The organism is Streptomyces sp. NPDC054842 (assembly GCF_053611025.1).
Map to the genome: position 1 here is coordinate 57,672 of NZ_JBSGZN010000021.1, position 56,970 is coordinate 114,641.

At 71.7% G+C, this 56,970-nt stretch carries 49 protein-coding genes (2 of these 49 running past the window's edge); 30 read left to right on the forward strand and 19 right to left on the reverse strand.

What is annotated here, in order from left to right:
* The 3 genes from ACWGIS_RS18345 to ACWGIS_RS18355 form a co-directional block, all read left to right on the forward strand.
* Nucleotides 1–49, forward strand: the end of a protein-coding gene (locus tag ACWGIS_RS18345; protein WP_453363468.1) for a glycoside hydrolase. The gene continues 2,015 nt to the left of window position 1, outside the view; only the last 49 of its 2,064 coding nucleotides appear in the window; the start codon falls outside the window, past its left edge; its stop codon occupies nt 47–49.
* Nucleotides 50–211: 162 nt separating this feature from the next.
* Nucleotides 212–952, forward strand: a complete 741-nt coding sequence (locus ACWGIS_RS18350) for a class I SAM-dependent DNA methyltransferase (RefSeq protein WP_453363469.1) — start codon at nt 212–214, stop codon at nt 950–952.
* Between the two features lie 554 nt (nt 953–1,506).
* A complete protein-coding gene (locus ACWGIS_RS18355; protein WP_453363470.1) occupies nt 1,507–2,394 on the forward strand; it encodes a glycosyl hydrolase in 888 nt (295 codons plus the stop codon).
* A 146-nt stretch (nt 2,395–2,540) separates the two neighbouring features.
* Here the strand turns inward: ACWGIS_RS18355 and ACWGIS_RS18360 are convergent, their stop codons facing one another.
* Nucleotides 2,541–2,963, reverse strand: a complete 423-nt coding sequence (locus ACWGIS_RS18360; RefSeq protein ID WP_453363471.1) for a secondary thiamine-phosphate synthase enzyme YjbQ — start codon at nt 2,961–2,963, stop codon at nt 2,541–2,543.
* 122 nt (nt 2,964–3,085) lie between these two features.
* Between ACWGIS_RS18360 and ACWGIS_RS18365 the strand changes: the two genes are divergently transcribed.
* The 6 genes from ACWGIS_RS18365 (at nt 3,086) to ACWGIS_RS18390 (ending at nt 8,344) form a co-directional block, all read left to right on the forward strand.
* On the forward strand, nt 3,086–3,169 hold the full coding sequence (locus ACWGIS_RS18365) for a putative leader peptide (RefSeq protein ID WP_349817350.1): 84 nt from the start codon (nt 3,086–3,088) through the stop codon (nt 3,167–3,169).
* Between the two features lie 151 nt (nt 3,170–3,320).
* On the forward strand, nt 3,321–4,211 hold the full coding sequence (locus ACWGIS_RS18370; RefSeq protein ID WP_453363472.1) for an ABC transporter permease: 891 nt from the start codon (nt 3,321–3,323) through the stop codon (nt 4,209–4,211).
* The gene (locus ACWGIS_RS18375; RefSeq protein ID WP_453363473.1) at nt 4,184–4,945 is read left to right on the forward strand and encodes an ABC transporter ATP-binding protein; all 762 of its coding nucleotides are present in this window, start codon (nt 4,184–4,186) and stop codon (nt 4,943–4,945) included. Before ACWGIS_RS18370 ends, ACWGIS_RS18375 begins: the two co-directional genes overlap by 28 nt.
* 73 nt (nt 4,946–5,018) lie before the next feature.
* Entirely contained in the window at nt 5,019–6,050 is a 1,032-nt protein-coding gene (locus tag ACWGIS_RS18380) for an ABC transporter substrate-binding protein (RefSeq protein WP_453363474.1), read from the forward strand.
* Nucleotides 6,051–6,052: 2 nt separating this feature from the next.
* A complete protein-coding gene (locus tag ACWGIS_RS18385) occupies nt 6,053–7,207 on the forward strand; it encodes an LLM class flavin-dependent oxidoreductase (RefSeq protein ID WP_453363475.1) in 1,155 nt (384 codons plus the stop codon).
* 48 nt (nt 7,208–7,255) lie between these two features.
* Nucleotides 7,256–8,344 (forward strand): NAD(P)-binding domain-containing protein, encoded by a 1,089-nt coding sequence (locus tag ACWGIS_RS18390; RefSeq protein WP_453363476.1) that lies wholly within the window; start codon nt 7,256–7,258, stop codon nt 8,342–8,344.
* Nucleotides 8,345–8,376: 32 nt separating this feature from the next.
* On the opposite strand, the gene mltG is transcribed toward ACWGIS_RS18390, so the two are convergent.
* Nucleotides 8,377–9,219, reverse strand: coding sequence for an endolytic transglycosylase MltG (gene mltG, locus ACWGIS_RS18395; protein WP_453363477.1), 843 nt, complete (start codon nt 9,217–9,219; stop codon nt 8,377–8,379).
* A gap of 43 nt (nt 9,220–9,262) precedes the next feature.
* Entirely contained in the window at nt 9,263–11,062 is a 1,800-nt protein-coding gene (locus ACWGIS_RS18400) for an ABC transporter ATP-binding protein (protein ID WP_453363478.1), read from the reverse strand.
* A 94-nt stretch (nt 11,063–11,156) separates the two neighbouring features.
* Here ACWGIS_RS18400 and ACWGIS_RS18405 point away from each other — a divergent pair, with 94 nt between their 5' ends.
* Complete coding sequence (locus tag ACWGIS_RS18405; RefSeq protein WP_402372816.1) at nt 11,157–11,612, forward strand: MarR family winged helix-turn-helix transcriptional regulator; 456 nt, start codon at nt 11,157–11,159, stop codon at nt 11,610–11,612.
* An 84-nt stretch (nt 11,613–11,696) separates the two neighbouring features.
* On the opposite strand, the gene ACWGIS_RS18410 is transcribed toward ACWGIS_RS18405, so the two are convergent.
* Together ACWGIS_RS18410 and ACWGIS_RS18415 are read right to left on the reverse strand one after the other, a co-directional pair.
* Nucleotides 11,697–13,376, reverse strand: coding sequence for a peptide-N4-asparagine amidase (locus ACWGIS_RS18410; RefSeq protein ID WP_453363479.1), 1,680 nt, complete (start codon nt 13,374–13,376; stop codon nt 11,697–11,699).
* A gap of 109 nt (nt 13,377–13,485) precedes the next feature.
* Nucleotides 13,486–14,238, reverse strand: a complete 753-nt coding sequence (locus ACWGIS_RS18415) for a hypothetical protein (RefSeq protein ID WP_453363480.1) — start codon at nt 14,236–14,238, stop codon at nt 13,486–13,488.
* A gap of 285 nt (nt 14,239–14,523) precedes the next feature.
* Between ACWGIS_RS18415 and ACWGIS_RS18420 the strand changes: the two genes are divergently transcribed.
* From ACWGIS_RS18420 to ACWGIS_RS18435, 4 genes are all read left to right on the forward strand, one after another.
* Nucleotides 14,524–16,374: an ABC transporter transmembrane domain-containing protein gene (locus ACWGIS_RS18420; RefSeq protein WP_453363481.1), complete on the forward strand. Its 1,851-nt coding sequence runs from the start codon at nt 14,524–14,526 to the stop codon at nt 16,372–16,374.
* Nucleotides 16,371–18,152: an ABC transporter ATP-binding protein gene (locus ACWGIS_RS18425; protein ID WP_453363482.1), complete on the forward strand. Its 1,782-nt coding sequence runs from the start codon at nt 16,371–16,373 to the stop codon at nt 18,150–18,152. The genes ACWGIS_RS18420 and ACWGIS_RS18425 overlap by 4 nt, the downstream gene beginning before the upstream one ends.
* Before the next feature lie 336 nt (nt 18,153–18,488).
* Nucleotides 18,489–18,959, forward strand: coding sequence for a DUF5709 domain-containing protein (locus ACWGIS_RS18430; protein ID WP_453363483.1), 471 nt, complete (start codon nt 18,489–18,491; stop codon nt 18,957–18,959).
* A gap of 45 nt (nt 18,960–19,004) precedes the next feature.
* A complete protein-coding gene (locus ACWGIS_RS18435) occupies nt 19,005–19,274 on the forward strand; it encodes a type B 50S ribosomal protein L31 (protein WP_453363484.1) in 270 nt (89 codons plus the stop codon).
* A gap of 464 nt (nt 19,275–19,738) precedes the next feature.
* On the opposite strand, the gene ACWGIS_RS18440 is transcribed toward ACWGIS_RS18435, so the two are convergent.
* Nucleotides 19,739–20,533, reverse strand: a complete 795-nt coding sequence (locus tag ACWGIS_RS18440) for a metal-dependent hydrolase (protein WP_453363485.1) — start codon at nt 20,531–20,533, stop codon at nt 19,739–19,741.
* Nucleotides 20,534–20,678: 145 nt separating this feature from the next.
* Here ACWGIS_RS18440 and ACWGIS_RS18445 point away from each other — a divergent pair, with 145 nt between their 5' ends.
* Complete coding sequence (locus ACWGIS_RS18445) at nt 20,679–23,192, forward strand: DEAD/DEAH box helicase (RefSeq protein ID WP_453363486.1); 2,514 nt, start codon at nt 20,679–20,681, stop codon at nt 23,190–23,192.
* Nucleotides 23,193–23,211: 19 nt separating this feature from the next.
* Nucleotides 23,212–24,078 carry an acyl-CoA thioesterase gene (locus tag ACWGIS_RS18450; protein ID WP_453363487.1) on the forward strand — a complete coding sequence of 289 codons (867 nt, stop codon included), beginning with the start codon at nt 23,212–23,214 and terminating at the stop codon, nt 24,076–24,078.
* Nucleotides 24,079–24,157: 79 nt separating this feature from the next.
* On the opposite strand, the gene ACWGIS_RS18455 is transcribed toward ACWGIS_RS18450, so the two are convergent.
* The 7 genes from ACWGIS_RS18455 to ACWGIS_RS18485 form a co-directional block, all read right to left on the reverse strand.
* Nucleotides 24,158–25,114 carry a DUF6397 family protein gene (locus tag ACWGIS_RS18455; RefSeq protein ID WP_453363488.1) on the reverse strand — a complete coding sequence of 319 codons (957 nt, stop codon included), beginning with the start codon at nt 25,112–25,114 and terminating at the stop codon, nt 24,158–24,160.
* 123 nt (nt 25,115–25,237) lie between these two features.
* Nucleotides 25,238–25,651, reverse strand: coding sequence for a roadblock/LC7 domain-containing protein (locus tag ACWGIS_RS18460; RefSeq protein ID WP_453363489.1), 414 nt, complete (start codon nt 25,649–25,651; stop codon nt 25,238–25,240).
* A 109-nt stretch (nt 25,652–25,760) separates the two neighbouring features.
* Nucleotides 25,761–26,366 carry a GTP-binding protein gene (locus tag ACWGIS_RS18465; protein WP_355779749.1) on the reverse strand — a complete coding sequence of 202 codons (606 nt, stop codon included), beginning with the start codon at nt 26,364–26,366 and terminating at the stop codon, nt 25,761–25,763.
* 195 nt (nt 26,367–26,561) lie between these two features.
* Nucleotides 26,562–26,966, reverse strand: a complete 405-nt coding sequence (locus ACWGIS_RS18470) for a DUF742 domain-containing protein (RefSeq protein WP_453363490.1) — start codon at nt 26,964–26,966, stop codon at nt 26,562–26,564.
* Between the two features lie 18 nt (nt 26,967–26,984).
* Nucleotides 26,985–27,422 (reverse strand): roadblock/LC7 domain-containing protein, encoded by a 438-nt coding sequence (locus tag ACWGIS_RS18475; protein WP_453363491.1) that lies wholly within the window; start codon nt 27,420–27,422, stop codon nt 26,985–26,987.
* Complete coding sequence (locus ACWGIS_RS18480; RefSeq protein ID WP_453363492.1) at nt 27,419–29,947, reverse strand: sensor histidine kinase; 2,529 nt, start codon at nt 29,945–29,947, stop codon at nt 27,419–27,421. Before ACWGIS_RS18480 ends, ACWGIS_RS18475 begins: the two co-directional genes overlap by 4 nt.
* Nucleotides 29,948–30,012: 65 nt before the next feature.
* A complete protein-coding gene (locus tag ACWGIS_RS18485; RefSeq protein ID WP_453363493.1) occupies nt 30,013–30,786 on the reverse strand; it encodes an MHYT domain-containing protein in 774 nt (257 codons plus the stop codon).
* Nucleotides 30,787–30,938: 152 nt separating this feature from the next.
* Between ACWGIS_RS18485 and ACWGIS_RS18490 the strand changes: the two genes are divergently transcribed.
* Entirely contained in the window at nt 30,939–31,538 is a 600-nt protein-coding gene (locus ACWGIS_RS18490; RefSeq protein WP_453363494.1) for a class I SAM-dependent methyltransferase, read from the forward strand.
* Nucleotides 31,539–31,542: 4 nt separating this feature from the next.
* On the opposite strand, the gene ACWGIS_RS18495 is transcribed toward ACWGIS_RS18490, so the two are convergent.
* Nucleotides 31,543–32,430: an oxygenase MpaB family protein gene (locus ACWGIS_RS18495; protein WP_453363495.1), complete on the reverse strand. Its 888-nt coding sequence runs from the start codon at nt 32,428–32,430 to the stop codon at nt 31,543–31,545.
* A gap of 140 nt (nt 32,431–32,570) precedes the next feature.
* On the opposite strand from ACWGIS_RS18495, the gene ACWGIS_RS18500 reads away from it, so the two are divergent.
* The 3 genes from ACWGIS_RS18500 to ACWGIS_RS18510 all read left to right on the forward strand — a co-directional run bounded on the left by ACWGIS_RS18500 (nt 32,571) and on the right by ACWGIS_RS18510 (nt 35,632).
* The gene (locus ACWGIS_RS18500) at nt 32,571–32,885 is read left to right on the forward strand and encodes a hypothetical protein (protein WP_453363496.1); all 315 of its coding nucleotides are present in this window, start codon (nt 32,571–32,573) and stop codon (nt 32,883–32,885) included.
* Between the two features lie 133 nt (nt 32,886–33,018).
* A complete protein-coding gene (locus ACWGIS_RS18505) occupies nt 33,019–33,867 on the forward strand; it encodes a hypothetical protein (RefSeq protein ID WP_453363497.1) in 849 nt (282 codons plus the stop codon).
* 376 nt (nt 33,868–34,243) lie between these two features.
* Nucleotides 34,244–35,632, forward strand: a complete 1,389-nt coding sequence (locus ACWGIS_RS18510; protein WP_453363498.1) for a tannase/feruloyl esterase family alpha/beta hydrolase — start codon at nt 34,244–34,246, stop codon at nt 35,630–35,632.
* A 4-nt stretch (nt 35,633–35,636) separates the two neighbouring features.
* Here ACWGIS_RS18510 and ACWGIS_RS18515 read toward each other — a convergent pair whose 3' ends face one another.
* Entirely contained in the window at nt 35,637–35,834 is a 198-nt protein-coding gene (locus ACWGIS_RS18515; protein ID WP_355782941.1) for a hypothetical protein, read from the reverse strand.
* A 130-nt stretch (nt 35,835–35,964) separates the two neighbouring features.
* Entirely contained in the window at nt 35,965–37,020 is a 1,056-nt protein-coding gene (locus ACWGIS_RS18520; protein WP_453363499.1) for an acyl-CoA desaturase, read from the reverse strand.
* Between the two features lie 308 nt (nt 37,021–37,328).
* Here ACWGIS_RS18520 and ACWGIS_RS18525 point away from each other — a divergent pair, with 308 nt between their 5' ends.
* The 3 genes from ACWGIS_RS18525 to ACWGIS_RS18535 all read left to right on the forward strand — a co-directional run bounded on the left by ACWGIS_RS18525 (nt 37,329) and on the right by ACWGIS_RS18535 (nt 43,069).
* On the forward strand, nt 37,329–40,121 hold the full coding sequence (locus tag ACWGIS_RS18525) for an SNF2-related protein (protein ID WP_453363500.1): 2,793 nt from the start codon (nt 37,329–37,331) through the stop codon (nt 40,119–40,121).
* Nucleotides 40,118–41,380, forward strand: a complete 1,263-nt coding sequence (locus ACWGIS_RS18530) for an SWIM zinc finger family protein (protein WP_453363501.1) — start codon at nt 40,118–40,120, stop codon at nt 41,378–41,380. The genes ACWGIS_RS18525 and ACWGIS_RS18530 overlap by 4 nt, the downstream gene beginning before the upstream one ends.
* A gap of 345 nt (nt 41,381–41,725) precedes the next feature.
* Nucleotides 41,726–43,069, forward strand: coding sequence for an esterase-like activity of phytase family protein (locus ACWGIS_RS18535; protein WP_453363502.1), 1,344 nt, complete (start codon nt 41,726–41,728; stop codon nt 43,067–43,069).
* A gap of 127 nt (nt 43,070–43,196) precedes the next feature.
* Here the strand turns inward: ACWGIS_RS18535 and ACWGIS_RS18540 are convergent, their stop codons facing one another.
* The gene (locus ACWGIS_RS18540; RefSeq protein WP_453363503.1) at nt 43,197–44,087 is read right to left on the reverse strand and encodes a hypothetical protein; all 891 of its coding nucleotides are present in this window, start codon (nt 44,085–44,087) and stop codon (nt 43,197–43,199) included.
* A gap of 156 nt (nt 44,088–44,243) precedes the next feature.
* Nucleotides 44,244–45,410 (reverse strand): xylose isomerase, encoded by a 1,167-nt coding sequence (gene xylA, locus ACWGIS_RS18545; protein WP_453363504.1) that lies wholly within the window; start codon nt 45,408–45,410, stop codon nt 44,244–44,246.
* Between the two features lie 169 nt (nt 45,411–45,579).
* Between xylA and xylB the strand changes: the two genes are divergently transcribed.
* The 6 genes from xylB (at nt 45,580) to exaC (ending at nt 53,901) form a co-directional block, all read left to right on the forward strand.
* The gene (gene xylB, locus ACWGIS_RS18550; RefSeq protein WP_453363505.1) at nt 45,580–47,025 is read left to right on the forward strand and encodes a xylulokinase; all 1,446 of its coding nucleotides are present in this window, start codon (nt 45,580–45,582) and stop codon (nt 47,023–47,025) included.
* 61 nt (nt 47,026–47,086) lie between these two features.
* Nucleotides 47,087–48,289 carry an ROK family protein gene (locus ACWGIS_RS18555; protein WP_453363506.1) on the forward strand — a complete coding sequence of 401 codons (1,203 nt, stop codon included), beginning with the start codon at nt 47,087–47,089 and terminating at the stop codon, nt 48,287–48,289.
* 685 nt (nt 48,290–48,974) lie between these two features.
* Entirely contained in the window at nt 48,975–49,988 is a 1,014-nt protein-coding gene (locus tag ACWGIS_RS18560) for an acetamidase/formamidase family protein (protein WP_453363507.1), read from the forward strand.
* Nucleotides 49,989–50,293: 305 nt separating this feature from the next.
* Complete coding sequence (locus ACWGIS_RS18565) at nt 50,294–50,893, forward strand: N-acetylmuramoyl-L-alanine amidase (RefSeq protein WP_453363508.1); 600 nt, start codon at nt 50,294–50,296, stop codon at nt 50,891–50,893.
* A 128-nt stretch (nt 50,894–51,021) separates the two neighbouring features.
* Nucleotides 51,022–52,320, forward strand: coding sequence for a GAF domain-containing protein (locus ACWGIS_RS18570; RefSeq protein WP_453363509.1), 1,299 nt, complete (start codon nt 51,022–51,024; stop codon nt 52,318–52,320).
* A gap of 57 nt (nt 52,321–52,377) precedes the next feature.
* A complete protein-coding gene (exaC, locus tag ACWGIS_RS18575; RefSeq protein ID WP_453363510.1) occupies nt 52,378–53,901 on the forward strand; it encodes an acetaldehyde dehydrogenase ExaC in 1,524 nt (507 codons plus the stop codon).
* 392 nt (nt 53,902–54,293) lie between these two features.
* On the opposite strand, the gene ACWGIS_RS18580 is transcribed toward exaC, so the two are convergent.
* On the reverse strand, nt 54,294–55,724 hold the full coding sequence (locus tag ACWGIS_RS18580) for an endo-1,4-beta-xylanase (RefSeq protein WP_453363511.1): 1,431 nt from the start codon (nt 55,722–55,724) through the stop codon (nt 54,294–54,296).
* Nucleotides 55,725–56,605: 881 nt separating this feature from the next.
* Between ACWGIS_RS18580 and ACWGIS_RS18585 the strand changes: the two genes are divergently transcribed.
* A protein-coding gene (locus tag ACWGIS_RS18585; RefSeq protein WP_453363512.1) for a non-reducing end alpha-L-arabinofuranosidase family hydrolase crosses the window boundary here: on the forward strand, nt 56,606–56,970 show its 5' portion. The gene runs 1,102 nt beyond the window's last position; 365 of the gene's 1,467 nt are visible here — the first part of the coding sequence; it begins with the start codon at nt 56,606–56,608; the stop codon falls past the right edge of the window.

The following is a 56,970-nucleotide window of genomic DNA, read 5'->3' on the forward strand; positions in this document are numbered from 1 at the left end:
CAATCAACGGTGGACGCTCTCGGACGTGACCGGCCGCACCGGTTCGTAGACCGGGCGGCCCGTCGCCGCGCATGCCTCCGCACCCGCTACGACAGGGGGCGGAGGCATCCGCTGTGCACCCGGCGCCGGTCGGCAGCCGTCGCCGGCGGCCGGTCGGCCGGGGTGTTATTCGTTCGACAGAGCCGCGGCGCGGCGGGCAGGCTGAACGACCGTGACGAGCAGCGAAATGTGGAACCGGGCGACCGCCGAACGCTACGACGCCGAGGAGGGCGAGAGGACCTCGGCCGCCTTCCTCGCCCCGGCCCTCGGCTTCCTCGCCGAACTGGCGGGCGACGGACGGGCGCTGGAGTTCGCGATCGGGACCGGGCGCGTCGGCGTCCCCCTCCGCGAGCGGGGGATCCCCGTGGCGGGCATCGAACTGTCCGAGCACATGGTGGCGGTGCTGCGGCGCAAGGCCGACGAGGACACCCTGCCGGTCGCTCTCGGGGACATGGCCACGACCCGCGTGCCCGGCGAGTTCACCCTGGTCTACCTCGTCTACAACACCATCTCGAACCTGCTCACCCAGGACGAGCAGGTCGAGTGCTTCCGCAACGCCGCCCGCCACCTCGCGCCGGGGGGCCGTTTCGTCATCGAGCTGGGAGTGCCGCCCCTGCGTTTCCTGCCACCCGGCCAGACGGCGGTGCCCTTCGACGTCTCGGACGGGCACCTGGGCTTCGACACCTTCGACCTGGTCGAGCAGATCCTCGTCTCGCACCACCTGACCCGTGACGGCGACGACGGCCGCTACCGCCGCGGCGCGTCCCGGCACCGGTACGCCTGGCCGGCGGAGCTCGACCTGATGGCCCGGATCGCGGGCCTCACCCTGGAGCGCCGCGTCGCCGACTGGAACGGCACACCGTTCACCCAGGACTCACCGCAGCACATCTCGGTATGGCGCAAGCCGTCCTGAGACCGTCCGGACCGCGGGCCGGCCGTACCGGCGGTCTCGACCCTCCCCGGCCGGAGCCGGGGCCGGTCAGGCCGGTGGAGCGACGGTCCCGGCGATGTCTGTCGCGGGCGATGTGACATGCGTCATGCCGCGTACAGCTCCAACGATGCCGGATAGCAGTCAGGTCCCACCGACACACCGGACGAAATGCCTCAAAAGGGGCAATCCCTTCATGCCGTGAAACCGGTGCCCGGAATACCGGACTTTTCTGCCCTCACCCCTGCCGGCACCCGTGCCCTGACGGTTCGACAGACGAAAGGCGCCTGCCCGACCGCCGGGGACACCACGCCGACGACGCCCTGGCAAGACTCCCTTCTTCTACGATTCCACGTAGTAGAGATCTTTCATTGCCTGTACACCAGGACCTTCTGAGAATGACGGGGCCACCGGGGAGCCGGCGGGCCCATACAGCCACGGCGCCGAAAAATCGGCCCTGCACCGGCCGGTCAAGAAGGACGGGAATGAAACAAAAACTGGCGACGATACTGGCCATGGCGGCAGTTATCCTCACGTCCATGACCATGCCGTCAGAGGGTGCCGTCACACCCTCCCGTCTGGGCGTATACGTCGGCCCGGGGAAAACGGCTGCGGTGAACAACACCCAGACGTGGCTCGACCGGTCGCAGGTGGACGCGACCGACTACCTGGATCCGTCCGAGAACACGCTGTGGAATCAGTACGCGACCAAGTACTGGGGCGACTGGAAGAAGGCCAGGGCCGACCGGCGGTTCGTGCTCGGTCTGCCGATGCTGCCCAAGGGCGGAAACTTCACGGCCGGCCTCAGCGGCACGTACGACAGCCAGTTCCGAGACCTCGCCGACCTGATGATCAAGAACGGTCTGGGTGACTCCGTCGTTCGCCTCGGATACGAGGGGAACAACAGGAACATCGGATCTTGGCAGGGAACCGACGACCCGGCAGCCTATCGGGCGATGTTCCGTCGCGTGGTCACGCTGATGCGCGCTCGTACCGGAGCGGCTTTCCAGTTCGACTACAACATGGCCGTGGGTCCCGCGGGCAAGGTCACGTCTTTCGAGACCCTTTACCCCGGCGACAGCTACGTCGACATCGTGGGTCTGAACATCTACGACGTGTGGTGGCAGCACCCGGGCGTCACACCTGCTCAGCGATGGAACCACACGCTCACCACCGCCATGGGCGTGAACGAGTTCAAAACGTTCGCCGCCGCGCACAACAAGCCGAAGTCGTATCCGGAATGGGGCCTGTACCGAAAGGGAGACTCCTACGCGGGAGGAGGGGACTCGCCCTACTTCATCGACCGGATGGCCGAGCTGGTCCAGGACTCGAAGTACCAGGCGTACTTCGACCTCGACTGGGGCGGCGGGACACTCAACGAATTCCCGAACGGCAAGGCACAGTACAAGCTCCGCTTCGGCGGCTGAGAACTGTCACAACGGGCCCGGACGACACATGTCGTCCGGGCCCGTCGGTATGCGCCTCACGCGAGAGACGTAGGCGGACCATCGCTCGGCGCGCCCGGAGACCCCGCCCGTACTCCCGGGCCCACCTCACAGTCCCGCGGCAGCCACTAACCGAGGAACGACAACCGCACCTTCCGCTCGGGGTTGTCCTTGTTCGTGTCGACCAGGCACACCGACTGCCACGTCCCGAGCTCCAGCCGTCCGGCGATCACCGGCAGGGTGGCGTGCGGCGGGACGACGGCCGGGAGCACGTGGTCGCGGCCGTGGCCGGGGCTGCCGTGGCGGTGCTGCCAGCGGTCGTCGGCGGGGAGCAGGGTGTGCAGGGCGGCGAGCAGGTCGTCGTCGCTGCCGGCCCCGGTCTCGATGATCGCCACTCCGGCGGTGGCGTGCGGGACGAACACGTTCAGCAGGCCGTCGCGCCCGGCCGCCGCCTCGCTCAGGAAGGCCTCGCAGTCGCGGGTGAGGTCGACGACGTTCTCGGACGTGCCGGAGGCGATGTTCAGGACGCGCGTGGTGAAGGCTTCGGACATGACCCCATCCTGACCCATGGGCCGGGTTTCACACGTGACCCGGCGCGCTCGCGGTGATACGCGAAGTCCATTCCGCGAGACGCCATTGACCGTGCATCTGCCGTCTGGCTACTTTCTGCCGCATGTTGCGTTCAGCCCTGCTCACCACGCGCGGTCACATCGACCTGCTGCGGGTGGCCTCCGCCGCGTGTCGCCGCGGCTGCTGACGCCCTCTCACCCCGCTCGTCCCGCGTGCCCCTGCGCGCCGCCCGCCACCCGCACGTCCGGTCACCCGTCGGTCCGCTGACGGGCTGATCCGCCGGGGCGGCGGCATCCACGCGTCTCCTCTCCGGCCGCCCGCCTCCCCGTGGAGCACACATGAGCATCAGCCATGCCCCGCCGGGCTCCAGCGAGTCCGACATATCAGTAATCTCCAAGAACGGCGTCTCCGCCGGACACGCGTCACCCGAACTCGAACCGATCGTCCCCGCCTCCGGCCGGCGCACCCGCGTCCCCCGCTGGCTGCGCCGCACCTCAGGCCCCGTGCTGCTGCTCGGGCTGTGGCAACTCCTCAGCGCCACGGGCGCGTTGACCGCCGACGTCCTGGCCTCCCCCGGCACCATCGCCCGGGTCGGCCGGGACCTGATCGCGGACGGCTCGCTGCCGAACGCGATGGGCGTCTCCCTGCAGCGCGTCGCCGTGGGACTGCTCCTCGGCACCGTCGTCGGCACCGGACTCGCCCTGGTCTCGGGGCTGTTCCGGATCGGCGAGGACCTGGTCGACGCCAGCGTGCAGATGCTGCGGACCGTCCCGTTCGTCGGCCTCATCCCGCTGTTCATCATCTGGTTCGGCATCGGCGAGGCGCCGAAGGTCGCGATCATCACCCTCGGGGTGTCCTTCCCGCTCTACCTCAACGTGTACGCGGGCATCCGCGGCGTCGACTCCCAGCTCATCGAGGCCGGGGAATCCCTCGGGCTGTCCCGGTGGGGACTGGTCCGCCACGTCGTCCTGCCCGGCGCGCTCCCCGGCGCCATGACGGGCCTGCGCTACTCGCTGGGCATCGCCTGGTTGGCGCTCGTCTTCGCCGAGCAGATCAACGCCGACGCCGGAATCGGGTTCCTCATGGTCCAGGCCCGGGACTTCCTGCGCACCGACGTGATCGTGGTCTGCCTCATCGTCTACGCCTTCCTCGGCCTGCTCGCCGACTTCGTCGTCCGTTCCCTCGAAAGGCTGCTGCTGCAATGGCGACCGACGTTCACCGGCCGGTGACCCCCAAGAGGACCGCACCCGTACCGGCACCGGCCGTACGCGTGGACGGCCTGACCCGCTCCTTCGACGGCCGCGCCGTCATCGACCACCTCCGACTGGACGTCCAGCCGGGCGAGTTCGTGGCGCTGCTCGGCCGCAGCGGCTGCGGCAAGTCCACCCTGCTGCGCATCCTCGCCGGCCTCGACCGGGACATCGAGGGCACCGTGCTGGTGCCGCGCCGCAAGGCCGTCGCCTTCCAGGCACCCCGGTTGATGCCGTGGAAGAAGGTGTGGCGCAACGTGCTCCTGGGACTGCCGGGCAAGCCCGAACGAGCCGTCGCCGAACAGGCGTTGACCGAGGTCGGTCTCACCCACCGCTCGGACGCCTGGCCCAGGACGCTGTCCGGCGGTGAGGCCCAACGCGCCTCCCTGGCGCGCGCGTTGGTCCGCGAACCCGACCTGCTGCTGCTCGACGAGCCCTTCGGCGCCCTCGACGCCCTCACCCGCATCAAGACCCAGCGGCTCGTCGGCCGGCTGTGGCAGCGCCGCGGCTGCGCCGTCCTGCTGGTCACCCACGACGTCGAGGAGGCGGTGCTGCTCGCCGACCGCGTCCTGGTCATGGACGAGGGGGTCATCGCGTACGAGACCCGTGTCGACCTGGACCGCCCGCGCGACATCACCGACCCGCGGTTCGCCGAACTGCGCGCCGAACTCCTGGAACGGCTGGGTGTCGACACCGCCGCCGAAGCCGCCTGACCCCACCCGCCCGGCACCGCGCGTGCAGCGGGCCGGACCCGCCCTCACCTGAACCGACCGAACGGACTGCCCCATGCGCCGACGCCTCGCCCCCGCCGCTCTGCTCCTCCCCCTCGCTCTGCTGCTCGCCGCCTGCGGCGGGAACTCCGCCGCCGAGACCTCGACAGGGGGCGGGACCGACGGCAAGGGCTCCCTCACGCTCGACGTGGGTGACCAGAAGGGCGGTTCGGAGGCCGTGCTGCGAGCCGCCGGGGAGCTGAAGAACCTGGACTACACAATCAAGTGGTCGACGTTCACCTCCGGTCCGCCCCTGCTGGAGGCGGTCAACGCCAAGGCCGTCGACATCGGCGGCGTCGGCAACACCCCGCCCGTCTTCGCGGCAGGCGCCGGCTCGGAGATCAAGGTGGTGGCCGCCTGGCACGGCACGTCCAGGGGCGACACCATCCTCGTACCGGACACGTCGCCGCTGAAGCGGCCGGAGGAGCTGAAGGGCAAGTCGGTCGCCGTGGCGCAGGGCTCGTCCGCCCACTACCAGCTCGTCGCCTCGCTGCGGAAGGCCGGGCTGGAACTGGGCGACATCAAGGTGAAGTACCTCCAGCCCGCCGACGCGCTCGCCGCCTTCACCAGCGGCAAGGTGGACGCGTGGGCGGTCTGGGACCCGTACACCTCGCAGGTGCTGAAAGCCGGGCAGGGGCGCGTCCTGACCGACGGCGACGGCGTGGTGAACGGCCTCACCTTCCAGGTGGCCGCGCCCGACGCGCTCGCCGACAAGAAGAAGGAGGCGGCCGTCGCCGATTACCTGGAGCGGCTGCGGCGCGCCCAGGACTGGGTCTACGACCACCCCGAAGCCTGGGCGAAGGTGTGGGCGAAGGACACCGGACTGCCGTACGAGGTGGCCCTGGCGTCGGTGAAGCGCACCAACGCCTCGCGCGTCCCGGTCGCCGTCGACGACAAGCTCGTCGCCTCCGAGCAGGAGATCGTCGACGCCTTCGCCGCCCTGAAGCTGATCCCGCGCAAGGTCGACTTCGGCGACTTCGTCGACACCCGCTTCAACGGCGACCTGCCCGCCTCGACCACCGCCCCGCGCGTGCCGAAGGAGTCCTGACCATGACCGTCCATCTCCACTGGTTCCTGCCGACCGGTGGTGACGGCCGCACCCTCGTGGACCGGCACGCCTACGCGTCCAACCCCGTCGACCGCGCGCGTCCGGTCAGCGGTGTGCGCCCGCCCGACATCGAGTACCTGGCCCAGATCGCCAATGCGGCCGAGCAGTTGGGCTTCGAGGCGGTGCTCACCCCGACCGGCACCTGGTGCGAGGACGCCTGGCTGACGACGGTGGCGCTCGCGCAGCACACCGAGCGGCTGAAGTTCCTGGTGGCGTTCCGGCCGGGCATCATCTCACCCACCCTCGCGGCACAGATGGCGGCCACCTACCAGCGCATCACCCGCGGGCGGCTGCTCCTGAACGTGGTCACGGGCGGCGACTCCGCCGAGCAGCGCCGCTTCGGCGACCATCTCGACCACGACCGCCGCTACGGCCGCACGGACGAGTTCCTGTCCGTCGTGCGCGGGGTGTGGAGCGGACAGCCGTACGACTTCGACGGCACCCACTACCAGGTCGAGGGCGGACTGACGGCGCTGCCGCCGGACCCGCTGCCGGAGATCTTCTTCGGCGGCTCCTCACCCGCCGCCGGTCCCGTCGCCGCCCGGCACGCGGACGTGTATCTCACCTGGGGTGAGCCCCCCGCCCAGGTGAAGGAGAAAATCGACTGGATCCGCTCGCTCGCCGAGCGCGAGGGCCGCACCGTCCGCTTCGGCATCCGGCTGCACACCATCTCGCGGGACTCGGCCGCCGAGGCATGGTCGGCGGCGGACCGGCTGCTCGGCGACCTGGACGCGGAGACCGTCGCCGCCGCCCAGGCCGCGCTCGGGCGCAGCGAGTCGGTGGGCCAGCAGCGCATGCTCGCCCTGCACGGCGGCTCGCGGGACGAGCTGGAGATCTCCCCGAACCTGTGGGCCGGCGTGGGCCTCGTGCGCGGCGGCGCCGGGACGGCCCTCGTCGGCAGTCATGCCGAGGTCGCCGACCGGATCGAGGAGTACCACGCGCTGGGCATCGAGCACTTCGTGCTCTCCGGCTATCCGCACCTGGAGGAGGCGTACTGGTTCGGCGAGGGGGTGATCCCGGATCTGGCGGCGCGCGGACTGCTGCCCGGCACCACCGCGGGCGGGGGCGTGCCGCTGCTGGTCGCGAGCGGCCGCTGAGGCCACCGGCCCGGGAAGAAACCGGACCCCGGTCCGGTTGGCAGAGGCGTGGAGAGCACCGGGGCAGCAGTACGCGAGGTCGACGTGGTGGTCATCGGCGCCGGGCAGGCGGGCCTGTCCAGCGCCCATCATCTGCGGCGCACCGGATTCGAACCGGAGCGTGACTTCGTGGTGCTGGACCACGCCCCGCGTCCGGGCGGCGCCTGGCAGTTCCGCTGGCCGTCGCTGACGTACGGCAAGGTGCACGGGATGCACTCGCTGCCGAGCCTCGAGCTGACGGACGCGGACCCCGCACGCCCGTCGTCCGAGGTCATCGCCGAGTACTTCGACAGGTACGAGCGCACCTTCGGCCTGCGGGTGCGCCGGCCGGTCGACGTGAGCGCGGTCCGTCCGGGCGAGGGCGGCCGGCTGCTCGTCGAGACGTCGGACGGTACGTGGTCGACGCGGGCGCTGATCAACGCGACGGGCACCTGGGACCGGCCGTTCTGGCCGCGCTATCCGGGCCAGGAGACCTTCCGGGGCCGCCAGCTGCACACCGCGCAGTACCCGGGTCCCGAGGAGTTCACCGGATCGCGGGTCGTCGTGGTGGGCGGGGGCGCGTCCGGCACCCAGCACCTGATGGAGATCGCCCCGTACGCGGCCGCGACCACGTGGGTCACCCGGCGGCCGCCCGTCTTTCGCGAGGGCCCGTTCAGCGAGGACGTGGGCCGGGCGGCGGTGGCCCTCGTGGAGGAACGGGTCCGCCGGGGCCTGCCGCCGGAGAGCGTGGTGTCGGTGACGGGCCTGCCCCTGAACGACGCGATCCGGCAGGCGCTGGCGGACGGTGTCCTGGACCGGCTGCCGATGTTCGACCGGATCACCCCGGACGGCGTGGTGTGGGACGACGGGCGGCGCGTGGACGCCGACGTCATCCTGTGGGCGACCGGCTTCCGGGCGGCGATCGACCACCTGGCTCCGCTGCGGCTGCGTGAGCCGGGCGGCGGCATCCGCGTGGACGGCACCCGGGCGGTCGCCGATCCGCGTGTCCACCTGGTGGGCTACGGCCCGTCGGCCAGCACGATCGGCGCCAACCGGGCCGGACGCGCGGCGGTGCGGGACATCAGGCGGCTGCTGGCGGAGGTGCCGGCCACCGCGTGACGTCCGGGCGGGCCGGCACACGGCCCGTCCGGTCAGCGGGAGGGTGAGGCCGAGGCGCTCTTCTGGTTCCGGTTGAACTCGGCGACGTTCCGCTGGTGCTCCTCGTAGACCGCCGTGAAGCGCGTGTCGCCCGGCTTGACGGTGACGAAGTACAGCCAGTCCCCCGGGGTCGGATTGATCGCCGCGCGCATCGCCTCCTCGCCCGGGTTGGCGATCGGCGTCGGCGGCAGCCCCATGCGCTGGTAGGAGTTGTAGGGGTTGTCGAGCTTGGTGTCCTTCTCGCTGGTGGTCAGGGTGCTGCGGTTCAGCGCGTAGTTGATGGTGGAGTCCATCTGCAGCGGCATGCCCCGCTCCAGCCGGTTGAAGATGACCCGGGCCACCTTGCCCATGTCGTCCTTGGTGGCCGCCTCGGCCTGGACGATGCTCGCGATCGTCACGGCCTGGTAGACGTTCATCGCGTTGCGCTGCGCGCCCGCGGTGATCTGGCCGCCGTTGAACTGCTTGTTCGCGGTGGCGACCATGAACTTCAGCAGCGACTCCGGGGTGGACTTCTCCTCGAGCGGATATGTGGCCGGGAACAGATAGCCCTCGGGATTGCCCTCGGCGTCGTTCGGCAGCTTCAGGTCGGCCTTGCCCAGGGACTTCTTGGTGCTGCCCGCCGGCAGACGCAGCGCCCTGTCCACGGCGTCGTAGACCTGGCCCGCCCGCCAGCCCTCCGGGATCAGCAGGGACGTGGGGCGCTTGTCCTCGTCGTCCATGGTCAGCAGCGGCACCGCCACGGCGGTGGCCGCGACGACGGCTCCGGTCGCGATGAGGGCGACCCGGCCCCGACGCGTCAGTCGAATCGTGCTCCGTGGCGGAGTGTTGGTCTGCATGCGGGCACGGTAACCCGCATATGTCTACAAACCCGACATATTTTCATCTTGTCGGCTCCAGTTGAGCGTCTCGGCGGACGAGGGCGGCGTAACGGCCGTCGCGCTCCAGCAGTTCCTCGTGCGTGCCGCGCTCGACCGCCCGGCCGGAGTCCAGGACCACGATCTGGTCGGCGCCCCGGACCGTGGACAGCCGGTGCGCGATGGTGAGCGTGGTCCGGTCGGCCGACAGCGCGTCGATGGCCTCCTGGACGGCGCGCTCCGTGCGGGTGTCCAGGGCGCTCGTCGCCTCGTCCAGGATGAGCACGGGCGGATCGCGCAGGATCGTGCGCGCGATGGCCAGCCGCTGCTTCTCGCCTCCGGAGAACCGGTGCCCGCGCTCGCCGACCACCGTGTCGTAGCCGTCGGGCAGCGAGGCGATGTGCTCGTGGATCTGGGCCGCCCGGGCCGCCGCGTGCAGCTCCTCGTCGGCGGCGTCCGGCTTGGCGAAGCGCAGGTTGTCGGCGACCGAGGCGTGGAAGAGGTACGTCTCCTGGGAGACGACGCCGACCGCGCGCGCGAGGGTGTCGAAGTCCAGGTCGCGGACGTCGACGCCGTCGAGGGTGACGCGTCCGCCCGTGACGTCGTACAGCCGGGGCACCAGATAGCTGAGCGTGGACTTGCCCGACCCGGTCGGCCCGACGACCGCCAGGCTGCCGCCCGCCGGGACCGTGATGTCGATGCCCTCGAGGACCGGGCCGCCCTTGCCGTCGTAGCGGAACTCGACGTCCTCGAAGCGGATCTCGCCCTTGACCTGGTCGAGGTGGACCGGCTCCGCCGGCTCCGTGATGTCGATCGGCAGGTCGAGGTACTCGAAGATGCGCTGGAAGAGGGCGAGCGAGGTCTGGATCTGGACGCCCGTGGACAACAGGCTCACCGTCGGCCGGAACAGGCCCTGCTGGAGCGAGACGAAGGCGACGAGCGTGCCGATGGAGATGTCCGGACCGCCGAACTGGAGGGCCATCCCGGCCGTCCAGTAGATGACGGCGGGCATGGCGGCCATGACGATGGTGATGACGGCCATCCGCCAGCGCCCCGCCATGTTCGACTTCACCTCCAGGTCGACCAGGGCCTCGGACTCGTCCGCGAAGGACCGCGTGAGCGAGTCGGCACGGCCCATCGTGCGGCCGAGGAGGATGCCGCTGACGGACAGCGACTCGGTGACGGTGGCGGCCATCGTGGCCATCTGCTTCTGGCGCTGCGTCGCTATCTTCTTGCGCTCGCGCCCGACCCGGCGGCTGATCCACACGAAGACCGGCAGCAGGAGCAGGGAGACGACGGTGAGCCGCCAGTCCAGCGCGACCATCGCGACGATCGTGGCGACGACGCTCGTGAGGTTGGAGACCAGCGAGGTGGCGGTGGAGGTGACGGTCGCCTGCATGCCGCCGATGTCGTTGGCGATGCGGGACTGGACCTCCCCCGTGCGGGTCCGGGTGAAGAAGGCGAGCGACATGTGCTGGAGCCGCCCGTAGACGGCCGTGCGCAGGTCGTGCATGACGCGCTGGCCGACCGTCGTGGAGATCAGCGTCTGCAGCACGCCGAAGACGCTGGTGACGACCGCGCTGAGGATCATGCCGAGCGCGAGCAGGCTCAGCAGTCCGGTGCGGCCCTCGGGGATCGCGACGTCCAGGATCTCCCTGAGCAGGAAGGGCGTGGCGACGGAGACCAGGGAGGCGGCGCCGACCAGCAGGCCGACGACGGCCAGCCGGCCGCGATAGGGCCGGAACAGCTTCAGGATGCGGCGCACCTGCCGCGGCTGCTCGGACTCGGCGGGTGACGGTGTCCATGTGGAGTGATCGGGACGCATGGGCTCCTACGGAGGGTGAGACGAGGACGACTGACGGAGCATAGCTCATTGTTACCTATACTCACAATGAACGGCGTCCTGATATTGTTCCCGCATGACCACCCCCGATGCCGACGGCCTGCTCGCCGAGCAGTTGCTGCGGCTGACCCGCCGCGTGCACCGCATCCAGAAGCGCCATCTGGAGCAGCGCGCCCTGGGCATCACGCCTGCCCAGTCGCGGCTCCTGCGCACCCTGGCCCACTACGGCTCCCCTCCGCGCATGGCCGACCTGGCCGAGCGCCTGGAAGTGGTACCGCGTGCCGTGACCACCCTGGTCGACGGCCTGGAGGCGAACGGGAAGGTGCGCCGGGTGCCCGATCCCACCAACCGCCGGGTGATCCGGATCGAGGTCACGGACGAGGGGCGCACGGCTCTGCGGGAGCTGCGCGGCGCCCGCCGGTCGGCCGCGGAGGAGATCCTCGCCCCGCTGACGGACGAGCAGCGCGAGGTGCTCGGCGGGCTGCTGGACACCCTGGTCGACGGCACGCCCGGCGCGGAGCGGCCCTGCTGATCACCCGCGCGAGCTCATTCCGTCCGCCCCTGGACGGGGTCGGCCGCCCGATGGGTCACCGGGCGGCTCGACGCGGTCGGTGGGTCAGCAGCGGCTCCGGTCCTCGGTGAGCGTTCCCTGCACGGTGACCAGGGTGCGGTCGTGGCATCCGGCCGAGCCGTACAGCCGGTAACGCTCCTTCGTGGTGGCGACCGCGTGCCGCTGGTCGCGCGGGACGTTCGCCGTGTACGTGGCGTCGCCCGTGTAGGTGTCGTCCGACCGGGACCACGCGGTACGCCGCCCGCCACGCGACTCGTCCACCGCCGTCCGGTCGCCCAGGGTCAGCACCGTCCGCAGCCGGTCGCCGTCGCCGAGCGTCGTGGTGCCGTCCATCGTGTAGGTGCGGTGGGTGCGCGTCACCGACGCGGGCCCGCGGCCGTCGACGGTGACCTTCTCGTCGTCCGTCCAGGTGGCCGTGAGCGCGTCCGTGTTCTCGCCGTCCGTCCAGCGGTGCACCGAGCTGTTGGCCAGGGTGCGGCCGACGGTCGTCGTGACCCGGCCGTGCGAGGTGTCCACGTACCCGGCGACGGTCAGCCGGTGGCCGCCCTCGGTGTCGAGACGGTGCTCGGAACCGGGCGTGTGGACCGAGGAGTTGGCGACGTCGCCCGCCGTGACCTCGGTGAGCGCGCCGGACACGTGCGCGCGCTTCTCGTCCTGCCACACCAGGACGTCGACCGGGGTGCTCCAGCCGCTCCGGCCCTCGGGGACGCCGACCACCGAGACGTCCACCCGGTGCGGCCGGCCGTCGTTGAGGAGCCCGGCGAACGGCGTGAGGTCGTACTCGATCGGCTTGATGTCGAAGGCGCGCGGTCCCGGGATCACGTACCAGAGGAAGGGGTTGGACCAGCCGCCGGTCCAGACGGTCGGGAACGGTGCCGCGATGCCGGCGAGCCGGCCGTCCACCTCGATGCGCACCTCGCGGTACGGGCCGTCGGCCGCCTTGCAGGAGTAGGGCGCCGCGTCGGGCACCGTCAGGTACCAGTACTCCTCGCAGCCGCCGCCCGACCCGGTGGCGTACACCTCGGCGACGATCCGCTCGCTGTTGCGGGGCGTGGTGAGCATGCCGTCGTCGAGAGTGAGGACGCGGTCCGGAACGGACTCTGGGCGGGCGGAGCCCGCGTGCGCGGCGGAACCGGTCGGCCCCGCGGACTTCCCGGCGGCGTAGAAGGTCAGCGTGACGTCGACGTCGATGACCCCGGTGTACGTGTCGTCGACGACGTTGCCGATGAGCATCTCCACGTCGCCCGCACGCCGGAACGTGTCGCTGTAGCGCGTCACGTCCGTCTCGACGGACCACTCGATGCCGTCGGGCGAGGGCTCCGGGGTCGAGGTGCGGAAGATCTCGACGCCGCCCAGGCGCAGATAGCCCAGCCGGTCGAACTGCCGCCCCTTGACCCGGCCTTCGAGCCGGAGCACGACCTTGCTCCAACGGTCACCGCAGCCGGTCGCCGGCGTGTAGGTGCCGCGATACGGCGTGAAGTCGCGGAACTGCGCCTTCGCGACGGTGACCCGGCAGGACGTGGTGGCGGGCTTGGTGACGGGCGGGGCGGCGGTCAGCGGATCGTGCCAGTCGGTGCCGAACTCGGCGGGCGGCTCGGCCGGTCCGGCCGCGGGACGGGCCGGGCCGTCGGCCGCGGCGGCGGCCGGAGCGGGGGTCGCTCCCAGAAGGGTGCCCGCCGCGAGGATCACTCCAACGAGCATGGACATGATGACCGGTCTTCTCATGTGCGGTGTTCTACGGGGGAGTCGGCCCCGCCCGCAACGAGAACCGAGGACTTGTCCGAGTACCCCTGTTCCTCCCCCGGCGTCCCTACGTCCCGATCCGCCGCCGGGACTACGCCTTCAGGTCCGCCTTGTCCCCCATCACCACCACGGGGTGCTGATCCGGGTCGAGCGTGCGCAGCAGGTACCGCATCCCGGACTCGGGCAGACTCACGCAGGCCGACGTGCCGCTGCCGTGGTCCATGTGCAGCCAGATGCTGCCGCCCTTGGACTGGCCCTCGGGCCGCGTCGGATCGATGGGCGAGGTGCCCTTGACGCGGTTGTAGTCGATGGCGATGACGTAGTCGAAGTCGTGCCAGTGCGATTTGGCCCAGTAGTGCGGCGCCTGGAAGGACGCGGAATGGGTGTAGGGGAGCCGGGCGCCCGGGTCGGCGAGCACACCGCCCGCGTCGCTGAGGGTGAACACGCCGACGGGGCTTCGCTTGTCGCCCTCGTGGTGGTCCGTGGTCCAGCCCTTCTTGCCGTTGTGCCCCTTCCACGTGCGGGTCCGGTCCCACGTGGAGCCGTCCTTCGTGTAGAGGACGACCGTGGAGTCGGCCGAGTCCTTGTTCTCGCCGTAGACCGCGACGACCTGGCGGGAGCCGGCGGGAATCTGCTTCCTGAGCCGGTCCCCGACGCCGGGGATGCGCTTCAGGTCGACGGTGCGCGCCTCGGTCCGGCCGGCCTTGCGCCCGGAGGCGCCGTCGCCCTTCGCCCCGCTGCCGGTGCCCGAACCGCCGCACGCCGAGAGGGACATCAGGAGAACACCGCAGGCCGCCACAGCGACCCCCGCGCGCATCGAACCGTTCGCACCGCCTGTTTGCATGCGGTCCATCGTCGCACCACGCATCCGAAAGCCGCCTGCGGCCCCCTCACCTCCCGGTCATACGGGGGCTGTCCGGGCCGAATCTTTGCCCCGCGGTGAAAAACCGTTTGCCTCCGACCACACTCCGACGCGAACCTTTCACGGTTTGTTGCCGGCTTTCCGCGAGCGGTCCGGTGCCGGCCGCGGCCACCGGTGCCGCCGGTCGTGGACCGCCCGGACCCGGTCCACCGGCCGGTCAGCCGCCGGCCCGCGACCGTCCACCCTGACACGAGCCTCTGGGACGTCATGCAGATCCAAGACCTTCCGTATCCCGACCCTGGTGTGCCGGACGCGCGCTCGGGTCCCAGATTCCTGTGGTGGCTCGGCCGCAATCAGCTGGGCGGGCAGCTCAAGGCCCTCGTCTGGGGTCTGCTGCACTTCGTCGCCGTCGCGGGGCTGCCCTTCTGCGTCGGTCTGGCGGTCCAGTCCGTCGTCGACCGCTCCGGCACCCGGCTGGCCCTGTCCGGCGGGCTGATGGTGCTGTGCGGAGTGGCGATCGCGCTGGGCGACACGATGCTGCACCGCGCGGCGGTCACCAACTGGATCACGGCGGCGGCGCGCGTCCAGCAGCTGCTGGCCCGCAAGACGGCCCAGCTGGGCTCGGCGCTCACCCAGCGCGTCGCGGCCGGCGAGGTGGTCGCCGTCTCCACCGGCGACGTCGAGAAGATCGGCTGGTTCGTCGAGGCACTGTCACGGTTCGCCGCGGCCGCCCTCACCGTGGTGCTGGTCTGCGTCGGCCTCGTCGTCTACCAGCCCGCCCTCGGCGTCGTCGTCGCCGTCGGCGTACCGGTGCTGGCGCTCGCCGTGCTGCCCCTCCTCCCGCCCGCCACCCGTCGCGCCGACCAGCAGCGCGAGAAGGCGGGACGCGCCACCGAACTCGCCTCCGACACCGTCGCGGGACTGCGGGTGCTGCGCGGCATCGGCGGTGAGGAACTCTTCCTCGACCGCTACCGCCGGGCCTCCCAGGAAGTCCGCCAAGCCGCCGTACGCAGCGCCAGGATGTGGGCGCTGATCTCGGCCGTCCAGGTGCTGCTGCCGGGTCTGCTGCTCATCGCGGTCGTCTGGCACGGAGTGCACCTGGCCCGCGACGGCCGGATCACGGTCGGCGAACTCGTCACCGTGTACAGCGCGGTCATGCTCCTCACCTATCCTCTGCGGCACTTCGAGGAGATCGCCATGGCGTACTCCTTCTCCCGGCCCTCCGCCAAGCGAGCCGCCCGCGTGCTGTCCCTGGAGCGGATCACCGACACCGCGGGGACGCGCGACGCCGACCTCCCGAGCGGAGACCTGTACGACCCGGCGACCGGTCTGCTCGCACCCGCCGGACGCTTCACGGCCGTGGTCTGCGGCGACCCCGACGCGGCGGGCGTACTGGCCGAACGACTCGGCGGACACGCCTCGGGCGAGGAGACCACCACCTCCGTCCTGCTCGGCGCGGTGCCGCTGGACGAGCTGCCCCTCGACTCCGCCCGGACGGCCGTCCTGGTCCAGGACAAGGACCCGGTGCTCCTGTCGGGTTCGCTGCGCGACCTGCTCGACGTGCCGTCGTCCGGCGGGGTGAGCGCCGCCGACGCCCTGGCGGCGGCACAGTGCGGCGACGTCCTGGACGCGCTCGCCCAGAGCTCGGTCAACGCCCAGGACCCCATGGACGCCCGGATCACCGAGCGCGGCCGGTCCCTGTCGGGCGGCCAGCGCCAGCGCCTCGCCCTGGCCCGGTCCCTGATCACGGACCCCGAGGTCCTGGTCCTGGACGAGCCGACGTCCGCCGTGGACTCGCACACCGAGGCACGCGTCGCCGACGGTGTCCGCTCCCTGCGCGCGGGCCGGACGACGGTCGTGTTCACCTCCTCGCCCCTCCTCCTGGACCGGGCCGACCGGGTCGTGCTCGTGGACGGCGGCGAGGTCGTCGCGGTCGGCGTGCACCGCGAGCTGGTGCACAGCGAGCCCAGGTACCGCGCCGTGGTGACCCGGGAGACCGACGACGAGAGCGCCTCCGGCGCCACGCCCGGGACCGGTGCGCTGCCCGGGATCGGCTCACTGGCAGCACACGGCATCGACGCGATCGACGCCCTGGAAGAGATCGAGGAGACCGCATGATCGGCCTGGCGCCACCGGCGTACGACCCGGCGGCCCCGACGACGGCGAACACGCTGCCCGTCGGCGCCCCCGACACCGTCCGCGCCTACGTGGCCGAACTCTTCCGACGGCACCGCCGGGCCTTCCTGCTGCTCGTCGCGGTCAACACGATCGCCGTCGTGGCCTCGATGGCCGGGCCCTATCTGCTGGGCTCCGTCGTCGAGAAGGTCTCGGACGACGCGCGGGAACTCCACCTGGAACGCACCGCCGCCCTGTTCGTCCTCGCCTTGGTCGTCCAGGCCCTGTTCGTGCACCAGGTGCGGCTGCGGGGAGCCGTGCTCGGCGAGCGGATGCTGGCCGACCTGCGCGAGGACTTCCTCGTACGGTCGGTGGGCCTGCCCCCGGGCGTCCTGGAACGCGCCGGCACCGGCGACCTGCTGTCCCGGATCACCACGGACATCGACCGGCTGGCCAACGCGATGCGCGAGGCCGTGCCCCAGCTGGCCATCGGCGTGGTGTGGGTGGCGCTGCTGCTCGGCGGACTCGCCGTGACCGCGCCGCCCCTCGCCCCCGCGGTACTGCTCGCCGTCCCCCTCCTGGTGATCGGCTGCCGCTGGTACTTCAAGCGGGCGCCCGCCGCCTACCGCTCGGAGGCCGCCGGCTACGCCGCCGTCGCGGCCGTCCTCGCCGAGACCGTGGACGCCGGCCGCACCGTCGAGGCCCACCGTCTCGGCGAGCGCCGCATCGACCTGTCGGACCGCCGGGTCAGGGAGTGGACCGCCTGGGAGCGCTACACCCTGTGGCTGCGTTCCGTGCTCTTCCCGGTCATCAACATCACCCACGTCACGGTCCTCTGCTCGGTCCTGATGATCGGCGGGGTCTTCGTCCTCCAGGGCTGGATCGGCGTCGGCCAGCTCACGACGGGCGCGCTCATCGCCCAGATGCTCGTCGACCCGGTCGGGCTGATCCTGCGGTGGTACGACGAGCTCCAGGTCGCCCAGGTGTCGCTGGCCCGGCTGGTCGGCGTACGGGACATCGAACCGGACGAGGGCGATCCGGCGGTGGTCCCCGAGGGGCGCGACGTCCACGCGGACCGCGTCCACTTCGGCTACCGCCCCGGCGTCGACGTGCTGCGCGAGGTCTCCCTCCAGGTCGCCCCTGGCACCCGGCTGGCCCTGGTCGGTCCGTCCGGCGCCGGCAAGTCCACGCTGGGACGCCTCCTCGCCGGGATCTACGCACCCCGGAACGGCAGCATCACCCTGGGCGGCGCCGAACTGTCCCGCATGCCCGCCGAGCAGGTGCGCTCCCACGTCGCCCTGGTCAACCAGGAACACCACGTCTTCGTGGGCTCCCTGCGCGACAACCTGCTGCTCGCCCGCACCGGCGCCGACGACGCCGAGCTCTGGGCCGCGCTGGGAGCGGTCGACGCGGACGGGTGGGCGCGGGCGCTGGGCAACGGCCTGGACACCGAGGTCGGCTCCGGCGGGTTCGCGCTCACCCCGGCGCAGGCCCAGCAGATCGCGCTGGCCCGGCTGGTGCTGGCGGACCCGCACACCCTGGTCCTGGACGAGGCGACCTCGCTCCTCGACCCACGTGCGGCCCGCCACCTCGAACGCTCCCTGGCCCGCGTCCTCGACGGCCGCACCGTCGTCGCCATCGCCCACCGGCTGCACACCGCCCACGACGCCGACGTCATCGCCGTCGTCGAGAACGGCCGCATCAGCGAGCTGGGCAGCCACGACCAGCTGGTCACCGCGAACGGCGCCTACGCGGCTCTCTGGCGGTCCTGGCACGGGTGAGCCGGGGGTTCTGAGGAGTCGGCCCCGGAGGTGGAGGGGCAGGATTTCCTCGGCCACCTCCTCCCCGGTCGGCGCCTGCCGGAGCCGGCGCGCTCTGGCAACGGGCCGCTCCGGCGGGCGGCCGGCCCCGCCTTCCCGCCGCCCGGCACAGGCCCGTGTCCGAGCACGTCCCGTTGCGCGGTGTCGAAGGTGGGTGGAAGGCTGGAAACCGGCACCGGCTCGGGGAGTGCCCCTGAACCACCCGGTTCGCGAGGGGCGCGGTCTGTGCCGTGCGGTCTCCGCCTCCGCCGCGAGGTACGGCGGCACCGGATCCGCCCCCACCACCTGGAGGTACCCGTGGACAGCGCCGACGGATGGGGAGACGACGTCTACCAGCCCGACAGCTCCGACGTGCAGGACGACGCGGGGCTGCTCGACGCCGAGGACACCCTGGAGACCGACGGCGTGGACGACCCCCTGGACCGGGGCTGGTCGCCGCCCGAACGGCCCTGGGCGGTCGAACACTCCGGAGTCACCGCCGAGGAACGCCGGCAGGGCGAGACGCTCGACCAGCGCCTCGCCGAGGAGCTGCCCGACCTCGTGGTGGACGAGGGAGACGGCATCGGGGACTCCGAGGACACCGACGGCGAGCCTCTGGACAACGAGGTGGGCGCCGCCCGTTCCGGCCGCCTGGTCGCCCCCGACGAGGGTGCGCACGAGGACGAGGAGAGCGGGCTGATCGCCACCGACGTGGGGATCGACGGCGCCGCGGCCTCGGCCGAGGAGGCCGCCATGCACGTGGTCGACGAGGAGACCCTGCTCGGCTGAGCCCGCCGTCCCCGCCGCCCCATCCGCCCCAAGCAAGGAGCCCCCATGCAGCAGGACAAGCAGCCCGACTACCACCCCGTCGTCTTCCGCGACCGCGCCGCCGGGTACGCCTTCCTCACGCGGTCCACGGCGAACAGCGACCAGACCATCGACTGGGACGACGGGCAGACCTACCCGGTCGTGGACGTGGAGATCTCCTCGGAGAGCCACCCCTTCTACACGGGCAAGGCGCGGACGGTGGACACGGAGGGCCGCGTGGCCGCGTTCGAGCGCCGGTACGGAAGCGCCGCCTCCGGCCTGGACGACGCGGGCTGACGGTTCCCTGCGGCGGGCCCAGCGGAGGGGACCGGCCCCACGGCGGGGCGGAACCTCGCGGCCCGGGCGTCGCAGCGCCCCGGCGGGCGGTCCGCCCCAAAGACCGCGGCTCGGCGGACGTACGGCCGCCCCGCCTGGCCCTTCCCTACGGCTGGGCCCCTGAGAGCTCGGGACCGGCCAGACGGGTGCCACCCGGCGGCCGCGCTTTCCCGAGCCCTGAGCCGGCGGAGCAGCTCCGACCGGACCGCGCCTCTTGTCCGCGCGTGGGGTCGGGCAGATAGGGCCGGACCGGGGGTGGCCCCTGTTCGAGGGCAGCTCCGGCCACACGGGCTCGGACCGACGGTGGCCCTTGTCCGAGCGCAGCGCCGGCCCCGCAAGTGTGACGTCGCGACCGAGTCGCCCCGGACGCGGGGCTCGCACGGCAGGTCCGGACAGCCGGCGTGGCCCGCTCGGGCCGAGGTGGCTCAGATGAAGTTCAGCGCCGCCGCGCAGCCCACCCCGCCGAGCAGCATGAACGCGGGCATCAGCACCTTCAGCTCGACCCAGCTGCCGGCCCGGAACCGCATGACCTTCGGCGGTCCGATCGGGTACCAGCGCTTGCGGCCGATGGGGATGGGCCACAGGATCGGGCAGCCCGACACCGTCAGCGCGTCCCCGATGTCGTGCACCAGCGCGCCGAGGACGATGGGCAGCCCCAGCCACAGGTACTCCTGGCCCGGCGCGGTGAACAGCCAGTCGGCGCCGTTGCCCGGCTTGTCCAGGACCCCCGCCAGGATCCAGGCACTGGTCGCGGCCAGCAGCCAGACCAGGACGTCGCTGCTGGACCCGCGGGCCGCCCGCCACAGGAGCCCCTCGATGGCCAGCACCAAATGCACGAACAGGATCGCCAGGACCGCCCAGCGCCCTCCGGTGATCGCGGCCACTGAGGTGCCGGCGCCGATCGCCACGGCCCAGAGCCAGGTGTGCGTCAGTGTGCGGTGGCCGCCGGAACGACGCGGGTCGCCCTGCTTCCGTGTCGACTTGTAGACGGCGTAGGAGAGCTTGTCGACGATCTCGCACAGGCCCCGCGAGACGGGTCCGAAGGCCCGCGAGATGGTGGCCGCCTTGTGGTCCAGGTCCGGTGCGAGCGCGGCACCGGCGCAGATCAGGGCGCCGACCAGGAGGACCGGCCAGGGCATGGTGTGACCGGCCGCTGCCGCCGCCGCCCCGACGCCCAGCCAGGCCGCGGCCCCCGACAGTGAGTGTGCTGGTCCCATCATGGCCGTACCCCGCCCCATTCCCGCGATGTCGCTGTCGAGTTGTCCCCACGCGCTGACGCTCCGTCGGCGCCACAGCGTAACGTTCGCGATCTTCGGACGGGCATCCGATTCCCTCATCAGGCCCGATCACAGGCAAGATGGGGGCGTGACCCTTATCGATCAGCTGCCGCAGACCGCCGACCCGGACGCCCTTTACGAAGCCTTCGAGGCGTGGGCCGGGGAACGCGGCCTCACGCTCTACCCCCACCAGGAGGAGGCGCTGATCGAGGTGGTCTCGAGGGCGAACGTGATCGTCTCGACGCCCACCGGTTCGGGCAAGAGCATGATCGCGGCGGCGGCGCACTTCGCGGCGCTGGCCCGGGACGAGGTCACCTTCTACACGGCTCCGATCAAGGCGCTCGTCTCGGAGAAGTTCTTCGAGCTGTGCAAGATCTTCGGCACGGAGAACGTCGGCATGCTCACCGGCGACGCGTCCGTGAACGCCGACGCCCCCGTGATCTGCTGCACCGCCGAGGTGCTGGCCTCCATCGCGCTGCGTGACGGCAAGCACGCCGACGTCGGCCAGGTCGTGATGGACGAGTTCCACTTCTACGCGGAGGGCGACCGCGGCTGGGCCTGGCAGATCCCGATCCTGGAACTGCCGCAGGCCCAGTTCATCCTGATGTCGGCGACCCTCGGCGACGTCTCGATGTTCGAGAAGGACCTCACCCGGCGCACCGGCCGCCCCACCGCGGTGGTCCGCTCGGCGACCCGCCCCGTACCGCTCTCCTACGAGTACGTGCTGACGCCTCTGACGGAGACGCTCACCGAGCTGCTGGCGACCAAGCAGGCTCCCGTCTACATCGTGCACTTCACCCAGGCGCAGGCCGTGGAACGTGCGCAGGCCCTGATGAGCATCAACATGTGCACGCGGGAGGAGAAGGACCAGATCGCCGAGCTGATCGGCAACTTCCGCTTCACCACCAAGTTCGGACGCAACCTCTCCCGGTACGTCCGGCACGGCATCGGCGTGCACCACGCCGGCATGCTGCCCAAGTACCGCCGTCTCGTGGAGAAGCTGGCCCAGGCCGGTCTGCTGAAGGTCATCTGCGGTACGGACACCCTCGGGGTGGGCGTCAACGTCCCCATCCGCACCGTGCTGTTCACCGCCCTGGCCAAGTACGACGGCACCCGGGTGCGGACCCTGCGCGCCCGTGAGTTCCACCAGATCGCGGGCCGGGCCGGCCGGGCCGGTTTCGACACGGCGGGGTTCGTCGTGGCGCAGGCACCCGAGCACGTCATCGAGAACGAGAAGGCTCTCGCGAAGGCGGGCGACGACCCGAAGAAGCGGCGCAAGGTGGTCCGCAAGAAGGCACCGGAGGGCTTCGTCGGCTGGACGGAAAGCACCTTCGAGAAGCTCATCTCCTCCGAGCCGGAGCCATTGACTTCGCGCTTCCGGGTGACACACACGATGCTGCTGTCGGTGATCGCCCGCCCCGGAAACGCCTTCGAGGCGATGCGGCACCTTCTGGAGGACAACCACGAGCCGCGCAAGCAGCAGCTGCGGCACATCCGGCGGGCCATCGCCATCTACCGCTCGCTGCTGGACGGCGGCGTCGTCGAGAAGCTCGACGAGCCGGACGCCGAGGGCCGCATCGTGCGGCTCACCGTGGATCTGCAGCAGGACTTCGCGCTCAACCAGCCCCTGTCGACGTTCGCCCTCGCATCCTTCGAACTGCTGGACCCGGAATCCCCGTCGTACGCCCTCGACATGGTGTCCGTCGTGGAGTCCACGCTGGACGATCCCCGGCAGATCCTCGCGGCCCAGCAGAACAAGGCACGCGGTGAGGCCGTGGCGGCGATGAAGTCGGACGGTGTCGAGTACGAGGAGCGCATGGAGCGGCTCCAGGACGTGTCGTACCCGAAGCCGCTGGAGGAACTGCTCTTCCACGCCTACGACACCTACCGCAAGAGCCACCCCTGGGTCGGCGACCATCCCCTGTCGCCGAAGTCCGTCATCCGCGACATGTACGAACGGGCGATGACCTTCACCGAGTTCGTCTCCTATTACGAACTCGCCCGCACCGAGGGCATCGTGCTGCGCTACCTCGCCAGTGCTTACAAGGCCCTGGACCACACCGTCCCGGACGACCTCAAGTCCGAGGACCTCGAGGACCTGATCGCGTGGCTCGGCGAGATGGTGCGCCAGGTCGACTCGAGCCTGCTCGACGAGTGGGAGCAGCTCGCCAACCCCGAGGTGATGACGGCCGAGGAGGCGCAGGAGAAGGCGGACCAGGTCAAGCCCGTCACGTCGAACGCGCGCGCCTTCCGCGTCCTCGTCCGCAACGCCATGTTCCGGCGGGTCGAACTGGCCGCCCTGGACCAGATCGCGGAGCTCGGCGAGATGGACGCCGAATCCGGCTGGGACGCGGACGCCTGGGGCGAGGCCATGGACAAGTACTGGGACGAGTACGACGACCTGGGCACCGGTCCCGACGCCCGCGGCCCCAAGCTGCTGCAGATCACGGAGGAGCCGCAGCACGGACTGTGGCGCGTCCGGCAGACGTTCGCCGACCCGAACGGCGATCACGACTGGGGCATCAGCGCGGAGGTGGACCTCGCGGCGTCCGACGCGGAGGGCCGCGCCATCATCCGGGTCACCGACGTCGGTCAGCTCTGAGCACAGGAGAATCCCACCCATGACCAACCCAGCCGAGAGCCTCGTCGCCCTGCTCGACCTCGAGCAGATCGAGGTGAACATCTTCCGCGGGCGGAGCCCGCAGGAGTCCTTGCAGCGGGTCTTCGGGGGCCAGGTGGCGGGCCAGGCGCTGGTCGCCGCCGGGCGTACCACCGAGGGCGACCGGCCGGTGCACTCGCTGCACGCGTACTTCCTGCGTCCGGGGCGTCCGGGCGTGCCGATCGTGTACCAGGTGGAGCGGGTCCGCGACGGCCGGTCGTTCACCACCCGGCGGGTCACGGCCGTGCAGCAGGGCCGCACGATCTTCAATCTGACCGCCTCCTTTCACCAGCCTGAGGAAGGGAGCTTCGAGCACCAGCTGCCGCCGGCCCGCAAGGTGCCGGACCCCGAGTCCCTGCCGACGGTGACGCAGGAGATCGAGGAGCACCTCGGGGCGCTGCCCGAAACATTGGAGCGCATGGCGCGGCGCCAGCCGTTCGACATCCGGTACGTGGACCGGCTGCGGTGGACCGCCGAGGAGATCAAGGACGCGGAGCCCCGCAGCGCCGTGTGGATGCGCGCGGTCGGACCTCTCGGCGACGACCCGCTCGTCCACACCTGCGCCCTGACCTACGCGAGCGACATGACCCTCCTGGACGCGGTGCGCATCCCGGTGGAACCGCTCTGGGGTCCTCGCGGTTTCGACATGGCCTCCCTCGACCACGCGATGTGGTTCCATCGCCCGTTCCGCGCCGACGAGTGGTTCCTGTACGACCAGGAGTCACCGATCGCGACGGGCGGACGCGGGCTGGCCCGCGGGCGCATCTACGACGTGGAGGGACGCCTGCTCGTCTCCGTCGTGCAGGAGGGGCTCTTCCGCGCACTGTGAGGAAGCGTCGGTCGTCGCCGGAGGGCCGCGCCGCACGATGACGGGGTGAGTCGGGGCCGGGGGAAGCCGGCGCGGGCCGTCACGGGTTTCTGCGACGCAGCCACCCGAACAAGCGTGATCGCTCGGGCAGATCGCGTGAGCGCTCCGGCGTCCGGCTCGGGTGCTCGCCGGCCGCCGCGGAGGGCCGCGGGGCTTCCCGGACCGAGTCCTTGGGCTCCGGTCGCGGGGCGGGACGTGTCTCCCTGGCGTGAGCGGTCGCCTGCGCCAGGTCGGCTTCGAGCCAGCCGATCTCGTCGGGATCCTCCGCCGTCATGATCCTCGCGGTGACCTGTGCCGCCGGTGAGTCCGGCGTCGTCCGGGCGGCCTGGCCCGGGCGCAGGCGGTTCAAGTGGGCGCGCTCGTACGGGTCCTGCACAACTTGTGCGACCTGGGCCGGATCGAGTAGCGACGCCACGATCGCGGCCTGCGCCCAGGGGTCCTCCGTGCCGCGGAGCAGGAAACCCCTGTGCCGCCCCCGCCAGTTGCGCGGGCGCAGATCGAGTCCCTCGTCCAGTTGGCCGCGCAGCCCTTCGGGGATCCGGCCGCTCAGCAGTGGGGTGCTCTCCGACCCGGCGGCGAACTGGCGTAGTTCCTGGGCCAGATAGAGCCAGACGACGGCCCGGTAGCGGTTGAGGTAGAAGGTGACCGGTACGACCATCCCCAGCCGCGCGAGGCGGGTGAACCTGGCGGTCGTCACTCCCAGGAGTGCGGCGCCCTCCTTGGTGCCGACGGTCCTGACCCGCTCCTGCAACGCTTCGGCCCAGCCCTCCGCCGCGCGGACCCGGTCGATCTCCGCCCGGGTCACCCGGCGGGCTCCCCCTCCCCTGTCGTCGGGGACGGTGCGGACGCAGCCGAGGTGTACGGCAAGGTCGAACTCGCGCCGTTTGAGGCCGAGTTCCCGTGCCGCGCGGCTTTGCGAGACCGAGGGGTGGTTCTGCCCCGCGTCGAGGATGGCGGCGGTGGCCGTGGCGGACTGCGTGATGGTGGTGCCGGACATGCGGTTCTCCCCCGTGCGGTGCTCGCGCCGGTGTGCGCTCGCTTCGAGAAAAACCGTAGCCGGATCGCCGGATGACGCGGGGAGCCTGTGGATAACCTCGCCCGCACCCGAGGTTTTCGCAGGTCAGAGGTCCAGGTTCGAGCGGTGCTCCGGCTGGCGGGCGGCGACGCGGAGGTGCTCGCCGACTCGGTTCACAAGCAGCGTCATCTCGTAGGCGACCTGGCCGATGTCGGCTTCGGCGGCGCTGAACACGCACAGACAGCTGCCGTCGCCGGCCGCGGTGACGAAGAGCACGGCGTCGTCGAACTCGATCATCGTCTGACGCACCTGGCCCGCGCCGAAGTGGCGCCCCGATCCCCTGGCGAGACTGTGCAGGCCGGACGCGACGGCGGCGAGGTGTTCGGCGTCCTCCCGCCGCAGCCCCGTGCTCGCGCCCGTCACCAGCCCGTCGTTCGACAGGACCAGTGCGTGCCGCACGTGCTCGACGCGTTCGGTCAGATCGTCCAGCAGCCAACCGAGTCCGGTGTTCTGCGCCATGTGCCGCTCTCCCCCTGTCGTCGCTCCTCCCGGCCGGAGGATTCGACAAGCCAGCCTTCCCCACAGCCGCCACCCGGGCAAGCCGGACGGACGGGCGAGCCGCCGCGGGTCAGCCGACCGAGTCGAGAAGCCGTGCCGTGTGCACCCGCCCCGCGTGCTCGACGAGACGGATCAGCACCTCCTTGCCCGAGTCGCGGTCGCGTGCGTCGCACAGCACCACCGGTGTGCCGCTGTCGAGGTCCAGTGCGCGGCACACGTCCTCGGCGCCGTGCGCACGAGCCCCCGCGAAGCAGTTGACGGCCACCACGAACGGGATGTGCCGGTGCTCGAAGTAGTCCACGGCCGGGAAGCAGTCCTCCAGCCGACGGGTGTCCGCCAGGACGACGGCGCCGAGGGCTCCCTGCGACAACTCGTCCCACAGGAACCAGAAGCGGTCCTGTCCCGGGGTGCCGAAGAGGTAGAGCGAGAGCCCCGACCTGATGGTGATGCGCCCGAAGTCCATGGCGACGGTGGTCGTCACCTTGTGGTCGACGCCGTCGGTGTCGTCCACCGACTGGCCCGCCTCGCTCAGCAGTTCCTCGGTGCGCAGCGGCCTGATCTCGCTGACCGCGCCGACCAGGGTCGTCTTGCCCACGCCGAACCCGCCGGCGACCAGGATCTTCAACGCCAGGGCGGCCGTCTCGCCCGCGGTGGCGTCGGAGTGCTCGGAGACCATCGATCACTTCTCTCGGGAGTGCCGGCAACGGTCGACGTCAGTACATCTGTGCGGACTCAGCATCATGACAACCGCAGCTCCTCTGCGAGGTGGTTGCTTCGCTATGGGATGTATCCGATCGAATCGGGTGTGTCGCATGCCGGTTTGTGCGCACGGGACCCGCCTCGACCGGTCACCTTGGTTCGGTTCCGGGCGCTACAGCGCCTTCAGTCCCTCGATGACCTCCCGGAGGATGCGCTCGTCGGGCAGCTGTGCGGGCGGCACGGGGAGGCTGACGGTGACGCGGCCCGACTCCAGGAGGTCTCCCAGCAGGACCCGGACCACCCCCACCGGGAGGTCGGCTCCGGCGGACAGCTCGGCGACCGACTGCGTCTCCGGTCGGCACAGTTCGATGAGGATGCGGTGTTCAGGACCGAGGGCGGCGTCGTCGGCCCGGGGTGCTGCCGGGGCGAGCGTGACGAGTGCGATGAGGTCCAGGCGCACTCCACTGGGGCCGGACGTGGTGCGGCCGCCCGTCATCGCGTAGGGGCGGACCAGAGGTCCGGCCTCGGTGTCGTACCAATGGCTGCCCGGTCGGGTGCCTGGGGTGTCCTGGGTCATCTGCGCGTGCCGCCCCGGTCATCCGCCGACGGGCGGCCGTGCGGCGACCCGGGGGGCCGTGTACAGGTGCTCGCCGACTCGCTTGACCAACCGCGCCATCTCGTAGGCGACCAGCCCGATGTCGGCGGTGACGGCGGTCAGCAGGGCGAGGCAGGAGCCGTCACCGGCGGCGGCCACGAAGAGGAAACCCTCGTCCATCTCGACCATCGTCTGGCGTACGCCGCCCGCCCCGAAGTGACGGCCCGCGCCCTTGGCCAGGCTGTGGAAACCGGAGGCGACGGCGGCCAGGTGTTCCGCGTCCTCGCGCCGGAGGCCGGTGGACGAGCCCACGGCCAGTCCGTCGTTCGACAGCACCACCGCGTGCCGTACCTCCAAGACGCGCGTCACCAGGTCGTCAAGCAGCCAGTCCAGTTCGCCGCTGCGTCGGCCGGCTCTCATGGTTGTGTCCTCGATCATGTGGGGTCTCCTTCGCTGCTGTCGCTGTCCGCTGCGGCAGCGGAGTGGCTGCCGAGGCCGGGTGACCTGCCGCCACCGCGTGCCCAGCCGTCGCGGTACGCGGCCATCCGGTCCCGTACCTGCTCGGGGGTGCGTTCGTGGTCGCCCGCCCCCTCCGGCGTCCGCGCCGGCTCCTCGGGGCGCTGTTCACGCAGTTGCGGTGCGAGGTTCGCCTGCCGCACCCGCCGCGGGAGGTCGTCGGACGCGTCGGGCTCGTCCGGGGGCCGGTGCAGGCGCAAGGTGGTGACTCCGTGGGGCGGGTTCTCGGACGAACCGGCGGGGCGGTGTTCGGCGACGGCGCGCACGGGCGCGGGAGTGGGCAGTCCGGTCACCGAGTGAACGGAGTCTTCCTGCCGTGCGGTCGGCACGCGCGCGTACTCGTGGTCGGCGGACTCGTCGCGGTCGACGCCGAGGGAACGTTCCGGCGCCCCGCTCTGGATCAGGTCCGTGGGCAACAGGACGACCGCCGTCGTACCGCCGTACGGCGAGGTGCGCAGATGCACCTTGACGCCGTGCCGTGCCGCGAGCCTGCTGACCACGAAGAGGCCGAGCCGGTCGCTGTCGAAGAGATCGAGTGCCTCGGACTGCTCGATACGGCGGTTGGCCTCGGCGAGTGCCTCCTTGCCCATCCCGAGGCCTCGGTCCTCCACCTCCACCGCGTAGCCGTTGCCCACCGGTTCGCCGGTGATCCGCACGCGTGTGTGGGGCGGTGAGAACTGCGCCGCGTTCTCCACGATCTCGGCCAGGAGGTGGGTGAGGTCGGCGACCGCGGCGCCGGCGATCGCCGTTTCCGCCAGTTGGCGTACCTCCACGCGCGCGTAGTCCTCCACTTCCGAGACGGCGGCGCGCACCACGTCGGTCAGCGAGACGGGCTGCCGCCAGGCCCGGCCCGGCGCGGCTCCGGAGAGGATGATCAGGCTCTCCGCGTGCCGCCGCATCCGGGTGGTGAGGTGATCGAGGCGGAAGAGGTCGCTCAGCTCGTCGGGGTCGTCCGACCGGCGCTCCATGCTGTCGAGCAGGTTCAGCTGACGGTGGACGAGGACCTGGCTGCGGCGGGCGAGATTGACGAAGACTCCGCTGATGCCGCTGGCGAGTTCGGCGCGTTCCACCGCGGCGCGCAGGGCGGCCCGGTGCACGATGCCGAGTGCCTCGGCGACCTGTCCGGTCTCGTCCTCGGCCGGCGGCCCGGGGGGCGCCTCCGCGCGGACGTCGATCTCCTCGCCCGCCCGTAGTCGGCGCATGGCGTGCGGGAGTTTGCGTCGGGCGATCTCCAGCGCGTCGTTGCGCAGACTGACGAGTTCGACGACGAGACCGCGCCCGATGCGTACGGAGATGACGAGCGAGGCGGCGACGGCGGCGAGACCGAGCAGTACCGCCGCGCCCGCCGGGGTGAGCAGGCCGCGCCTGAACGGGTCCGCGCGGTCCGCGACCCCACGTCCCGCGTCGGACTCGATGGACCGCATTCCGCCCTGCACGCGTGCGTGTGCCGCGTTCCAGGCGGTCACCGGTGCGGCGTCGATGCCTCGCGCGCCGGTCCGGGCGACCAGCACCTTGTCCTCGGCGGCGCGCAGGTCGGCGTAGGCGCTGCCCTGCGCGAGGGTCCGCCAGGAGGCCCGCTCGGAGCCGCTCAGGTCGGCGACGGCGGAGTCCGTGAGCGCGCGGCGGGTGTCCACGGCACCGGTGAACAGCCGCAGTCGCTCTCCGTCGAGCGCCCCCGCCAGCCGTGCGCTGGACAGCACCGCGTCCTCCTGTGCCAGCGCCTCTCCCGCCCGGCTGAATTCGAGCAGCACGCGCGCGTCGGACCCCAGTCCCGCGTCCTGCACCCCGGTGAGCGCGCCGCCCACGGCGAACGCCGTCGAGATGGTCTTCGTGTACTGGCCGTATACCTCGTCCCAGCCGGTACGGCGCTCCACCAGCGCGCCGCGCAGGGAGCGCAGTTCCTCGGCTCCCGCGACGAAGGTCTCCAGCCGCTCGGCCACTCCGGTGGGCAGCTCGGCCCCGTCGGCGACGGTGTTGCGATCGCCCAGTCGCAGCTCCGCCACGGCCCGGTCGGTCCGGCCGGCCAGCTTCTTCAGGGTGCTGGGCTGTTCGGCCGACGGGTCGGTCGCGTAGCGGACGGCGGCGGCGCGTTCGGTCTGGAGCGCGGCGACGGCGGCGTCGACCGGGGCTCGTACCGTCGAGTCCACCCGCTGCAACTGCCGCAGCCGGGCCACGTCCTGAGCGGTCGTCACGGTGGCGTAGGCCCACAGGGCCAGCAGGGAGATGACGGGCACCATGAGCAGGCACACGATCTTCGCTCGGACGGTGCGGGGGCGCACGTGCCAGCGCTCCGCGCGGGCGGGTGCCGCCGCCGGCCCTTCACCGGCGACGTCGTCGGGGTCGGAGTGCTCGTCGGCCGGCCGGCCGGCGTGTGCGCGGCGCCCGCGTGCCGGCGGTTGTAGCGGTGGTTCGGCGCCGCCTCTGGGGGTCCTGCCGGGAGTACGCATGGCCTCCTCGCTCGGAAGTGGTTCGAAGGTGCGGTCACGGGCCGCTCCGGGTTCGTGACCGTCTCCTAGGAGGCGACGGGCTCGACGGGCCGCTGGGCCGACGCGGATGCCTCCCGCTCGTCGGCCGTGGGCGACAGGGCGACGAACGCCGACGTCAGGAAGAGGTAGGACCCGAGGCCGACGGCCAGGGGGAAGATGAACTGCATCACCGTGGCCCCGGCCAGTACCTCGCCGGAGGGGTCGACGCGCACACTGACCGCGATCATTCCGGTGTAGTGCATGCTGCTCACCGCCCCTCCCATGACGAGGGACGCCGCCGCGACCGCCACGGGCGACTTGATGTTGAGCGCCGCCCACAGCGCCGCTGTCGCCGCCACCACGGCGATGACCACGGAGAGCCCGACGAGCACGGGGCGGTAGGTCACCGCGCCGTGCAGCCGCAGCGCCGCCATGCCCAGGTAGTGCATGCTCGCCACCCCCACTCCGGTGGTGAGTCCGCCCAGCACGAGCGCGCGGCCCCGGTCACGGCCGTAGCCGACCGCGAAGACACCGGCGCCGACGACGACCATGGCGACGACGAGGCTGAGGATCGTCATGGGCACGTCGTAGCGGATCTCGGTCCCGCCGACGCCGAAGCCGAGCATCGCCACGAAGTGCATCGTCCAGATCCCGGTGCCGATCGCGGACGCGGCGGTGAGCAGCCAGTTCCGCCGGGAGCGTCCGGTCGCGCCCAGCGCGCGGACGGTGCAGCGCAGCCCGAGGGCTGCGCCGATACAGGCCATCACGTACGACAGCACGGGGGTCAGCCAGCCGAAGGTGGCGTGGTCCAGGTGTCCCATGGCTCAGGGACGCTAGTCCCGCCAGGGGCGCATGAAGGGGGCGCGTTTCGAAAGCTGATGCAATATGACGCCGCGAGACAGCGGAACGACCGCATGGCGCTCGAACGTGTGCGCCGCGTCGTCCTTCGTGTCGGTGAGGGATCATGCGGAGCATGAGCGACGACCACACACACGTCCAGGAGTTCTTCACGGCGCGGGCGGCGGACTGGGACACCCGTTTCCCCGACGACGGACCCGCCTACGCGGCGGCGGTGGCCGAGCTCGGGCTGCGCGAGGGCGACCGCGTGCTCGACGCGGGCTGCGGCACCGGGCGTGCCCTGCCCCCGCTCCGGGCCGCCGTGGGAGCATCCGGAGTCGTCATCGGGGCCGATCTGACGCCCGCGATGCTGACGGCCGCCGTACGGGCCGGGCGGGACCGGGACGGACGCCTGCTGCTGGCCGACGTCACCGCTCTGCCCGTGCGCACGGGCTCCCTGGACGCCGTGTTCGGCGCCGGCCTGGTCTCGCATCTCCCGGATCCCGTCGAGAACCTGCGAGAACTGGCACGGGTCGTGCGGCCCGGCGGAGTACTGGCGCTCTTCCACCCCATCGGTCGGGCGGCCCTCGCCGCGCGCCAGGGACGGCGGATCACCCCCGACGACCTGCGCGCCGCAGGCAACCTGCGCTCCCTGCTGGCCGGTTCGGGCTGGCGCATGACGTCGTACGTCGACGAGGACGCCCGGTTCCTGGCGCTGGCCGTGCGTCCGGACTAGCCCGTCAGGCCGTCCCCGAGTGGCGGACGGGGCAGCCCCGGAGACCGGGGACCGGCCGGGTGCCGAGTTCCGCCACGCGGTAGCCGTCCGGGTAGCTCTTGATCTCCCAGTTCTGCCGTGCGAAGTGCGGGGCGCGGCGCGGCGGCATCAGGCGCACCAGGCGGCCACGCGCGCGTACCGCGCGGCGGACCCACGCGCGTGTGGCCGCGCCCGGCGGCTCGTACCGGAAGGCGCGCAGCAGCGAGTCGTCGAGCAGCGCGAGCGTGGAGGTGCGCAGCAGAGGCGCCAGCGGGCGCGGATACCAGGACGTCATGAGGTCGAGGGTCGCGTCGGAGACGCGCCGCGCGCTCTCGTCCCACCCGAAGTGGGCCTCCTCGTACGCGTCGAGGCAGGACTCGAACTCCTCGTACGTCTGCGGGACGTCCTGGATGCCCATGTGCCGCCCCAGGGTGCGGTAGTGCTCGGTCGAGGCGACGACCTCGTGGCGCGACATCCTGCGCCACCCGTAGGCGTCGATCCACCGCTTGGGCATCACCACGAACGTGCACAGGACGTAGCGCATGTCCTCGTTGCCGATGTCGTAGCTGCGGTGCATCTGATTGATCCGCCGGATCGCGGTACGGCCCTCGACGGCGTCGAAACCGTGCTCGACGACGGTGTCCAGAAGCAGCGCGGTGTCGTCGTAGCGCTTCTGCGCGCGGTCCGTGAGCTCCGCCGTCTCGGCGAGCAGACGCCCGATGCCGGGAACGGCGTAGGTGCGGTAGAGGGCCAGTTCCAGCGCCCGCGTGAAGTCCCAGGGGAACTCGTACACCGCGCTCAAACGGTAGATCTCCAGCGATTCCTCGTACGGATCCATGCGTCGGATCCGTTCGAGCCGCTCGTAGCGTTTCATCCGGGCCTCCCCCTTCTGCCACCGAGCCGCCAACTCTACGGTGGGTAGCAGCAGATGGACGATCAGCTACAGGCCGAACGCAGGGGGTCGGGGCGCCGTCCTCGAAGCCGTGGTGCGTCGCACGTGGGGAAGGTGGGCCGATGTCCGACCTGTTCGGCAGGATCCGCAGGCTCTGGCGCCAGGAACCCTCGGAGCACGACGGGGGCCGGACCACCGGGAGCCAGCGGCCCGTGAAGCGCACGCACAATCTCTTCGAGGCGGCCGCGGCCTATGTGTCGGCCCGTGCCGACGACGACCAGGACCGGATCGACGAGGCCGCGGCCTGGGTGTCACCGGAGGCGCTGTCGTTCGGGGTGAGCGAGCTCGCCTGTCGCGCCGTCATCGCGCTCGCGCGCGAGCGGGACGAGTCGCCGCGGACGGTGGCACGGTCGCTCCTGGGGTTGCCGGCCGCCTGATCCCGGGAACCGTGCGGCCGATTCGTCCCTTTCCGGCCGGGAAACTGCAGCTCCGGGTGCGCCTCCCCCTCGTGACAACCGGCTCACCACCGCATTAAGGTGCGCCGACGGATGAAGCGATGGGGAGGCTGGGATGGCCGGGACGGACGAGAACGCCGTCGCCGCCGAGGACGACGACGCGCTCTACGTGCTGACCGCGGTGCTGCTGACGCCCGCGCAGTTCCCCAGCGTGCTGGGCGACGACTATCCGGAGGCGTGCGCGGCGCTGGAGCTGGCACCGCTCGCCGACGGGTACGGCCTGGTGCTGGGTCAGGACTCCGACGGCGCGCGGTGGACGGTCGTGATCGACGACGTCTCACTGGTCGCGGTGGCCATCGCGTCGTGGGACTGCGGCATCGAGTACGAATTGTCGCCCGACGAGCGCACGGTGGTGGCCGCTCTGCCCGGCTGGCCGCTCGCGGTCGCCGTGGCGGCTCCCGGTGTGCCGGCCCCGCACGACCCCGAGGCGGAGGTCGCCGAACGCCCTCCGCTGGCACCGCCGGACACGAGCGTCTGGGGCCCCGCCCAGCGGCGCCTCGGTGCCGACGAGATCGCCCTGCAGTGGGCGGTGTGGCGGGAGCAGATACCCGAGGACCAGTTCGCGGACCCCGAAGGCGGGTCCGAAGGGGACTCCGACGCCTCGGAGGAGGCGGGCGGCGAGCCTGCGAAGGGGCCGCGCGACGGCATCCGTCGGGTGCTGGCCGAGGCGCACGCCTATGTGGAGAAGCCGCCGCCGCTCGGCCGCGTCCGGTCCTCCTTCGCTCCGGGCGACGCGCGGACGCTGCGGGCCGACGGTCCCGGCTGGTCCATGGTCGCGCGGACCGACGACATCGCCTTCGTGCTGCTGGACGAGGAACCCGGAGAGGTCCTGCCGATCGGCCGCGGCTCACAGTTGCCCGGGCTCCTGGCGGCTCTCGACAAGATGGCGGTACGACCGGCCTGACGGCACGCGGGACCGCGGTATGGCGGGACCACATATGGCCCCACTCCAGCGCGACCGACGTGCGACGTGCCCGGAGGCCGACGTGCACGACCGGCGTGCCGGAAGTCCGGCTCGACCAACCCCGCCCGACCAGCGCAGGCCGGCGGATGCCGGCCCCCTGTGCCGGCCAGCGGCGCATCCTGCCTTGCCCAGCCGCAGGGCGAGGGGCGCGCGCCGGGTCGGGGTGGCTCCCCGCCACACCCCGAAGCTTCGCCGACCCTGCGTCGTGAATCCCCACACCCACGACGCGTCCCATGTGGTCCGCACCCATGGTGGGCGACCGGACGGGATCGCAGCATGGGGCAGCCCCAAGCTCCCGTCCCCCTGGAGGCCGGTCATGCGTCCGTCCCGCCGTGTTCCCCTGCTCGCCGCCACCGCCCTGGCGGTGACCCTCACCGGACCCCTCCCGGCGGGAGCCGCGGCAGCGGGCGCCGACCACTGCCTGCGGCAGGATGCCGTACAGGTGCCCGGTGCCGCCTTCCAGCAGAGTGCGTGTCTGGAGGACCTGACCACCGCCGGTCTCGCCGGAACCCCGTACACGGACATGGCCGACCAGGCGGGACTCACCGCCAAGGGCACCCACAACCCCTCGGGCGTGCCCGGGACGCAGATCGACGGGTATTTCCCGGACAGCTCGGGCTTCAACGCCACACACGGCTGGCGCCACGACGCGCAGTTCGTGATCCGGCTGCCCGACCACTGGAACGGCGGACTCGTCGTCACGGGCGCCCCGGGCACCCGCAAGCAGTACGCCACGGACACGGCCATCTCCGATCAGGTGCTGGCCCAGGGATACGCGTACGCGGCCACCGACAAGGGCAACAGCGGGCCCGACTTCTACCGCGACGGAAAGCGGCCGGGAGACGCCGTGGCCGAGTGGAACCGGCGGACCACCCAGCTCACGCGTGCCGCCGGGAAGGCGGTGGCCCAGCGCTACGGCCACGCACCCCGCCGCACGTACATGACCGGGATCTCCAACGGCGGCTACCTCACCCGGTGGCAGCTGGAGAACCATCCCGAGCTGTACGACGGAGGGGTGGACTGGGAGGGGGCGCTGTGGACCGCCGACGGGCCCAGTCTCCTCACCTCGCTGCCGACCGCGGTGGCCAGAACGCTCGGCGCTGCGGACGACCGCGACATGGCGGCGGTGGGCTTCGCGCCCCGCTCCGCCTTCCTGTGGCCGTACCACGAGAAGGCCTACTGGGGCGTCACCCAGAAGATCTACCGCGCCGAGTTCGACCCGGCCTACGACGCCGACTGCCCGGGAGCGTCCGCCGGGTCCACCGCGGCACAGATCCTGGCGCCCTGCCCGAGCGACGCCACGTACGACTACGCGTCCCGCCCGGCGTCCGTGCACCGCGCTGTCGCGCGCGTCGCGCTGACCGGACGGATCGGCCGGCCGCTGATCACGCTCCACGGCGACCTGGACGCGCTGCTGCCGAAGACCGCGGACTCGGACGTCTACGCGCGCATGGTCGACGACAGCGGCCGGGGGCAGCGGCACCGCTACTACTCCGTGGAGGACGGGACGCATGTCGACGGGCTGTACGACACGTATCCCGACCGCCTGCGGCCGATCCTGCCCTGCTACCGCTCCGCGTTCCGCGCACTGACCGCCTGGGTCGAGCATGGAACGCGGCCCCCCGCGGCCCACACCGTCGTGAGGCCCGCGAGCGGCGACGTGGTCGACTCCTGCTCCCTGGACAACACCGCGTCGCCTCGGTAGCGCCTCAGCGGCCGAGCTCCTTGCGGCCGGCACGGCGCAGTCTGCGCCGCTGTGAGGGGTCGAGCGTCAGGTAGGCGGCGGTGGGGATGCCCAGCACGATCAGGAAAGCGATCCACCAGGGCACACCCACCGCCGGGAGCAGGATCAGCAGGACGATCCCGATCCCCACGCCGCCTGCGACGACCTTCGCGTTCTTCGACATGTGTGTCGCCTCCTTCGCGGCCACCGGCCGCTCTCTGTCGTGAAAACGGTCCGGCGCTCCGCGCGGTTCCGGAACGCGACCCCGAGAGACCCCTGAGTCGCGACCCCGACGCTCCCCTGAGTGAGCCTCACTACTCGGCCCTCAGGGGTTCCCCGACCTCGTACATGTGGCACAGCGCCTGCCGGTAGGAGTCGACGAGCCCCGTCTCCGCGTACGGGACACCCAACTCCACGCAGTGGGCGCGCACCAGGGGCTGGGCCAGTCGGAGATGCGGCCGGGGCATGCTCGGGAAGAGGTGGTGCTCGATCTGGTAGTTGAGACCGCCGAGGAACCAGTCGGTCAGCGCTCCACCGCGGATGTTCCGCGAGGTGAGCACCTGGCGGCGCAGGTGGCCCCAGCGTTCGCCGTCCGGGTCGGGCATCTCCATGCCCTTGTGGTTGGGCGCGAAGGCGAGACCGAGGTGGAGGCCGAAGAGGGCCTGGTGGAGGGCGGCGAAGGCGAGGGCCTTGCCGAGGGACATCGTGGTGAGCAGCAGCGCCGCGTAGGCGGCGACGTGGGCGACGAGCAGCAGCGCCTCGACCGCGCGCTCGCGCGGCGGCTGCCGACGCAGGTCCCGGAACCCGTGGACCTTCAGGGCGACGCCTTCGAGCAGGGTGAGCGGGAAGAACAGCCAGGCCTGGTTGCGGGTGAGCCAGCGCCGGAAGCCGGCGCGCTCGGCCGCCTGCGCGCTGGTGAACACCAGGACGTCCGCGACGACGTCCGGGTCCTTGTCCACGTGGTTGGGGTTGGCGTGATGGCGTGAGTGCTTGTCGATCCACCATGCGTAGCTCATGCCCAGGAGGAGATTGCCGTGGACGAGGCCGATCAGGCGGCTGACCGACTTGTCGCCGGTGATCTGCGCGTGTCCCGCGTCGTGGCCTATGAAGGCCGAGCGGGCGCAGAGCACGGCGAGGACCGGAGCCAGGAGCAGTACCCACCAGGAGCCGCCGGCCAGGGCGATGGCGGTGACGACGGCCGCCAGTGACAGGGCGTTGACGGCGATCGTGCGGGCGTACCAGCCGTGCCGGCGCTCCAGGAGGTTCCGGCCCCGGACGATCCTCAGGAGGGGCGCGAAGTCGCTTCCCGCGGGCTGTCCGGGAACGGCCTCCCGGGGGTGCGGTTCGACGGCCGTGGCGCTCTGCGGCATGTGGGTCTCCGGTCTCTCAAGACATGCGCTGACCTTGTGAAACGTACGTATGCGCACCCCTTGGAGACCATGGCGCCACCACCCGGGCACACGGGGGGCCAGCCCGGAGCCGCCAGGGGGGTTGTCCACACCTTCCGAGGGAGGCGCGTGCCCCAGGACACGGCCGGACCTTTCCGTTCCCGGACGCGAGTGCGGTAACCTCGGCGATTCGACCCCGACTAGTCAAATTTGAGGAACGCGCCATCGCCGAGCAGACGCCACCTGTCACCTCGCCCGCCGAGATCGCCGAACTGGCCCGTTGCTGCGCCGTGTTCGTGCCCGCGGATCCGGCACGTACCGGGCGGATCGCCTTCTGGTCGCCCGACGGCGACGGGCCGCCGGTCACCGAGTCCCGGTCGGCTGAGGAACTCACGGTCGCCCTGCCCGGCGCCGAGGGGATCGAGCCGGTGACCGTGCCCGCCGTCCTGCTGCCGGTGCGCTCGGCCCTGCCGGTGCTCACGCGCGCGCGTACCGCCTCGGGGACACACCGGGCGACGGCCTTCTGGGGCGCCGCGGCCGTGTTCGCCCTGCAACTCGCGGCACGCGGACTGCTGCTGCCCGGCCTGACACCGGACGACCACGACGCGTGGCGGGCGGGACCGCTCCGCGCGGAGGACCTGGCGCGGATGCGCGATCTGGCCGCCGCCATGCCGCCGGAGGCACACGCCGTGCCGGTGGACGAGCGTGAGCCACTGCGGCTGCCGGAGCCGGAGCGGCTGCTGCGCGCCTTCCTCGACGCCGTCGCCGACACCTTGCCCCGCTCCCCCGCGGCGCGCCTCGCGGCGGGCGGCCCGGCATTCGCCGCCCGGGAACCGCAACACGTACCGGAGCAGCGTGCCTGGGCCGCGGACGTGGCCGCCGGGCACGACGCGGGCGTGCGGGTCTCGTTGCGGATCGAGGTGCCCGGACTGGTGTCGGCCGCCTCGGACGCCGACCGTCTGCCCTTCCGTGCCGTGCTCCAGGTGCACAGTGCCGATGACCCGGCTCTCGTCGCGGACGCCGCGGCGGTCTGGGCCGGGTCCGAGGCGTTCGGCCCGCGCGCGCGGACGGACACCCTGCCGGCACTGCGCCGCGCGGCCCGGGCATGGGCCCCGCTGGCACCCCTGCTCTCGGCAGCGGAGCCGGACGCCATCGAGCTGGCCGACGAAGAGGTCACCGAGCTGCTGGGGGAGGGTGCCCGCGCACTGGGCGCCGCCGGTGTCGACGTGCACTGGCCGAAGGAGCTGGCGCGCAAACTCACGGCCCGGGCGGTCATCGGCCCGTCCGACGACGAGGAAGACGCGGGCCGGGTCCGGGCGGACACGCCGTCCTTCCTGTCCGCGGACGCGCTGCTCAGCTTCAACTGGCGGTTCGCGCTGGGGGAACAGCAGCTCACCCGCCAGGAGCTCGACCGGTTGGCGGAGGCGAGCCGGCCCGTGGTGCGCCTGCGCGACCAGTGGGTCCTGGTGGACCCGGAGGAGGTCCGCCGCGCCCGGTCGCAGCAGGACCGCAAGCTCACGCCCGTCGACGCGCTGAGCGCCGCCCTGACCGGTTCCACGGAGGTCGACGGCCGCCGGGTCGAGGTGCGGCCCACCGGCTGGCTGGCGACGCTGCGGGAGCGGCTCGCGGACCCGGAGGCGCAGGACCCGGTCGGGCAGCCCGCCGCCCTGGCCGCGACGCTGCGGGACTATCAGGTCAGGGGTCTCACCTGGCTGGCGCGGATGACCTCGCTGGGCCTCGGCGGCTGCCTGGCCGACGACATGGGGCTGGGGAAGACGATCACGCTGATCGCGCTGCACCTCCACCGGCAGGGTGACGAGTCCTCGGCCGGACCCACACTCGTCGTGTGCCCGACGTCCCTCATGGGCAACTGGCAGCGCGAGATCGAGAGATTCGCCCCCGGTGTCCCGGTGCGGCGCTTCCACGGTTCCCGCCGCGGCCTCGATGACCTGGCCGACGGGGAGTTCGTGCTGACCACGTACGGCACGATGCGGCTCGACGCGCCGCGACTCGCCTCGGTTCCGTGGGGCATCGTCGTGGCGGACGAGGCGCAGCACGTGAAGAACCCCTACTCGGCCACGGCACGCGCGCTGCGCACGATCGGCGCACGCGCACGCGTGGCGCTCACCGGGACCCCGGTGGAGAACAACCTGTCGGAACTGTGGGCCATCCTCGACTGGACGACCCCGGGACTCCTGGGCGGGCTCGGCGCCTTCCGCACCCGGTACGCGCAGGCGGTGGAGGGCGGCCGGGACCCCGCGGCCGGAGAGCGGCTGGGGCGACTCGTCCGGCCGTTCCTGCTGCGGCGCCGGAAGTCCGACCCGGGCATCGCGCCGGAGCTCCCGCCCAAGACCGAGACCGACCGCGCCGTGTCGCTCACCAAGGAGCAGACGGGGCTCTACGAGGCCGTGGTGCGCGAGACGCTGGCGGAGATCGCGGGCGCCGACAGCATGGCGCGGCGCGGCTTGATCGTGAAGCTGCTGACGGGGCTCAAGCAGATCTGCAACCACCCCGCGCAGTTCCTCAAGGAGGAGCGGCCGACGATCGCGGGCCGGTCGGGAAAGCTGGAGCTGCTGGACGAACTGCTCGACACCATCCTCTCCGAGGGGGCGAGCGTTCTGGTCTTCACGCAGTACGTGCAGATGGCGCGTCTCATCGAGCGGCACCTGTCGGCGCGCGGTGTGCCGTCGCAGTTCCTGCACGGGGGTACGCCCGTGCAGGAACGGGAGCGGATGGTGCGGCGTTTCCAGACGGGCGAGAACCCTGTCTTCCTGCTGTCGTTGAAGGCCGCGGGCACGGGTCTCAATCTGACCAGAGCGGAACACGTCGTGCACTACGACCGCTGGTGGAACCCCGCCGTCGAGGCCCAGGCCACCGACCGCGCGTACCGCATCGGTCAGACGCGGCCCGTACAGGTGCACCGTCTGATCGCCGAGGGGACCATCGAGGACCGGATCGCCGAGATGCTGGTCCGCAAAAGGGAGTTGGCCGACGCGGTGCTCGGCTCCGGCGAGTCGGCGCTGACCGAACTGACGGACGCGCAACTGGCCGACCTGGTGGAGCTGCGAGGGGGCACCCGATGACCCACCACGACATAGAGCGTACGTTCGAGGCGTTGCCGCCGGCCCAGGGGCGGGCCTTCGCCCGGACATGGTGGGGGCGGGCCTGGCTGAAGGCCCTGGAGGACACGGCGCTCGACTCGGTCCAGCTGAAGGCCGGGCGCCGCCTCGCGCGCGGGGGTGCGGTCGGGGCCGTGTCCGTGCGCCCGGGCCGCATCACGGCGGTCGTCCAGGACCGCGACCGCACCTCGCACCGCGCCGACGTCCTGCTGCCGGAGCTCTCCGGGGAGCAGTGGGGGCGCTTCTTGGACATCGCCGTCGAACGCGCGGGACACGTCGCCGCCCTGCTCGACCGGGAGATGCCGCCGCACCTGGTGGAGGACGGTGCCCTGGCCGGCGTGGAACTCCTGCCGGGCGTGGGCGAGCTGGAACCGCGGTGCGACTGCGGCTCCTGGGACCACTGCGGGCACACGGCCGCCCTCTGCTACCAGATGGCGAGGCTCCTGGACGAGGACCCCTTCGTACTGCTGCTCATGCGAGGGCGTGGCGAGAGCGCCCTGTTGGACGACCTCCGGACACGCGCCACCGGACCCGCCAGGGACCGGCCTTCCCGGCGAACGCCTGCCCAGGAGGGCGTGGACGCCGCGGAGGCGTACGCGACCGGGGACATCCTGCCGCCCCTCCCCGCCCTGCCCGAACCGCCCGAACATCCGGGTCGGCCACCGTCCCTGGACACCGACACCCCACCCGCACCCGGCGTGGAGCCCTCCGCGCTCGCCTTCCTCGCCGCGCAGGCGGCCGGAGAGGCACGGGAGCTCCTGGTGGACGCGCTCGGCCCCGAGCACGCCCGACGCCCGCCGGAAGGTGAACTCACGCTCGCACAGGACGCGGTGCGGCTGGCGGCAGGCGCCCCGGACGAGCGGATCGCCGCCCGGCTCGCGGCCGGATCGGGGCGGCACCGGGACGGACTGGCCCTCGCCGTCCGAGCCTGGACCTACGGCGGCACGGCCGCGCTGTCCGCGCTGGAGGACGAGTGGGCCCTGGACGCCGAGTCATTGTCACGCGCGCGTGCCGTCCTGGAGTCCGCCTGGGAGGGAGGCGAACGGCCCGTTCTGCACCGCTCGGGCAACCACTGGACGGTGAGCGGCAGGCCCGCGCAGCTGCGGCTGGACCGGGACGGCCGGTGGTGGCCGTATCGCAAGGATGAGGGACGCTGGGTGCCCGCGGGCACGGCGTCCACGGACCCGGCCACCGCCCTGGGCGCCGTGCTTGGCGACGAGTGACAGGTGTGAGCCATTGGGCCGTGCTCGGCGACGGGTAGCAGGCGGGGCCATGGGGACCGTGTCTGACGAGTGACCGGCGGGAACCATGGAAGCCGTGCTCGGCGACGCGGGAGAGACGTGGCCACGGATCCGCGTACGCGCGTGTGCCTGCCCGCCTGCCGCCCGCCGACGCGGGCGGCGGACACGCCCGGCACTCCGGCACACCCGCCCCACCAGCGGCCTCCACGCGGTCTCCGCCTCGCGGTCAGCCACTCGTGTCGCGCCGTTCACCCTTCGGACGCGCCCCGTTGGGCGGGACAGCGGAATCTGGCCGCTGTTACCAAAAACAGTGCCCCAGGAGGCCCGATGTCCCCGCACGCCACCGGCCGGCGCCGCGTCCACCGTTCCGTCGCCGCGGGAGTACCGCTCGCCGTTCTGGCCGCCCTGGCGGGTTCGGGCACCGCGAGCGCGCACGGCGACGCCGAGCAGCCCCAGGTGGCCCGGACCGCGACGCTCGGCGACATACCGCTCGGCACGTTCAGCAACGGGCTGCTGCCCGGCACGGTGTCCGACGACCGGGGCACGGACCTCGGAGGGATCGGCAGCGACATCTACCCGGCGGGCCGCGACAACGAGTTCTGGACCGTCACCGACCGGGGCCCCAACGGCCAGATCAAGGTCGACGGCAAGAAGCGCCGTACGTTCCCCGTGCCCGGCTTCGACCCCGCGATCGTCAAGATCCGCGTGGCCGGGGACACCGTACGGGTGCTCGACGCCCTGCCGCTGACCACGGCCTCCGGTAAGCCCGTCACGGGGCTGCCGGACCAGGCGGGGCGCGACGAGGCCCCGTACTCCTACGACGCGCGGACGCCGCTCGCGTACAACCCGAACGGTGTGGACACCGAGGGGATCGTGCGGGCGGCGGACGGCACGTTCTGGCTCGTCGACGAGTACGGGCCGTCGCTGCTCCACGTGTCGGCACGCGGCCAGGTGCTCACCCGGTATGTGCCCGAAGGGCTGAACCTGACCGGAGCGGACTACCCGGTGGTCGAGGCGCTGCCGGCCATTTTCCTGCACCGGAAGATCAACCGCGGTTTCGAAGGCCTCGCCCAACTCCCCAACGGCGACCTCGTGATGGCGCTCCAGAGCCCGCTCTCCCTGCCGGACGGCGACGCGGGTGACACCTCCCTCACGACCCGCCTGGTGCGCTTCTCGCCGAAGAAGCGCGCTGTCACCGCCGAGTACGCCTACCGCTTCGACCCCGTGGATGTCGTCGACCCGGGCGAGGACGACACCTCGGAGCTGAAGATCTCCTCGGTGGTGGCCGTCGGGGGCAACCGGCTGCTGGTCGAGGAGCGCACGGACAAGGCGGCGCGGCTCCAGTCCGTGGAACTCACCCGGGACGCCGACATCCTGGGGCGGGCGTGGGACGACGACACGACCTCGCCGTCCCTTGAGCAGCTCGCCGACCCGGCCGCGGCGGGGGTCCCGGTGCTGCGCAAGCGTCTGGTCGTCGACCTCGGCAAGGTGGCCGGGGTCCCCGGCAAGATCGAGGGCGTCGCGCGGGTGCGGAACGACACGCTGGCGCTCATCAACGACAACGACTTCGGGATGACGGACGGGTCGGCGGCGTTCGACGCGGAGGGCCGTCTCGTGGACAGCGGGATCGAGACGACGGTCACGTACGTGCGGCTGCCGCGCCGGATCTGATTCCTGCCTCCCGCCCGCCGGGACGCCGAACGGCGGCACACCGCAAGGATCCACGTATGCGTGCACCTCGGAGGAGACCGCGTGCACGCACGCGTGGGTGGTGCTCTCCACCCACGCGCGCGTGCGCTCACGCCAACGGCCTCGTGAGTTTCCGGTCGCCGCCGCCCGCGTCGGCGACCAGGCTGCACGTGACGTTGTCGATACCGACGTCGTACGTGGACGTGTCCGGATACTGCACCAGGGTCCCGCGCACGCTTCCGGCGGGCTGTTCGGCGCTCTCGCGTCGCAGCGCCTTCTCGCACAGCGCCGAAGCGGCCTCACTGCGCGCGGTGTCCGAGGCGTAGGCGCCTTCGAGTTCGGCGACGCGCACCACCTCGGCGTCGTGAGGCTCGCGGCACGACTGCCTGGCCGCCTGGCCCGGCCGGCTGCTGTCGATGTCGAAGCAGTCGCCCTTCTTGAGCATGTAGTACGGGATCTCGTCGCCCGCCGGGGCCGCGAAGAGCGATTCGAGGTCGCTCGGAAGGGTGCTGGGGAGGCCGCTGGGAAGGTCCGTGGGGAAGCCGCTCGGCAGACCCGACGGCAGTCTCGAAGGGAGCTCCGTGGGCAGCTTCGAGGGGATGCTCAGCGACGGGGCGGGCGAACGGCTCGTCCTTGTGCCGCTGTCGGTGGGCGACTTGTCTTCGGACGAGTCATCCCCCTGGCCGACCACCAGGAGCACGGCGACGAGAACGCCCAGTGCCACCACGACCGCGACCACCAGGAAGAGGGTGTTGCGGCGCGGTCCCGGCCCGCCGGGCGGCCCCGGGGGCGGCATGCCCTCGCCGCCGCCCTGCCCGGACGACCAGTTGCCCCCGCCGGGAGGCGGGCCGTAGCCGCCGCCGGCGTATCCGCCTCCTCCGGGCAGCGTCCCGTATCCGTCCGGAGGGGAACCGTAGCCCCCGGGCGGCGGACCGAATCCACCGTTGTCCGGAGGCGGCGTGCCTCCTGGCGGCTGGGGCGGTAAGGGTGGCGTGGCCATACCGCCAAGCGTCGCCCCGAGCCGGTCGGCACGCGACCCCCGCGCGGGAGTTGATACGGACTCATGCCACGGAAGGCATGGTTCCGGAGCAGTCCCGGCGCGGGTGGCGAGCAGAACCGGCCGAAGACGACGATCGGCGCGTCCCCGGGGGTTCGATCAGCCCCGGGCCCCCAGCAGGTGGTCCATGGCCAGCTGGTCGAGCCGCTCGAACGCCATGCCGCGCGCGGCGGCCTCCTCGACGTCGAAGTCCTCGAAGGCCGACCGGTCGTCGAGGAGAGCCGTCAGACCGTCCGCCGCGGTGGGCTGCGCCAGTTCGTCCAGCCGCGAGGCCCGCAGCGCCTCCTGGACCTCGGGGTCGGCCCGGAACGCGGCCGCCCGGTCGCGCAGGACGAGGTAGTTGCGCATGCAGCCCGCAGCGGACGCCCACACGCCGTCGAGGTCCTCGGTCCGCGGCGGCTTGAAGTCGAAGTGCCTCGGCCCTTCGTACCCGGCGGTCTCCAGGAGGTCCACGAGCCAGAAGGCGGACCGCAGGTCGCCCGCGCCGAAGCGCAGGTCCTGGTCGTACTTGATGCCCGACTGGCCGTTCAGGTCGATGTGGAAGAGCTTGCCCGCCCACAGGGCCTGGGCGATGCCGTGCGGGAAGTTCAGGCCCGCCATCTGCTCGTGGCCCACCTCGGGGTTGACGCCGTACAGCTCGGGGCGTTCCAGGCGCTCGATGAAGGCCAGGGCGTGACCGACCGTGGGGAGCAGGATGTCGCCGCGCGGCTCGTTCGGCTTGGGCTCGATCGCGAAGCGCAGGTCGTACCCCTGGGAGGTCACGTACTCGCCCAGGAGATCGAAGGCCTCCTTCATGCGGTCCAGGGCGACACGCACGTCCTTTGCGGCGCCCGACTCGGCGCCTTCCCTGCCGCCCCAGGCGACGTAGGTCTTGGCGCCCAGTTCGACCGCGAGGTCGACGTTGCGGATCGTCTTGCGCAGGGCGTATCGGCGTACGTCCCGGTCGTTGGCCGTGAAGGCGCCGTCCTTGAACACGGGGTGCGTGAACAGGTTCGTGGTGGCCATCGGCACGGTCAGGCCGGTCGCGTCGAGTGCCTGGCGGAAGCGCTTGATGTGGGACTCGCGCTCGGTGTCCGAGGACCCGAAGGGGATCAGGTCGTCGTCGTGGAAGGTGACTCCGTAGGCGCCGAGCTCGGCCAGGCGCTGCACCGACTCGACCGGGTCGAGGGCACGCCGCGTGGCGTCGCCGAACGGGTCCCTCCCCTGCCAGCCGACGGTCCACAGGCCGAAGGTGAACCTGTCCTCGGGGGTGGGCTGGTAGTTCATGCCGCGGCTCCTTGCTCTGTTTCGCTACGACTATTTCGTCATGGCACTTAACAAATTAGTATGCGGAGGCATCTCTGGGAAGAGACGAATCACGAAACCCGGTCACAGTGGTCCGGGAAACGCCGTCACCAGGACAGATCCCGCGGAGCCGCGGAAGAGGGAGAGCCCGATGTCAGCAGCCGAGGGTCCGCTGGTCGTGGGGGTGGACACATCCACCCAGTCCACCAAAGCCCTGGTCGTCGACGCATCCACCGGACAGGTGGTGGCAAGCGGACAGGCGCCGCACACCGTCTCCTCCGGAGCGGGCCGTGAGAGCGACCCGCGCCAGTGGTGGGACGCGCTGAGGGAGGCCCTCCACCAGTGCGGGGACGCGGCCCACGAGGCGGCGGCGGTGTCGATCGGCGGGCAGCAGCACGGGCTGGTCACCCTGGACGCCGCGGGCGACCCGGTGCGCCCGGCGCTGCTGTGGAACGACGTGCGCTCGGCACCGCAGGCCCGCCGGCTGATCGAGGAGCTGGGCGGACCCAAGGCGTGGGCCGAACGGTGCGGCAGCGTGCCCGGGCCCTCCTTCACGGTGACGAAATGGGCGTGGCTCGCCGAGCACGAGCCGGAGGCCCTGCGCGCCACCGCGGCCGTGCGCCTGCCCCACGACTACCTCACCGAGCGCCTCACCGGAGAGGGCACGACGGACCGCGGCGACGCCTCCGGCACGGGCTGGTGGGCGTCCGCGACGGAGTCGTACGACGAGGAGGTCCTCGCGCACATCGGCCTCGACCCCGCCCTGCTCCCCCGCGTCGTGCGCCCCGGCGAGGTCGCGGGCACCGTCCGCGACACCGCCGACCTGCCGTTCTCCAAGGGCACCCTCGTCGCGGCCGGCACCGGCGACAACGCGGCCGCCGCGCTCGGACTCGGCCTGCGCCCCGGTACGGCCGTGCTCAGCCTCGGCACGTCCGGCACGGTCTACGCCGTCTCCACCCACCGTTCCGCCGACCCGACCGGCACCGTGGCCGGTTTCGCCGACGCGCGCGGGGACTGGCTGCCGCTGGCCTGCACCCTGAACTGCACGCTCGCCGTCGACCGCGTCGCCGCCCTGCTCGGCCTGGACAGGGAAGCCGTCGAGCCCGGCGCGGGCGTGACGCTGCTGCCCTACCTGGACGGTGAGCGGACACCCGACCTGCCGCACGCCTCGGGGCTGCTGCACGGACTGCGGCACGACACCACGGGCGGACAGCTGCTGCAGGCCGCGTACGACGGCGCTGTCCACTCCCTCCTCGGCGCCCTGGACCTGGTGCTCGACGCCGAAGCCGACCGCTCGGCGCCCCTGCTGCTGATCGGCGGAGGCGCGCGGGGCAGGGCCTGGCAGGAGACCGTGCGCCGTCTGTCAGGACGGCCGGTCCAGGTGCCCGAGGCCAAGGAACTGGTCGCGCTGGGTGCCGCCGCGCAGGCCGCCGGCCTGCTGACCGGCGAGGACCCGGCGGCGGTGGCCCGGCGCTGGGACACCGCCCGCGGTCCCGTGCTCGACGCCGTGGAACGGGACGAGGCGACGCTCGCCAGGATCGCCAGGGTACTCTCCGACGCGGCCCCGCTGCTGGAGCGGGAACCGGACAAGCGCTGACGAGGGTCGGCCTGACCAGGGCAGCCCCGCGGGGACCGGCCGGACGAGGACTGACGGAGGCATGACCGCACCGCTGCACGAAGCGCAACCGTCCGGCCGCCGGCTGCCCGACACCCAGCAGGGCATGCGGCGCCGCAACCTCGCACGCGTCATGCACACCGTCAGCGCCGAGGGGCCACTGTCCCGGGCGGCCGTCGCCTCGCGCATCGGTCTGACCCGCGCGGCCGTGTCGACACTGGTGGACGAGCTGATCCGCTCCGGGCTTCTGGAGGAACTCGGCCCGGAACGTCCTGGACGCGTCGGACGCCCCGGCTCGGCACTGGCCGTCAGCGGTCGCGGCCCCGCCGGGATCGGCGCGGAGATCGGCGTCGGCCATCTCGCGGTCTGCGCGGTCGACCTCCGGGGTGACATACGGGTCCGGGCCGAGCGGCACGGCGCCAACCGCGGCCGGTCGCCCGAGTCCGTGACGGAGGAACTGACCGAGCTCGTACGCCGGGTGGTCACCGACGCCGAACGGGAGGGCCTGTGGCCGGCGGGGCTCGCGGTCGCCGTGCCGGGACTGGTCGCCCGTGACGCCCGCACCGTCGTCCGTGCCCCCAACCTCGACTGGCACGACACCGACCTCGGCACACTGCTCCCCGGGGAACTCCCCCTGACGGTCGACAACGAGGCCAACTTCGGCGCGCTGGCGGAACTCTGGCTGGGCGACGCGACCCCCCAGGACTTCCTGCACGTGTCGGCGGAGATCGGCATCGGCGGGGCCGTGGTCGTGGACGGGCGGCTGCTGCGCGGGACGCGCGGATTCGCCGGCGAGCTCGGGCACGTGCCGGTGCGCCCCGAGGGCCCGCAGTGTGTCTGCGGCGGGCGCGGCTGCCTGGAGCAGTACGCCGGCGAGGACGCCGTGCTGCGCGCGGCGGGCCTCGAACCGGTCGAGGACCGCGTCGGCCTGCTGGCCGGGCGGGCCGCCGCCGACGACGAGGACGTGCGGCGCGCCCTGCGCGGAGCCGGAACCGCGCTCGGCATCGCCCTGACCGGCGCGGTCAATCTGATCGACCCCGAGACCGTCGTGCTGGGTGGCGCCCTGGCCCGCCTGGCTCCCTGGCTGCTGCCTTCGCTGGAGAACGAGTTGAGCCGCCGGACGACCGGTCCCGCCTGCGCGGTGGCCGTCTCCCGGCTCGGCCCCGAGGGCCCGCTGCTCGGCGCCGCGCACTCGGTGGTGCGGGGGGTGCTGGACGACCCGGCGGCGGTGGCGGGACGTTCGTGACGGCGGGGCACCGGCTGTCGCCTTGAGATCCAGGTCCGGTCGAAGGACATGGCATGGGCCCATTCCCCCTTGTGGGTGAGGAAGTTGTCCACAGTCTCGGAGTTGTCCACCGACGGGGGCCTTGCTCTTCCTGCCCAACCGGCAAGCGCCGTACCGTGATTCACGCGAGGCGCAGCCGTCCTGCCGACGGCTGTGTGTCCGAGCGGATCGGGGGTTCACATGTCAGGGGAGACATCACTCGGGGCTGGGCGCCGGCCTGTCGGACCGGGCCAGGTGTCGCCGGTACGGCGGCTGCGGCTCCCGGTTCCGCCGGCACGGCGGCTGCCGCTCCTGCCGCTCCTGCCGCTCCTGCCGCCGCGAGCCTCCGTCCGCCTCCTCGGCTTCGGCTTCGTCCTCTCCCTCTCCCTGTCCTTTTCCCTCTTCCTCGTCCTCGTCCTTGTCCTTGTCCTCGGCCGGGCGTCGATCGGCACGGCGGATCCGGCTGTCTTGGACTTCGTGTCCGGGATGGTCCCGCCCGTGTCGTACGCCGGTCCGGGCGTCGGGGTCTGGATGATGGCCGGAGTGGTGATGTCCGTACTCCTCCTGCGAAGTGGTCAGCGGCGCATATCCGGAGCAACCCGCCTCCACCCGGCCACGACGCACCGTCCGACTCCCTCCGCCCGACAGCGAACGGAGACACGCAGCCATGAGCGACCCCCGGATCCTCACGGTCCGGCCCCGGCCGGACGAGTACGCGTGGACCTTCGGCGGTGCGCCTCCCGTGGCCCGCATCGCGCCCGGCACCGTCCTCGACCTGTACACGGAGGACTGCTTCGCGGGCCGGGTCCGGTCCGAGAAGGACTTGGTGTCCGAGGTGTGCGAGTTCCCGTTCCTGAACCCTCAGACGGGGCCCTTCCACGTGGAGGGCGCGGAGCCGGGTGACACGGTCGCGGTGCACTTCGTCTCGATCGAGCCGGCGCGGGACTGGGCGGCGTCGACGACGGTCCCGCTGTTCGGGGCGCTCACCTCCACGCACACCACGGCCACGCTCCAGCCGCCGCTGCCCGAGACGGTCTGGATCTGGCAGCTCGACCGGGAGCGGCGCACCGCCCTGTTCAGCGCGCGCGACAGCGACATCGAGATCGAGCTGCCGATGGACCCGATGCACGGCACCGTGGGCGTGGCTCCCGCCAACCTCGAAGTGCGGTCCGCACTGGTCCCGGACGCCCATGGCGGAAACATGGACACGCCCGAGATGCGGGCGGGCGTGACCTGCTTCCTCGGGGTGAACGTCGAGGGTGCGCTGTTGAGCCTCGGTGACGGACACGCACGTCAGGGCGAGGGCGAGACGTGTGGAGTCGCCGTGGAGTGCGCGATGAACACGGTGGTGATCGTCGAGTTGCTGAAGGGTGTGGCCACACCGTGGCCACGCATCGAGTCGGACACGCACATCATCTCGACCGGTTCCGCCCGCCCGTTGGAGGACGCGTTCCGGATATCCCAGCTCGACCTGGTCCAGTGGCTGGTACGCGACTACGGCTTCAGCGAGCTGGACGCCTACCAGTTCGCGCCCCAGGCGGTCGAGTCACCGCTCGCCAACGTCTGCGACACCAACTACACGTGCGTCGCCAAGCTGCGCAAGCAGTGGCTGCCGGAGCGTGAGACGCATCGCGGACTGCACGCGCGCCTGCGGGAGACGGCCGCGGCGCTTCGGGGCTGACCCTCGACCGCCGGAGGGTTCACCTCTGGTGCCCGACAGTGCCACCGTTCCGCGGCACTGCACGGCACGGCACGGCACACAGCAGAGCCGCTCCCTATCCCACTCCCCCGACTGCCCGAGCCCTCAAGTTCTCAGCCACCGGCACCTGAACTCCGAACCCCGAGTCCGAGTCCCGAGTCCCGAGTCCCGAGTCCCGAGCATCACCCCCGAGCCCAAGCCCGGGATCCAAGCCCGGGATCCGACCCCAAGCCCGGAGCCCGGAACCCGAGCCCCAAGCCCATCCCCCCACCTGGAAGGAACGCATCATGGAGCGAGCCAGACCGTTCCTCACTCGGCGAAGGCTGCTGGGAGCCGCAGCCCTCGCCGCGGTCCCCTACGCCTTAGCCCCCGGCACACGGGCCGGAGCCCAGGCGCAGGCCGTCGACTACCCGGCGGCCGAATGGGTGCCGGCGAGCACCTCCAACTACACGGCGTCCAACCGCCCCACGAGCTACCGGCTCAACTACGTGATCATCCACGTCACGCAGGAGACGTACCCCGACACTCTGTCCATCTTCCAGAACCCGCAGAAGAAGGTGTCCGCGCACTACGTCGTCCGGTCGTCCGACGGACACGTCGCGCAGTGTGTCCGCGAGCGCGACGTGGCGTGGCACGCGGGCAACTGGGACTACAACACGCGAAGCATCGGCATCGAGCACGAGGGCTGGGTGGATCAACCCTCCTACTTCACCGACGCCATGTACGAACAGTCGGCGAAGCTGACCGCCGCCGTCTGCGCCAAGTACGGCATCCCGAAGGACCGGGCGCACATCCTGGGCCACTACCAGGTGCCGGGCAGCGACCACACCGATCCGGGTCCGAACTGGGACTGGACCCGCTATATAAGGCTCGTGAACTTCGCCTGACCGCGCGCTCCACGGCCAGAACGCCCGGCGACCTCGCCGCGGCGGTCACGAGGACGGTCACGAAGCTTGTCGGGGCGCGCACCGGGAGTGACGATGTCCTCAGCCGCGTCGCGTTCCGGGAGGCCGAGTTGACCGATCCATGGGTGGCCCTGGAACCGGGTGCCGACCCCGTCGAGCGGCTGCGGGCGCTGCGCCGCGCCCACGAGACGTTCACGGAGGCGGGGACGGTGCCCCGGCCGGTGCGCTCCGTGGTCGCCGACTCGTGGCGGCGTTCGGCGCGGGCCGGGGTGGGGCCCGACGGCACGGCCTGCGTGGAGCTCACCGACGGCGACCTCGGGGCGTATCGGGCGGAGCATCCGCTGGCGCGGGTGATGCCGTTGATCCGGGAGTTGATGGGGACCTTCGCGGCGGACGGCGAGCATCTGCTGGCGGTCTGCGACGCGCAGGGCCGGCTGTTGTGGGTGGAGGGGCATCCGTCGACGCGCCGGGAGGCGGGCCGGATGAACTTCGTGCCGGGCGCGCGGTGGGCGGAGACCGCGGTCGGAACGAACGCCCCGGGTACGGCCGTCGCCGTGGACCGGCCGGTGCAGGTCTTCGCCGCCGAGCACTTCATCCGTCGGGTGCAGCCGTGGACGTGCGCCGCGGCGCCGGTGCACGATCCGCGCACCGGGAGGGTGCTCGGCGCGGTGGACATCACCGGCGGCGACGGGCTCGCGCATCCGCACAGTCTCGGCTTCGTCCAGGCCGTGGCACGAGCGGCGGAGTCCCACCTGGCCCTGCTGGCGCCGATGCGGGCGACCGCCGACACGCTCGAACTGACCGCGCTCGGCCGGGACGAGGCGCTGCTGGTCCTGCCGGGCGGCCGGAGGATCAGGCTGAGCCGCCGGCACAGCGAGATCCTCGTCCTGCTCTCCCGGCATCCGGAAGGGCGGACCGGGGACGAACTGCTCTGTGCGCTGTACGAGGACGAGTCGGTGCCGCCGGTGACGTTGCGCGCCGAGCTGGCCCGGCTGCGCCGTCTGCTCGGTCCGGGGGTGCTGGCTTCTCGCCCCTATCGGCTGACGATGCCGGTCGAGTCCGATGTCGCCGTGGTCGAGCGGCGGCTCGGGACGGGGGCGGTCGCTGCGGCGACGAGCGCGTACACGGGTCCGCTGCTGCCCGCGTCGCAGGCTCCTGCGGTGGTGCGGGTGCGGCGACGGCTCGCCGACGGGCTGCGCGCCGCGCTGGTGGCCTGCCGCGACCCCGACCTGCTGGCGGAGTGGGCGCACGCTCCGTGGGGCGAGGACGATCTCGAGGTGTGGCGGGCGCTGGCGACGGTGCGGCCGACGGCTTCGGTGCGGTCGCGTCTGGCCGAGCTGGACGCCGAGTTGTCCGTGGCGGGGCGCGTGGTGGGGCGCGCAACGTGGTCGCAACGTTCCGGTTCCTAGCCTCAGCGGCGAGAGCTGCCCGACGGCGGGCAGCGCTTCTCCGGGAGGCAGACCAGCATGACCCGTTACGCGGCGCCCGGCACCGAGGGCGCGATCGTCTCCTACGAGGCGCGTTACGACCACTTCATCGGCGGCGAGTACGTGCCGCCGGCGCGCGGACAGTACTTCGAGAACCCGAGCCCGGTGAACGGGCAGCCGTTCACGGAGGTCGCCCGGGGCACCGCGGAGGACGTGGAGCGCGCTCTGGACGCGGCGCACGCGGCCGCTCCGGCCTGGGGGCGCACGTCGGCGACCGAGCGTTCCGGCATCCTGCTCAAGATCGCCGACCGCATGGAGGCGAACCTGGAGAAGCTGGCGGTCGCCGAGAGCTGGGAGAACGGCAAGCCGGTGCGGGAGACCCTCGCGGCGGACATCCCGCTGGCGATCGACCACTTCCGCTATTTCGCGGGGGCGGTGCGGGCCCAGGAGGGTTCGCTCAGCGAGGTCGACGACGACACGGTCGCGTACCACTTCCATGAGCCGCTCGGCGTGGTGGCGCAGATCATTCCGTGGAACTTCCCGATCCTGATGGCGGTCTGGAAGCTCGCCCCGGCCCTCGCGGCGGGCAACGCGGTCGTCATCAAGCCGGCCGAGCAGACCCCAGCGTCCATCCACTACTGGCTGAGCCTGGTCTCCGACCTGCTGCCGCCGGGAGTCGTGAACGTCGTCAACGGGTTCGGGGTGGAGGCGGGCAAGCCGCTGGCGTCCAGTGCGCGGGTCGCGAAGGTGGCGTTCACCGGTGAGACCACGACGGGGCGGCTGATCATGCAGTACGCCTCGGAGAACATCAAGCCGGTCACGCTGGAGCTGGGCGGCAAGTCGCCGAACATCTTCTTCGACGACGTGTGGGACAAGGACGACGACTTCCGCGACAAGGCGCTCGAAGGCTTCACGATGTTCGCGCTCAACCAGGGCGAGGTGTGCACCTGTCCGTCGCGGGCGCTCATCCAGCGCGGCCACTACGGGGAGTTCCTGGAGGCGGCCGTCGCGCGCACCGGGCTCATCAAGCCCGGTCACCCGCTCGACACGGACACGATGATCGGGGCGCAGGCGTCCAACGACCAGTTGGAGAAGATCCTGTCCTACTTCGACATCGGCCGGCAGGAGGGGGCCAAGGTTCTCACCGGCGGTGAGCGCGTCGAGTACGACGGGGATCTCAAGGGCGGGTACTACGTTCAGCCGACGATCTTCGAGGGCGACAACCGGATGCGGATCTTCCAGGAGGAGATCTTCGGTCCGGTCGTGTCGGTGACGTCGTTCGGCGACTTCGACGACGCCATCAAGACGGCCAACGACACGCTGTACGGGCTCGGGGCCGGCGTGTGGACGCGGGACGTCAACACCGCTTACCGCGCGGGGCGGTCGATCCAGGCCGGCCGTGTCTGGACGAACTGCTACCACGCGTATCCCGCGCATGCGGCGTTCGGCGGCTACAAGCAGTCCGGCATCGGCCGCGAGAACCACAAGATGATGCTGGAGCACTACCAGCAGACGAAGAACCTCCTGGTGTCGTACAGCCCGAAGAAGCTCGGGTTCTTCTAGAGCGCGAATCGGTTGCCCGGCGGTCACCTACTGGCGCAGACCGCCATCGCCATCGCCTTCGTTGCACGCTGGGCAACCCGACGAATCAGCCGAGCCGGCGTGACCGGGCGGCACGAGGCCGGTCCCGCCGAGGGTGCTCGCCGGCATCCACCCACTGCCCTCGGCAGGTTCAGCGTCGAGGGCGCGCGGCATCTTCGAGCGGATAGGCGCCGACGGAGTGGAGCCAGGATCGTCCTGGCTCCACTCCGTGGTGCGCGCGTGCCACTGGAACCGTGCGAAGAACCTCTTCGGTCAGGTGGCGACGCCGACAAGCGAGAGGGGGAAGCGCTGAGACCTGCGGTGCGGCTTCCCCCCGCCCTCCACCAGAGGCTTTCCGGCCGAGGCAGGGCCCGTCAGGTGCGGGTCCAGCGTTGGTTGCTGCCGTTCGAGCAGGTGTAGAGCTGGATCAGGGTGCCGTTGGCGGTCCCGCTCGCGACGGCGTCGAGGCAGAGGCCGGACTGGACGCCGACGATGGATCCGTCGGAGTTGAGGCGCCATTTCTGGTTGTCGCCGCCCCAGCAGCTGTAGATCTGGACCTTGGCGCCGTTGCCCGTGCCGGCGGCGTCCAGGCACTTGTTGCCGTAGACCCGCAGCTCGCCGGCGGCGGTGTACGACCACTGCTGGTTGGTGCCGGTGTGGCAGTCCCAGAGCTGGAGCTGGGTACCGTCGGTGGTGCTGGTGCCGGGCACGTCCAGGCAGCGGCCCGAACCGACGCCCTTGATCTGCCCGGAACCCGAAGGGGGCGTGGAGGTGCCGCCGTTGAGCGCGTTGAGGACGGCGGAGTATGCGGACTTCTTGCTTCCGTCGCCGTTGAACAGCAGCGGCGTGTCCTGCGATCGCCAGGAGTCGGTGTCGCGCACGCCCCAGACGGTGATGCCCAGGCAGCGCGGGACGGCCAGGCAGTCGTTGGTCACGTTGGCGTAGGTCGAGGCCGGCGCGCCCTGGATGTCGAGCTCGGTGATGGCCACGTCGACGCCGAGGGCCGCGAAGTTCTGCAGGGTGGTGCGGAAGTTGCTGTTGTACGGGCTGCCGCTGTTGAAGTGCGACTGGAAGCCGACGCAGTCGATGGGCACGCCGCGCTGCTTGAAGTCGCGGACCATGGCGTACATGGCCTGGGTCTTGGCCCAGGTCCAGTCCTCGACGTTGTAGTCGTTGTAGCAGAGCTTGGCGGCCGGGTCGGCGGCGCGCGCGCTGCGGAAGGCGACCTCGATCCAGTCGTTGCCGGTGCGCTGCAGGTTGGAGTCGCGCCGGGCTCCGGAACCGCCGTCGGCGAAGGCCTCGTTCACGACGTCCCACTGGGCGATCTTGCCTTTGTAGTGGGTCATCACGCCGTTGATGTGGTCGATCATCGCCTGGCGCAGTGCGCTGCCGCTGAGGCTCTGCATCCAGCCGGGCTGCTGGGAGTGCCAGGCCAGCGTGTGGCCGCGCACCTGCTTGCCGTTCTGCACCGCCCAGTTGTAGACGCGGTCACCGGCGGTGAAGTTGAACTGGCCGCGCTGCGGTTCGGTGGCGTCGATCTTCATCTCGTTCTCGGCCGTCACCGAGTTGAACTCACGGCCGGCGATCGTTGTGTACGCCGAGTCGCCCAGCTTGCCCGACGCGATGGCGGTGCCGAAGTAGCGGCCGCTCTGCGCCGCCGCGGCGCCGAGCGTGTTCTCGGCGGCGTGTGCGGGCGGCGGCGCGACCAGTACGGTCACCGCACCGAGGACGCCGACGACCAGCGCCAACAGCAGGCCGCGGATCCTCCGGCGTATGTGGGGTCCGGGAAGGGCGTAGGAGCCCATGACTGTGCCTCCAAGGTAGACGTCACGGAAGGGCGGAAGCGAAGAGGAACGTGTCGTCCGCTCCCGCTCCGGAGACGGACGGGGCGGGCCGGAACGCGGGCAGCCCGGGATCACCGGACACCGCGGTCATGGGACCGGACGCTCTCCACTGCGGTATCGCTGCTGCGCACCTCACCGGAACCGGATGGGGTGACGCAGGTGCCGTTGGCGCGCGGATCTGTCGCGCGGGTGTCGCAGGTGCTGCGGTGCGCGGATCTGTCACGCCTGTGCTGGACTGTCTTGCGGCTCGTGCGCGGAACTGTCTTGCGGCTGTACGTGGTCTGCCGGGCGGCACACGATTACTCAGGGCCTTGCTCGCCGCCGGGATGTTCGATATACCGAACTGCGGCCGGTTTCCCAGACAGGGATGATTGAGTGTTGACGGGGGATCGTCAATACTCCTCGCAGAATAAGTTTCGGATTCTTGCTCGAAACTTTCTGGACTGCCCGAGCCGGAGCGTGATGCCTCACGATCCCTCCGACGTCGCCGTTAACCAATGACGCAGGGCGGGGCCGGGGCCCGGCGGGAATGCGCGCGGCGCCACTTGGGCGGCCACCCTCCCCTGCGTGAGCGTGGTGAATGGGCCAGTGACCTCCCCAAACTACGGGCGGGTCTGTTCGGATCGACAGCTCGTCAGGCGCAAGGGGCAGACGCTGTTTGTGGACAGATCAGTCCTGGGCCTTGACCGACGGGCCCCGCATTCCTAGCTTGTGCGGTCGAAGCATTCGGGAATCTCTCGAAACTTTCGACATCGCCCCACTGCCCGGCACATCCGCTCCGCCGTTCATCCAGGTCACCGCTCCCCGCCCACCGCTTCCCGCCCCCCATGGAGGCCCCCTTGATGTGGTTTCGCGATCCCGCCCCGGTCCGCCTACGACGCTTACTCGCCGTCCTTGCGCCCCTGCTGCTCGTGGCCACCTTCCTCGGCGCTCAGCCCGCCGCCGCGGCGACCGTGGACCCCAACGCCTCGTACGTGCTGGTCAATCGCAACAGCGGCAAAGCCCTGGACGTCTACAACATGGCGACGAACGACGGCGCCCGCATCACCCAGTGGGCCAGGAACGATCAGAGCCAGCAGCAGTGGCAGTTCGTCGATGCCGGGGGCGGCTACTACCGCATCAAGTCCCGCCTCTCGGGCAAGGTGCTGGACGTCTACAACTGGTCCAGCGCGAACGGCGGCTCGATCGTCCAGTGGTCCGACCTGAA

Bases quoted from the DNA above. Each gene is read 5' to 3' on its own strand.
- ACWGIS_RS18355 (WP_453363470.1), top strand. From the start codon at position 1,507: ATGACCATGCCGTCAGAGGGTGCCGTCACACCCTCCCGTCTGGGCGTA.
- ACWGIS_RS18360 (WP_453363471.1), bottom strand. From the start codon at position 2,963: ATGTCCGAAGCCTTCACCACGCGCGTCCTGAACATCGCCTCCGGCACG.
- ACWGIS_RS18365 (WP_349817350.1), top strand. From the start codon at position 3,086: ATGTTGCGTTCAGCCCTGCTCACCACGCGCGGTCACATCGACCTGCTG.
- ACWGIS_RS18370 (WP_453363472.1), top strand. From the start codon at position 3,321: ATGAGCATCAGCCATGCCCCGCCGGGCTCCAGCGAGTCCGACATATCA.
- ACWGIS_RS18375 (WP_453363473.1), top strand. From the start codon at position 4,184: ATGGCGACCGACGTTCACCGGCCGGTGACCCCCAAGAGGACCGCACCC.
- ACWGIS_RS18380 (WP_453363474.1), top strand. From the start codon at position 5,019: ATGCGCCGACGCCTCGCCCCCGCCGCTCTGCTCCTCCCCCTCGCTCTG.
- ACWGIS_RS18385 (WP_453363475.1), top strand. From the start codon at position 6,053: ATGACCGTCCATCTCCACTGGTTCCTGCCGACCGGTGGTGACGGCCGC.
- mltG (WP_453363477.1), bottom strand. From the start codon at position 9,219: ATGCAGACCAACACTCCGCCACGGAGCACGATTCGACTGACGCGTCGG.
- ACWGIS_RS18400 (WP_453363478.1), bottom strand. From the start codon at position 11,062: ATGCGTCCCGATCACTCCACATGGACACCGTCACCCGCCGAGTCCGAG.
- ACWGIS_RS18405 (WP_402372816.1), top strand. From the start codon at position 11,157: ATGACCACCCCCGATGCCGACGGCCTGCTCGCCGAGCAGTTGCTGCGG.
- ACWGIS_RS18410 (WP_453363479.1), bottom strand. From the start codon at position 13,376: ATGAGAAGACCGGTCATCATGTCCATGCTCGTTGGAGTGATCCTCGCG.
- ACWGIS_RS18415 (WP_453363480.1), bottom strand. From the start codon at position 14,238: ATGCAAACAGGCGGTGCGAACGGTTCGATGCGCGCGGGGGTCGCTGTG.
- ACWGIS_RS18420 (WP_453363481.1), top strand. From the start codon at position 14,524: ATGCAGATCCAAGACCTTCCGTATCCCGACCCTGGTGTGCCGGACGCG.
- ACWGIS_RS18425 (WP_453363482.1), top strand. From the start codon at position 16,371: ATGATCGGCCTGGCGCCACCGGCGTACGACCCGGCGGCCCCGACGACG.
- ACWGIS_RS18435 (WP_453363484.1), top strand. From the start codon at position 19,005: ATGCAGCAGGACAAGCAGCCCGACTACCACCCCGTCGTCTTCCGCGAC.
- ACWGIS_RS18440 (WP_453363485.1), bottom strand. From the start codon at position 20,533: ATGATGGGACCAGCACACTCACTGTCGGGGGCCGCGGCCTGGCTGGGC.
- ACWGIS_RS18450 (WP_453363487.1), top strand. From the start codon at position 23,212: ATGACCAACCCAGCCGAGAGCCTCGTCGCCCTGCTCGACCTCGAGCAG.
- ACWGIS_RS18455 (WP_453363488.1), bottom strand. From the start codon at position 25,114: ATGTCCGGCACCACCATCACGCAGTCCGCCACGGCCACCGCCGCCATC.
- ACWGIS_RS18460 (WP_453363489.1), bottom strand. From the start codon at position 25,651: ATGGCGCAGAACACCGGACTCGGTTGGCTGCTGGACGATCTGACCGAA.
- ACWGIS_RS18465 (WP_355779749.1), bottom strand. From the start codon at position 26,366: ATGGTCTCCGAGCACTCCGACGCCACCGCGGGCGAGACGGCCGCCCTG.
- ACWGIS_RS18470 (WP_453363490.1), bottom strand. From the start codon at position 26,966: ATGACCCAGGACACCCCAGGCACCCGACCGGGCAGCCATTGGTACGAC.
- ACWGIS_RS18475 (WP_453363491.1), bottom strand. From the start codon at position 27,422: ATGATCGAGGACACAACCATGAGAGCCGGCCGACGCAGCGGCGAACTG.
- ACWGIS_RS18480 (WP_453363492.1), bottom strand. From the start codon at position 29,947: ATGCGTACTCCCGGCAGGACCCCCAGAGGCGGCGCCGAACCACCGCTA.
- ACWGIS_RS18485 (WP_453363493.1), bottom strand. From the start codon at position 30,786: ATGGGACACCTGGACCACGCCACCTTCGGCTGGCTGACCCCCGTGCTG.
- ACWGIS_RS18490 (WP_453363494.1), top strand. From the start codon at position 30,939: ATGAGCGACGACCACACACACGTCCAGGAGTTCTTCACGGCGCGGGCG.
- ACWGIS_RS18495 (WP_453363495.1), bottom strand. From the start codon at position 32,430: ATGAAACGCTACGAGCGGCTCGAACGGATCCGACGCATGGATCCGTAC.
- ACWGIS_RS18500 (WP_453363496.1), top strand. From the start codon at position 32,571: ATGTCCGACCTGTTCGGCAGGATCCGCAGGCTCTGGCGCCAGGAACCC.
- ACWGIS_RS18505 (WP_453363497.1), top strand. From the start codon at position 33,019: ATGGCCGGGACGGACGAGAACGCCGTCGCCGCCGAGGACGACGACGCG.
- ACWGIS_RS18510 (WP_453363498.1), top strand. From the start codon at position 34,244: ATGCGTCCGTCCCGCCGTGTTCCCCTGCTCGCCGCCACCGCCCTGGCG.
- ACWGIS_RS18515 (WP_355782941.1), bottom strand. From the start codon at position 35,834: ATGTCGAAGAACGCGAAGGTCGTCGCAGGCGGCGTGGGGATCGGGATC.
- ACWGIS_RS18520 (WP_453363499.1), bottom strand. From the start codon at position 37,020: ATGCCGCAGAGCGCCACGGCCGTCGAACCGCACCCCCGGGAGGCCGTT.
- ACWGIS_RS18530 (WP_453363501.1), top strand. From the start codon at position 40,118: ATGACCCACCACGACATAGAGCGTACGTTCGAGGCGTTGCCGCCGGCC.
- ACWGIS_RS18535 (WP_453363502.1), top strand. From the start codon at position 41,726: ATGTCCCCGCACGCCACCGGCCGGCGCCGCGTCCACCGTTCCGTCGCC.
- ACWGIS_RS18540 (WP_453363503.1), bottom strand. From the start codon at position 44,087: ATGGCCACGCCACCCTTACCGCCCCAGCCGCCAGGAGGCACGCCGCCT.
- xylA (WP_453363504.1), bottom strand. From the start codon at position 45,410: ATGAACTACCAGCCCACCCCCGAGGACAGGTTCACCTTCGGCCTGTGG.
- xylB (WP_453363505.1), top strand. From the start codon at position 45,580: ATGTCAGCAGCCGAGGGTCCGCTGGTCGTGGGGGTGGACACATCCACC.
- ACWGIS_RS18555 (WP_453363506.1), top strand. From the start codon at position 47,087: ATGACCGCACCGCTGCACGAAGCGCAACCGTCCGGCCGCCGGCTGCCC.
- ACWGIS_RS18560 (WP_453363507.1), top strand. From the start codon at position 48,975: ATGAGCGACCCCCGGATCCTCACGGTCCGGCCCCGGCCGGACGAGTAC.
- ACWGIS_RS18565 (WP_453363508.1), top strand. From the start codon at position 50,294: ATGGAGCGAGCCAGACCGTTCCTCACTCGGCGAAGGCTGCTGGGAGCC.
- exaC (WP_453363510.1), top strand. From the start codon at position 52,378: ATGACCCGTTACGCGGCGCCCGGCACCGAGGGCGCGATCGTCTCCTAC.
- ACWGIS_RS18580 (WP_453363511.1), bottom strand. From the start codon at position 55,724: ATGGGCTCCTACGCCCTTCCCGGACCCCACATACGCCGGAGGATCCGC.